The organism is Leucobacter alluvii, assembly GCF_039530485.1.
Taxonomy (GTDB): Bacteria; Actinomycetota; Actinomycetes; order Actinomycetales; family Microbacteriaceae; genus Leucobacter; species Leucobacter alluvii.
Window position 1 is genome coordinate 215169 of the sequence record NZ_BAAAOP010000012.1, and the last position, 56907, is coordinate 272075.

At 67.3% G+C, this 56907-nt stretch carries 54 protein-coding genes, 3 tRNA genes and 1 pseudogene (2 of these 58 running past the window's edge); 28 read left to right on the top strand and 30 right to left on the bottom strand.

Going from position 1 to position 56907, the window contains the following annotated elements; all coding sequences use genetic code 11:
- Positions 1-210, bottom strand: the 5' portion of a protein-coding gene (locus tag ABFX18_RS12255; RefSeq protein WP_090146952.1) for a hypothetical protein. It extends 87 nt beyond the left edge of the window; only the first 210 of its 297 coding nucleotides appear in the window; it begins with the start codon at positions 208-210; its stop codon lies off the left edge, out of view.
- A 121-nt stretch (positions 211-331) separates the two neighbouring features.
- Here ABFX18_RS12255 and ABFX18_RS12260 point away from each other — a divergent pair, with 121 nt between their 5' ends.
- From ABFX18_RS12260 to pstB, 8 genes are all read left to right on the top strand, one after another.
- A complete protein-coding gene (locus tag ABFX18_RS12260) occupies positions 332-1003 on the top strand; it encodes a winged helix-turn-helix domain-containing protein (RefSeq protein ID WP_090146950.1) in 672 nt (223 codons plus the stop codon).
- Entirely contained in the window at positions 1000-1929 is a 930-nt protein-coding gene (gene mshD, locus ABFX18_RS12265; protein WP_346058465.1) for a mycothiol synthase, read from the top strand. Before ABFX18_RS12260 ends, mshD begins: the two co-directional genes overlap by 4 nt.
- Positions 1926-4055 (top strand): RNA degradosome polyphosphate kinase, encoded by a 2130-nt coding sequence (locus ABFX18_RS12270; protein ID WP_090146946.1) that lies wholly within the window; start codon positions 1926-1928, stop codon positions 4053-4055. The genes mshD and ABFX18_RS12270 overlap by 4 nt, the downstream gene beginning before the upstream one ends.
- Positions 4052-5005 (top strand): NUDIX hydrolase, encoded by a 954-nt coding sequence (locus ABFX18_RS12275; RefSeq protein WP_346058466.1) that lies wholly within the window; start codon positions 4052-4054, stop codon positions 5003-5005. Before ABFX18_RS12270 ends, ABFX18_RS12275 begins: the two co-directional genes overlap by 4 nt.
- Before the next feature lie 194 nt (positions 5006-5199).
- The gene (gene pstS, locus ABFX18_RS12280) at positions 5200-6303 is read left to right on the top strand and encodes a phosphate ABC transporter substrate-binding protein PstS (protein ID WP_090146941.1); all 1104 of its coding nucleotides are present in this window, start codon (positions 5200-5202) and stop codon (positions 6301-6303) included.
- 100 nt (positions 6304-6403) lie between these two features.
- The gene (gene pstC, locus ABFX18_RS12285) at positions 6404-7342 is read left to right on the top strand and encodes a phosphate ABC transporter permease subunit PstC (protein WP_090146939.1); all 939 of its coding nucleotides are present in this window, start codon (positions 6404-6406) and stop codon (positions 7340-7342) included.
- Positions 7342-8463, top strand: a complete 1122-nt coding sequence (pstA, locus tag ABFX18_RS12290; protein WP_090146937.1) for a phosphate ABC transporter permease PstA — start codon at positions 7342-7344, stop codon at positions 8461-8463. The genes pstC and pstA overlap by 1 nt, the downstream gene beginning before the upstream one ends.
- Before the next feature lie 40 nt (positions 8464-8503).
- Positions 8504-9283 carry a phosphate ABC transporter ATP-binding protein PstB gene (gene pstB / locus ABFX18_RS12295; protein WP_346058467.1) on the top strand — a complete coding sequence of 260 codons (780 nt, stop codon included), beginning with the start codon at positions 8504-8506 and terminating at the stop codon, positions 9281-9283.
- 68 nt (positions 9284-9351) lie between these two features.
- Here the strand turns inward: pstB and ABFX18_RS12300 are convergent, their stop codons facing one another.
- Together ABFX18_RS12300 and ABFX18_RS12305 are read right to left on the bottom strand one after the other, a co-directional pair.
- The gene (locus ABFX18_RS12300) at positions 9352-9801 is read right to left on the bottom strand and encodes an acyl-CoA thioesterase (RefSeq protein ID WP_090146932.1); all 450 of its coding nucleotides are present in this window, start codon (positions 9799-9801) and stop codon (positions 9352-9354) included.
- 348 nt (positions 9802-10149) lie between these two features.
- Positions 10150-10779, bottom strand: a complete 630-nt coding sequence (locus ABFX18_RS12305) for a hypothetical protein (protein WP_346058468.1) — start codon at positions 10777-10779, stop codon at positions 10150-10152.
- A gap of 245 nt (positions 10780-11024) precedes the next feature.
- On the opposite strand from ABFX18_RS12305, the gene ABFX18_RS12310 reads away from it, so the two are divergent.
- Complete coding sequence (locus tag ABFX18_RS12310) at positions 11025-11210, top strand: CsbD family protein (protein WP_090146928.1); 186 nt, start codon at positions 11025-11027, stop codon at positions 11208-11210.
- Positions 11211-11318: 108 nt separating this feature from the next.
- On the opposite strand, the gene ABFX18_RS12315 is transcribed toward ABFX18_RS12310, so the two are convergent.
- Together ABFX18_RS12315 and ABFX18_RS12320 are read right to left on the bottom strand one after the other, a co-directional pair.
- Positions 11319-11393, bottom strand: a tRNA-Lys gene (locus ABFX18_RS12315).
- 85 nt (positions 11394-11478) lie between these two features.
- Complete coding sequence (locus ABFX18_RS12320) at positions 11479-12105, bottom strand: LysE family transporter (RefSeq protein ID WP_090147449.1); 627 nt, start codon at positions 12103-12105, stop codon at positions 11479-11481.
- 74 nt (positions 12106-12179) lie between these two features.
- On the opposite strand from ABFX18_RS12320, the gene ABFX18_RS12325 reads away from it, so the two are divergent.
- Positions 12180-12252, top strand: a tRNA-Ala gene (locus ABFX18_RS12325).
- Positions 12253-12367: 115 nt separating this feature from the next.
- Here the strand turns inward: ABFX18_RS12325 and ABFX18_RS12330 are convergent.
- Positions 12368-13003, bottom strand: coding sequence for a TetR/AcrR family transcriptional regulator (locus tag ABFX18_RS12330; RefSeq protein WP_090146925.1), 636 nt, complete (start codon positions 13001-13003; stop codon positions 12368-12370).
- An 88-nt stretch (positions 13004-13091) separates the two neighbouring features.
- On the opposite strand from ABFX18_RS12330, the gene ABFX18_RS12335 reads away from it, so the two are divergent.
- Positions 13092-14537 carry a purine-cytosine permease family protein gene (locus tag ABFX18_RS12335; protein ID WP_346058469.1) on the top strand — a complete coding sequence of 482 codons (1446 nt, stop codon included), beginning with the start codon at positions 13092-13094 and terminating at the stop codon, positions 14535-14537.
- The gene (locus tag ABFX18_RS12340) at positions 14534-15709 is read left to right on the top strand and encodes a serine hydrolase domain-containing protein (protein ID WP_346058470.1); all 1176 of its coding nucleotides are present in this window, start codon (positions 14534-14536) and stop codon (positions 15707-15709) included. Before ABFX18_RS12335 ends, ABFX18_RS12340 begins: the two co-directional genes overlap by 4 nt.
- A gap of 75 nt (positions 15710-15784) precedes the next feature.
- Here ABFX18_RS12340 and ABFX18_RS12345 read toward each other — a convergent pair whose 3' ends face one another.
- The 3 genes from ABFX18_RS12345 to galU all read right to left on the bottom strand — a co-directional run bounded on the left by ABFX18_RS12345 (position 15785) and on the right by galU (position 18465).
- Positions 15785-16834 (bottom strand): hypothetical protein, encoded by a 1050-nt coding sequence (locus tag ABFX18_RS12345; protein ID WP_090146918.1) that lies wholly within the window; start codon positions 16832-16834, stop codon positions 15785-15787.
- 87 nt (positions 16835-16921) lie between these two features.
- A complete protein-coding gene (locus tag ABFX18_RS12350; protein ID WP_090147447.1) occupies positions 16922-17530 on the bottom strand; it encodes a GNAT family N-acetyltransferase in 609 nt (202 codons plus the stop codon).
- Between the two features lie 5 nt (positions 17531-17535).
- Positions 17536-18465: a UTP--glucose-1-phosphate uridylyltransferase GalU gene (gene galU / locus ABFX18_RS12355; RefSeq protein ID WP_090146916.1), complete on the bottom strand. Its 930-nt coding sequence runs from the start codon at positions 18463-18465 to the stop codon at positions 17536-17538.
- 75 nt (positions 18466-18540) lie between these two features.
- Between galU and ABFX18_RS12360 the strand changes: the two genes are divergently transcribed.
- Positions 18541-19134, top strand: a complete 594-nt coding sequence (locus tag ABFX18_RS12360) for a 5-formyltetrahydrofolate cyclo-ligase (RefSeq protein WP_346058471.1) — start codon at positions 18541-18543, stop codon at positions 19132-19134.
- A 66-nt stretch (positions 19135-19200) separates the two neighbouring features.
- A pseudogene (locus ABFX18_RS14265) lies at positions 19201-19341 on the top strand (FmdB family zinc ribbon protein); the annotation flags it as partial.
- A gap of 14 nt (positions 19342-19355) precedes the next feature.
- On the opposite strand, the gene ABFX18_RS14270 reads toward ABFX18_RS14265, so the two are convergent.
- The 7 genes from ABFX18_RS14270 to ABFX18_RS12400 form a co-directional block, all read right to left on the bottom strand.
- Positions 19356-19730, bottom strand: coding sequence for a hypothetical protein (locus ABFX18_RS14270; RefSeq protein WP_428833700.1), 375 nt, complete (start codon positions 19728-19730; stop codon positions 19356-19358).
- Between the two features lie 24 nt (positions 19731-19754).
- On the bottom strand, positions 19755-23516 hold the full coding sequence (locus ABFX18_RS12375) for an AAA family ATPase (RefSeq protein ID WP_346058472.1): 3762 nt from the start codon (positions 23514-23516) through the stop codon (positions 19755-19757).
- A gap of 153 nt (positions 23517-23669) precedes the next feature.
- Positions 23670-25010 (bottom strand): uracil-xanthine permease family protein, encoded by a 1341-nt coding sequence (locus tag ABFX18_RS12380; RefSeq protein WP_346058473.1) that lies wholly within the window; start codon positions 25008-25010, stop codon positions 23670-23672.
- A gap of 118 nt (positions 25011-25128) precedes the next feature.
- On the bottom strand, positions 25129-25518 hold the full coding sequence (locus ABFX18_RS12385) for a cupin domain-containing protein (RefSeq protein ID WP_090146904.1): 390 nt from the start codon (positions 25516-25518) through the stop codon (positions 25129-25131).
- Positions 25515-26939: an NAD(P)/FAD-dependent oxidoreductase gene (locus ABFX18_RS12390; protein WP_346058474.1), complete on the bottom strand. Its 1425-nt coding sequence runs from the start codon at positions 26937-26939 to the stop codon at positions 25515-25517. The genes ABFX18_RS12385 and ABFX18_RS12390 overlap by 4 nt, the downstream gene beginning before the upstream one ends.
- Positions 26940-27114: 175 nt before the next feature.
- Positions 27115-27333 (bottom strand): HPP family protein, encoded by a 219-nt coding sequence (locus tag ABFX18_RS12395; RefSeq protein ID WP_200329950.1) that lies wholly within the window; start codon positions 27331-27333, stop codon positions 27115-27117.
- Positions 27330-28064 carry a CYTH domain-containing protein gene (locus ABFX18_RS12400; protein WP_090146897.1) on the bottom strand — a complete coding sequence of 245 codons (735 nt, stop codon included), beginning with the start codon at positions 28062-28064 and terminating at the stop codon, positions 27330-27332. Before ABFX18_RS12400 ends, ABFX18_RS12395 begins: the two co-directional genes overlap by 4 nt.
- A gap of 113 nt (positions 28065-28177) precedes the next feature.
- On the opposite strand from ABFX18_RS12400, the gene ABFX18_RS12405 reads away from it, so the two are divergent.
- The 6 genes from ABFX18_RS12405 to ABFX18_RS12430 all read left to right on the top strand — a co-directional run bounded on the left by ABFX18_RS12405 (position 28178) and on the right by ABFX18_RS12430 (position 31088).
- Positions 28178-28759, top strand: coding sequence for a hypothetical protein (locus ABFX18_RS12405; protein ID WP_336661273.1), 582 nt, complete (start codon positions 28178-28180; stop codon positions 28757-28759).
- A 263-nt stretch (positions 28760-29022) separates the two neighbouring features.
- Positions 29023-29259 carry a hypothetical protein gene (locus ABFX18_RS12410; protein ID WP_141653199.1) on the top strand — a complete coding sequence of 79 codons (237 nt, stop codon included), beginning with the start codon at positions 29023-29025 and terminating at the stop codon, positions 29257-29259.
- Positions 29252-29743, top strand: coding sequence for a BLUF domain-containing protein (locus ABFX18_RS12415; RefSeq protein ID WP_346058475.1), 492 nt, complete (start codon positions 29252-29254; stop codon positions 29741-29743). Before ABFX18_RS12410 ends, ABFX18_RS12415 begins: the two co-directional genes overlap by 8 nt.
- Before the next feature lie 210 nt (positions 29744-29953).
- Positions 29954-30295 carry a glycine zipper domain-containing protein gene (locus tag ABFX18_RS12420; RefSeq protein WP_346058476.1) on the top strand — a complete coding sequence of 114 codons (342 nt, stop codon included), beginning with the start codon at positions 29954-29956 and terminating at the stop codon, positions 30293-30295.
- 185 nt (positions 30296-30480) lie between these two features.
- Positions 30481-30795 (top strand): hypothetical protein, encoded by a 315-nt coding sequence (locus ABFX18_RS12425; RefSeq protein WP_346058477.1) that lies wholly within the window; start codon positions 30481-30483, stop codon positions 30793-30795.
- Positions 30796-30920: 125 nt separating this feature from the next.
- Positions 30921-31088 (top strand): hypothetical protein, encoded by a 168-nt coding sequence (locus tag ABFX18_RS12430; protein ID WP_176698278.1) that lies wholly within the window; start codon positions 30921-30923, stop codon positions 31086-31088.
- 214 nt (positions 31089-31302) lie between these two features.
- Here the strand turns inward: ABFX18_RS12430 and ABFX18_RS12435 are convergent.
- The 4 genes from ABFX18_RS12435 to ABFX18_RS12450 form a co-directional block, all read right to left on the bottom strand.
- A tRNA-Arg gene (locus ABFX18_RS12435) sits at positions 31303-31375 on the bottom strand.
- Between the two features lie 228 nt (positions 31376-31603).
- Entirely contained in the window at positions 31604-32365 is a 762-nt protein-coding gene (locus tag ABFX18_RS12440) for an NlpC/P60 family protein (RefSeq protein ID WP_336661270.1), read from the bottom strand.
- Between the two features lie 193 nt (positions 32366-32558).
- Positions 32559-33911, bottom strand: coding sequence for an NADP-specific glutamate dehydrogenase (gdhA, locus tag ABFX18_RS12445; protein ID WP_346058478.1), 1353 nt, complete (start codon positions 33909-33911; stop codon positions 32559-32561).
- A gap of 109 nt (positions 33912-34020) precedes the next feature.
- Positions 34021-34713, bottom strand: coding sequence for an iron-dependent transcriptional repressor DtxR (locus ABFX18_RS12450; protein WP_200329964.1), 693 nt, complete (start codon positions 34711-34713; stop codon positions 34021-34023).
- Positions 34714-34801: 88 nt separating this feature from the next.
- On the opposite strand from ABFX18_RS12450, the gene serC reads away from it, so the two are divergent.
- A complete protein-coding gene (gene serC / locus ABFX18_RS12455; protein ID WP_346058479.1) occupies positions 34802-35920 on the top strand; it encodes a phosphoserine transaminase in 1119 nt (372 codons plus the stop codon).
- A 410-nt stretch (positions 35921-36330) separates the two neighbouring features.
- Here the strand turns inward: serC and ABFX18_RS12460 are convergent, their stop codons facing one another.
- The gene (locus tag ABFX18_RS12460; RefSeq protein WP_346058480.1) at positions 36331-36993 is read right to left on the bottom strand and encodes a DUF3027 domain-containing protein; all 663 of its coding nucleotides are present in this window, start codon (positions 36991-36993) and stop codon (positions 36331-36333) included.
- Positions 36986-37363, bottom strand: coding sequence for a cold-shock protein (locus tag ABFX18_RS12465; protein ID WP_090146876.1), 378 nt, complete (start codon positions 37361-37363; stop codon positions 36986-36988). Before ABFX18_RS12465 ends, ABFX18_RS12460 begins: the two co-directional genes overlap by 8 nt.
- Before the next feature lie 140 nt (positions 37364-37503).
- On the opposite strand from ABFX18_RS12465, the gene ABFX18_RS12470 reads away from it, so the two are divergent.
- Positions 37504-37770, top strand: a complete 267-nt coding sequence (locus tag ABFX18_RS12470) for a hypothetical protein (RefSeq protein WP_090146874.1) — start codon at positions 37504-37506, stop codon at positions 37768-37770.
- A 13-nt stretch (positions 37771-37783) separates the two neighbouring features.
- Entirely contained in the window at positions 37784-39613 is a 1830-nt protein-coding gene (locus tag ABFX18_RS12475) for a helicase-associated domain-containing protein (RefSeq protein ID WP_346058481.1), read from the top strand.
- A gap of 56 nt (positions 39614-39669) precedes the next feature.
- Here the strand turns inward: ABFX18_RS12475 and ABFX18_RS12480 are convergent, their stop codons facing one another.
- From ABFX18_RS12480 to ABFX18_RS12515, 8 genes are read right to left on the bottom strand one after another with little or no spacing between them, the layout of a single operon-like run.
- Positions 39670-41589, bottom strand: a complete 1920-nt coding sequence (locus ABFX18_RS12480; RefSeq protein WP_346058482.1) for an SDR family NAD(P)-dependent oxidoreductase — start codon at positions 41587-41589, stop codon at positions 39670-39672.
- Positions 41586-43076, bottom strand: coding sequence for an FGGY-family carbohydrate kinase (locus ABFX18_RS12485; protein WP_346058483.1), 1491 nt, complete (start codon positions 43074-43076; stop codon positions 41586-41588). Before ABFX18_RS12485 ends, ABFX18_RS12480 begins: the two co-directional genes overlap by 4 nt.
- Before the next feature lie 15 nt (positions 43077-43091).
- Positions 43092-44747, bottom strand: coding sequence for a glycerol-3-phosphate dehydrogenase/oxidase (locus ABFX18_RS12490; protein WP_346058484.1), 1656 nt, complete (start codon positions 44745-44747; stop codon positions 43092-43094).
- Between the two features lie 46 nt (positions 44748-44793).
- Positions 44794-45666 (bottom strand): 3-hydroxy-5-phosphonooxypentane-2,4-dione thiolase, encoded by an 873-nt coding sequence (gene lsrF, locus ABFX18_RS12495; protein WP_090146864.1) that lies wholly within the window; start codon positions 45664-45666, stop codon positions 44794-44796.
- Entirely contained in the window at positions 45659-46801 is a 1143-nt protein-coding gene (locus tag ABFX18_RS12500) for an ABC transporter permease (protein WP_346058485.1), read from the bottom strand. Before ABFX18_RS12500 ends, lsrF begins: the two co-directional genes overlap by 8 nt.
- Complete coding sequence (locus tag ABFX18_RS12505) at positions 46798-47769, bottom strand: ABC transporter permease (RefSeq protein WP_346058486.1); 972 nt, start codon at positions 47767-47769, stop codon at positions 46798-46800. The genes ABFX18_RS12500 and ABFX18_RS12505 overlap by 4 nt, the downstream gene beginning before the upstream one ends.
- Entirely contained in the window at positions 47766-49253 is a 1488-nt protein-coding gene (locus tag ABFX18_RS12510) for a sugar ABC transporter ATP-binding protein (RefSeq protein WP_346058487.1), read from the bottom strand. Before ABFX18_RS12510 ends, ABFX18_RS12505 begins: the two co-directional genes overlap by 4 nt.
- 40 nt (positions 49254-49293) lie before the next feature.
- The gene (locus tag ABFX18_RS12515) at positions 49294-50382 is read right to left on the bottom strand and encodes a substrate-binding domain-containing protein (protein ID WP_346058488.1); all 1089 of its coding nucleotides are present in this window, start codon (positions 50380-50382) and stop codon (positions 49294-49296) included.
- A gap of 215 nt (positions 50383-50597) precedes the next feature.
- Between ABFX18_RS12515 and ABFX18_RS12520 the strand changes: the two genes are divergently transcribed.
- From ABFX18_RS12520 to mmsB, 5 genes are all read left to right on the top strand, one after another.
- Entirely contained in the window at positions 50598-51347 is a 750-nt protein-coding gene (locus ABFX18_RS12520) for a GntR family transcriptional regulator (protein WP_346058489.1), read from the top strand.
- A 64-nt stretch (positions 51348-51411) separates the two neighbouring features.
- Positions 51412-53112, top strand: a complete 1701-nt coding sequence (locus ABFX18_RS12525) for a DNA repair helicase XPB (RefSeq protein WP_090146852.1) — start codon at positions 51412-51414, stop codon at positions 53110-53112.
- Between the two features lie 62 nt (positions 53113-53174).
- Positions 53175-54203, top strand: coding sequence for a LacI family DNA-binding transcriptional regulator (locus tag ABFX18_RS12530; RefSeq protein ID WP_346058490.1), 1029 nt, complete (start codon positions 53175-53177; stop codon positions 54201-54203).
- Positions 54204-54282: 79 nt separating this feature from the next.
- On the top strand, positions 54283-55872 hold the full coding sequence (gene mmsA / locus ABFX18_RS12535) for a multiple monosaccharide ABC transporter ATP-binding protein (protein WP_346058683.1): 1590 nt from the start codon (positions 54283-54285) through the stop codon (positions 55870-55872).
- A protein-coding gene (mmsB, locus tag ABFX18_RS12540; RefSeq protein WP_211650156.1) for a multiple monosaccharide ABC transporter permease crosses the window boundary here: on the top strand, positions 55869-56907 show its 5' portion. Its footprint extends 380 nt past the window's final position; 1039 of the gene's 1419 nt are visible here — the first part of the coding sequence; the start codon lies at positions 55869-55871; the stop codon falls past the right edge of the window. Before mmsA ends, mmsB begins: the two co-directional genes overlap by 4 nt.

The following is a 56907-nucleotide window of genomic DNA, read 5'->3' on the forward strand; positions in this document are numbered from 1 at the left end:
GCGCTGCGCGGTGCCGAGCTGCAGTGCGAACGTCACGAGCGCTGAGACTCCCACCGCGAGCACGAGCCACGAGAAGCGTTCTTCTGGCGCGGTGAGCAGGGTGACGAGCGTGCCCATGACGGCCGCCGCCGCCCACGCGAGGATCAGCCGCGGTACGTGCCAGGAGTGCGCATCGGGCATCTCCGCGGTCTCGGGGGGCATCTCGGTCATTGCGCCATTCTTCCACACGCCGCGAAACAGCCCGGCGAGCTCGAAACACTCGCGAAACGGGGGCGAAACAGGCCGCACAGTACTATTTGGTGCAGGCCACGAGACGAGGAAGGACGGGTAGATGCAACTCCTCTGCCTCTCAGATCGCGATCCGGCTGATTCACTCCCCGGGCTCGACCTCCTCCCGCACGATGTGCGCACCTCGCCGCTCTCCCTCCGAGTTCCGGAGACCATGGCGGATCGATTCGATGCCGTGCTCATCGACGGCACGCTCGACGCCCGCCGTGCACGCAGCGCGTGCCTCAGCATGGTCGATGGGAGCGAGACGCCGCGCGTGGTCATCCTCCCCGAGGTGGCGCTCACGGCGCTGACCCCGGATTGGGGCGTGCAGGAACTGCTCCTGCCGACCGCGAGCCCCGTCGAGATCGAGCTCCGGCTGCGACTGCTCGAGCGCCCCAGGGCTGCCGCGCAGCCGGCCGCCGTGCACGCCGCCGGAGTCGTCATCGACGAATCGAACTTCACCGCTCGGCTCTTCGGCCGTCCGCTCGACCTCACCTACAAGGAGTTCGAGTTGCTGCACTTCCTCGCGGGCAACCCCGGTCGCGTGTTCACGCGCGAGCAGCTGCTGAGCGAGGTGTGGGGCACCGACTACTTCGGCGGCACGCGCACCGTCGACGTGCACGTGCGACGTCTCCGTGCGAAGCTGGGCGAACACGAGGGTCTGATCAGTACGGTGCGCGGGGTCGGCTACGGCTTCGCACGGGCCCGTATCGAGGAGGAAGAGACGGAATGACGCATCTCGAGTCGTACGCCGCAACCCGCCCGTCCGACTTCGAGCTCGCCCGGCGCATCATCGCCGCGGCGCATGAGCACGATGGAGCGTCGCCCGTCTCCGATCAGGCACTGCTCGCAGCGGCGCAGGGCGAGCGATCGCTGCTCCTGTTCCGGGGCGATGCGAACGCGGATCCCGTGGCCGTCGGCGTCGTCGGCCAGGGCGAGGTCGATCTCGTCGTGCTCCCGGAGGCGCGTGGGAACGGAGTCGGCACTGCAGCCCTCGCCGAACTGCTGCAGCGCGTCGACACCGAGGCGCTCGCGTGGGCGCACGGCGAGAATCCGGCGGCCGAGGCCCTCCTGCGCCGCGCCGGCTTCACCCCGGTGCGCTCGCTCTATCGCATGGCCCTCGATCCCGCGCTGCTCCCGCAGCCCGGTTCGGACGCGGTCGCACTCGACCTGCCAGACGGGTTCGAGCTGCGCCCATTCGACCCCGAGCGACCCGACGACGCCGGCAGGTGGGTGCGGGCGAACGCCGCAGCCTTCGCGACGCACCCCGAGCAGGGGCGCGTCACCGAATCGGACTTCGCCTTGATGCGGGCCGAAGAGTGGTTCGACCCGGAAGATCTGCTGCTCCTCATCGACGGCACCGGCGAGGCCGCGGGATCGACGTGGATCAAGACGCTCCGTGATCCCGAGGTCGAGACGGAGCTCTACGCCGTCGGAGTGCGCCCGGAGTCCGCGGGGCAGGGACTCGGGGGCCTGCTCCTCGACGCGACACTCGCTCGCATGGCGCAGCACCGGCCGCAGCGGGTCTCGCTGTACGTCGACGGCGACAACGATCGCGCCGTGCGCATGTACGAACGCGCGGGGTTCACCATCGATTCACGCAGTCGCCAGTGGAGAACGGCCTCACCGGCCTCCCCTGGTGCCACAATGGATCCATGAACGACGAACCGCGCGACCCCTCCGATGTCCGGGTCGAACTCCCAGCAGACCGGTACATCGACCGCGAGCTGAGCTGGCTCGACTTCAACCAGCGCGTGCTCGAGCTCGCAGAGGACCCGTCGACGCCGGTGCTCGAGCGGGCGAACTTCCTCGCGATCTTCGCCGCGAACCTGGACGAGTTCTTCATGGTGCGCGTCGCCGGCCTGCGACGGCGCATCATCACCGGCCTCGCGGTTCCGACGAACGTGGGACGCGCTCCGACCGACGTGCTCGCGAACATCAACCGACGCGCCTACGAGTTGCAGTTGCGGCACGCCGAGTGCTTCCGCGGTCACGTGCAGCCCGCGCTCGCCGAGTCCGGAATCAACATCGTCGACTGGGATGAGCTCGATGACGCGGATCGCGAGATCCTCACCGACTACTACGAGCAGCGGATCTACCCCGTGCTCATGCCGCTCGCCGTCGACCCGGCGCACCCATTCCCCTACATCTCCGGCCGCGCCCTCAACCTGTCGATCCGGGTGCGCAACCCGAACACCGACAAGATCGAGTTCGCGCGCCTCAAGGTGCCGCAGATGATCCCGCGCTACGTCCGCGTCGACGGTCGAGAGAGCGTCGACAACGTGCGCTTCATCCCGCTCGAAGAGCTCATCGCGAATCAGCTGGGCGGCCTCTTCCCCGGCATGGAGGTCATCGACCACCACGTCTTCCGCGTGACGCGCAATGAAGATGTCGAGATCGAAGAGGACGAGACCGAGAATCTGATTCAGGCGCTCGAGAAGGAGCTGCTGCGCCGCCGCTTCGGCCCACCCATCCGCCTGGAGATCTCGGATGACATGGATGAGGCGACGCTCGAACTGCTCGTGCGCGAATTCGACATCGACGAGCAGCAGGTCTACACCCTTCCGGCACCGCTCGATCTCAGCGGCCTGTTCGCCCTCACGCGGGTGGCGCGGCCCGACCTGAAGTTCAAGCCGCACATCCCGGTCACCCACCCCCAGTTCCGCGTCGGAGCTCCGAGCGACAAGCTCGACACGTTCGCCGCCATCGCTCGGCGCGAGGTGCTCGTGCACCACCCCTACGAGTCGTTCGCCACGAGTGTGCAGGCGTTCGTCGAACAGGCCGCGACCGATCCCGATGTGCTCGCCATCAAGCAGACGCTGTATCGCACCTCCGGCGACAGCCCCATCGTGGCGTCGCTCATCAAGGCCGCGGAAGCCGGCAAGCAGGTGCTCGCGCTCGTCGAGGTGAAGGCGCGGTTCGACGAAGAGGCGAACATCACGTGGGCCCGCAAGCTCGAGCAGGCCGGGGTGCACGTCGTATACGGGCTCGTCGGATTGAAGACGCACTGCAAGCTCGTCCACGTGATCCGCGAAGAAGGCGGTCGCCTCGCGCACTACTGTCATATCGGGACCGGCAACTACAATCCGAAGACCAGTCGCATCTACGAGGACTTCGGGCTGTTCACATCGTCCCCCGAGGTGGGACGCGACGTCACGAAGCTCTTCAACGTACTGTCCGGTTACGCCATCGAGACGGACTACGACCGCCTCCTCGTCGCCCCGCTGCAGCTGCGCAGCGGACTCCTCGAACGCATCGAGCGCGAGGCGGAGCATGCACGCGCCGGCCGCCCGAGCGGCATTCGACTCAAAGGCAACTCGATGGTCGACGAGACCATCATCGACGCGCTCTACCGCGCGAGCCAGGCCGGTGTGCCCATCGACGTGTGGATGCGCGGCATCTGCTCGATCCGCGCCGAAGTGCCGGGCCTCTCCGAGACGATTCGCGTCCGGTCCGTGCTGGGCCGCTACCTCGAGCACTCGCGCATCTACTCGTTCGAGAACGGCGGAGAGCGCGAAGTGTTCATCGGCAGCGCCGACCTCATGCACCGCAACCTCGACCGTCGCATCGAGGTGCTCGTCCGCCTCGATGAGCGCGAACACCTCGAGCGCATCTCCCGCTTCTTCGACTTCGCCTTCAGCGACGACGTCTCGTCGTGGCGCATGCTGCCGGATGGCAGCTGGCATCGGAGCGTGACGAACGAGGCCGGCGAAGTGCTCCCCGATCTGCAGGATCTGGTCATGGAGGATCGCACCGAGGCGCGCCGTGCGCGGAGATCGCGGTGACGGAGGAGGTCTTCGCCGCCGGAACCGTCTGCTGGACCCGCGATGCCCGCGCTGACGGGAGCGAGCAGGTGCTCGTGCTCGTCATCCACCGACCGAAACGACGAGACATCTCGTTTCCGAAGGGCAAGCTCGAACCAGGCGAGAGCCTGCCGCAGGCCGCGGTGCGCGAGACTCGCGAGGAGACCGGGCTGAAGGTGCGGCTCGATCAGCATCTCGGCACGATCCGCTACGACCTCAGCGGCAACCGTCGGAAGACGGTGCAGTACTGGGCCGTCCAGGTCCCGAGGAAGCGTGCGCTCGAAGCCGCGTTTCAGCCGAACGGCGAGGTCGATGCGATCGAGTGGGTGCCCATCGACGAGGTGCGCGGGCGGCTCACCTATTCCGCCGATCAAGAGCTCTTCGACGTCTTCCTGAAACTGGCCGAGCACGATCACCTCGACAGCTTCTCCGTGACGCTGCTGCGCCACGGGAAAGCACTTCCGCGCGCTCAGAGCGGTGAGCCAGACCATCTCCGCCCGTTGACCGACTTCGGGAAGGCTCAAGCCGCCGCCCTGGTGCCGATCCTCGATGCATTCGGACCGCGGCGCATCTACACGTCGACGGCTGTGCGATGCGTGGAGACCGTCAGACCGTTCGCCGAGCGTCGGCGCAAACCGGCGCGGCTCACCGACGCGATCAGCCAGGACTCGTGGGATGCGGGCGAACTCGCGGGGCTGCGCGAACTGATCGCCGCGATCGTCAGCCGCGGCAAGAACGTGCTGCTCTGCAGCCACCGACCCGTGCTGCCGGATCTCGCTCGCGAGCTCGCACTCGCCACCGGAGGTCGCATCGGCGCCTATCTGGAAGAAGCAACCACGCTGCCGACCGCCGGGTTCTCCGTATTCCATCTGTCGCGGCGGCACCCCGAGGCGGGCATCCTCTCCGTTGAGACGTACCCGCTGAAGCACTGACCCCGAAGCCTCGGGATGGCCGGAAGGGCCCCGCGGAGCAGGTGCAGCCGTCCGCCGGCTGCGGATGCCGGCGGCGTGAGTTCACCTGTTGTTCACCCTCTGGCAGACCCCGCGTCACGCAGGATGCTTAGCGTGGTGCTGTGGTCGTTTGAGGCCATCACCTCACATCCGTTTCCAGATTGGATCAATCTCAAGTGAAGCTCTCCGCATTCGCCAAGATCGCCGCTATCGGCGGTATTGCTGCACTCACGCTGACCTCCTGTGCCGCCAACGAAGGCGGCAGCGCCTCCGGAAGCGATGACTCGGCTGCAACCTCGAGCCTCTCCGGCGAACTCGTCGGCGCCGGCGCCTCGTCGCAGGGCTCGGCCCAGGAAGTCTGGGTCGCCGGCTTCCAGACCGCGAACCCCGACGTCACGGTGAACTACGAGCCCTCCGGCTCGGGCGCCGGCCGCGAGACCTTCCAGCAGGGCGCGAGCGCCTTCGCGGGCTCCGACCGTGCGTTCAAGGCCGAAGAGATCTCGGCGGGCCCCTTCGACGGTTGCGCCACCGGCGACATCGTCGAGTTCCCCGCCTACATCTCCCCGATCGCAGTGATCTTCAACGTCGAGGGCGTCGATTCGCTGAAGCTCGACGCACCGACCGTTGCGAAGATCTTCTCCGGCGCCATCACCAGCTGGAACGACCCGGCCATCGCCGACCAGAACCCCGACGTCGAGCTGCCCGAGGGCAACATCACCGCCGTGCACCGCTCCGACGACTCCGGCACCACGGGCAACTTCACCGAGTACCTCGCGGCAGCAGCGGCCGATGACTGGACCGCCGGTTCCATCGAGACCTGGCCGACCGAGTTCGGCGGCGAAGGCGCGCAGGGCACCTCGGGCGTCGTCAGCGCGGTGAAGAACGGCAGCGGCACCATCGGTTACGCCGACGCTTCGCAGGCCGGCGACCTCGGCACCGTCGACATCAAGGTCGGCGAGGATTACGTGCCGTACTCCCCCGAGGCCGCCGCAGCCATCGTCGACGCTTCGTCGCTCGAGGAGGGCCGCACCGAAGGCGACCTCGCCATCACGCTCGATCGCACCTCGACCGAGGACGGCGTCTACCCGATCGTGCTCGTGAGCTACCTCATCGGGTGCGCCGAGTACGAGGATGCGGCGAACGCCGAGCTCGTGAAGTCGTACTTCAGCTACATCGTGAGCGAAGAAGGCCAGTCGGCGGCTCAGGAATCGGCCGGCAACGCGCCGATCTCCGAAGACCTCCGCGGCCAGGTGCAGACCGCGATCGACTCGATCAGCTGATCTCCGAGGTGGGAGGGGCGCGGACGTGTCGCGCCCCTCCCACCTCCGATCGCCGCCAGGTGATCCCCCCAGCAGTTCCCTCCCAGACCTCGGAGACTCAGTGACCGTCACTTCCGCCCCCGCCAAGCCGGTGCTCAGCATCGGCGACCGCGTCTTCTCGCGCTCCGCGGTCTTCGCGGGCAGCATGATCCTCGTCACCCTCGCTGCCGTCGCGATCTTCCTCATCGTGCAGAGCGTCCCCGCCTTCGTCGCCACCGATGAAAGCGCGTCGCTGCTCACCAGCAACTTCTGGTCGTACGTCGGTCCGCTCGTCTTCGGTACGGTCTGGGCCGCTGCTCTCGCCCTCCTGATCGCGCTCCCGCTGGCGATCGGCATCGCCCTCTTCATCTCCCACTACGCGCCTCGCCAGCTCGCGCAGGTACTCGGCTACATCGTGGATCTGCTCGCGGCAGTGCCGAGCGTCGTATTCGGCCTGTGGGGCATCGGCGTGCTCGCGCCCGCGGCACGCCCGATCTTCGAGTGGCTCAACACGTACCTCGGGTGGATCCCGTTCTTCAGCGGCACGGTCAGCGGCACCGGTCGCACCATCCTGACGGCCGCGCTCGTGCTCGCCGTGATGATCCTCCCGATCATGACGGCGATCTGCCGCGAGATCTTCCTGCAGGCGCCCGTGCTGCACGAGGAGGCCGCGCTGGCGCTCGGCGCGACCCGCTGGGAGATGATCCGCATGGCGGTGCTCCCCTTCGGTCGCCCCGGCATCATCTCTGCCGCCATGCTCGGCCTCGGGCGAGCGCTCGGTGAGACGATGGCCGTCGCGATGGTGCTCTCGGCCACCGGTCTCGTCTCGTTCCGGCTGCTCACCTCCGAGAACCCCTCGACGATCGCGGCGAACATCGCCCTCTCGTTCCCGGAGGCCTACGGGGAGAACATCAACGTGCTCATCGCCACCGGCCTCATCCTGTTCATCGTCACCTTCCTGGTGAACGCGCTCGCTCGCTGGATCGTGAGCCGCCGCGCCGAGTTCTCGGCGGCCAACTGATGCTCCAGCAGACCGAACCGAAACAAGAGGGGACCACTTCCGTGGCCATCACCGTCCGCCCCGTCCGCGCAGGTTCTTCGCTCGCCGGCAACCGGTTGTCGCGCTCGACGCCGTGGTTCGTGCTCGTCGGCTGCCTCGCCGCAGCGTTCGCACTCTTCGGCCTTCTCGCCGCGTCTTCCGGCAGCGAGTTCTCGATCGTGGGCGCGGTGCTCATCGGTGCGATCGCCTACGTGCTCGTGATCACGATCATGTCGGCCGCCGTCGAGGGCAGTCGCCAGGCCATGGACCGCTTCATCACGGCCATCGTCTCCGGAGCGTTCCTGCTCGCCATGGTGCCGCTGGTCTCGGTCGCGATCACCGTGGTCTCGAACGGCCTCGCACGCTTCGACGCCGAGTTCTTCAACTCCTCCATGCGCAACGTCACGGGCGAGGGCGGCGGTGCGCTCCACGCCATGATCGGCACGCTGCTGATCACGCTCGCGGCCTCGGTCATCTCGGTGCCGCTCGGCCTCATGACGTCGATCTACCTCGTCGAGTACGGACGCGGGCGGGTGGCGAAGACCATCACCTTCCTCGTCGACGTCATGACGGGCATCCCCTCGATCGTCGCCGGCCTGTTCGCCTACGCGGTCTTCGCGCTCTTCCTCGGCCCCGGCGTGCGCATGGGCATCGTCGGCGCGGTAGCCCTCTCAGTGCTGATGATCCCGGTCGTCGTCCGTTCGAGCGAGGAGATGCTCCGCCTCGTTCCCAATGAGCTGCGAGAAGCCTCGTACGCCCTGGGGGTGCCGAAGTGGCGCACCATCACCAAGGTCGTCCTGCCCACCTCCATCGCGGGCATCACCACCGGCATCATGCTCTCCATCGCTCGCGTCATTGGCGAGACGGCGCCGCTGCTCATCACCGCCGGGTTCACCGCCTCGATGAACTACGACCTCTTCTCGGACCGCATGCAGTCGCTGCCCGTGTACGTGTACACGCAGTTCATGAACCAGGGCAACCCGGCCGAAGCCTTCATCGACCGCGCCTGGGCCGCAGCGCTCGCGCTGATCCTCATCGTCATGGCGCTCAACCTGCTCGGCCGTCTCATCGCCCGCTGGTTCGCCCCTAAGACCGGCCGCTGAGCCGCTCCCCTTTCCGCAGACTCCGAACGAAAGAATCACCATGTCGAAGCGCATCGAGGTCAAAGACCTCAACGTCTACTACTCGAAGTTCCTGGCGGTCGAGGATGTCTCGATCAACATCGAACCCCGCAGCGTCACCGCGTTCATCGGCCCCTCGGGTTGCGGCAAGTCGACCTTCCTGCGCACGCTCAACCGCATGCACGAGGTCATCCCCGGCGCGCGCGTCGAAGGCGAAGTCCTGCTCGACGGAGAGGACCTCTACGGCACCGGCGTCGACCCCGTGCTCGTGCGTCGCCAGGTGGGCATGGTGTTCCAGCGCCCCAATCCCTTCCCCACCATGTCGATCCGCGACAACGTGCTCGCCGGCGTGCGCCTCAACGACCGCCGCATGTCGAAGGGCGACTCCGATGCGCTCGTCGAGAAGTCGCTGGTCGGCGCGAACCTCTGGAACGAGGTGAAGGATCGCCTCGACAAGCCGGGCTCAGGGCTCTCGGGCGGGCAGCAGCAGCGACTCTGCATCGCACGCGCCATCGCCGTCGAACCCGAGGTGCTCCTCATGGACGAGCCCTGCTCGGCGCTCGACCCGATCTCGACCCTCGCCATCGAGGATCTCATCGATCAGCTCAAGCAGGAGTACACGATCGTCATCGTGACCCACAACATGCAGCAGGCCTCCCGCGTCTCCGACCGCACCGCGTTCTTCAACATCGCGGGCACGGGCAAGCCGGGCAAGCTCATCGAGTACGACGACACCTCGACGATCTTCTCCACGCCGTCCGTCCAGGCGACCGAGGATTACGTCTCGGGCCGCTTCGGGTAACTCGCCCGAGGGGCAGCAGCCCCGGTGCGCGCCGGTGTTCGGCGCGCACCGGGGCTGCTGCGTTGGGGTCAGTCCTCGTCGCGGTTCGGCATCTCATCCGCGTGAGGCATGCGGTCGCGATCGTAGGTGATCTCCGTGTACCCGTGCGGCACCGGCACGCCTTCTGGGCCGATGTTGACGAACACGATGCGCTCGATCGACAGGATCGTCTTGCGCGTGATCATATTTCGCACCACGGCGCGCATCGTGAGCGAGGTCCTGCCGAATTCGGTCGCGACCAGTCCCATCTCGATGAGGTCGCCCTCGCGCGCCGACGCCTCGAAGTTGATCTCCGAGATCAGCTTCGTCACGACGTGCGGGTTGCCGAGCTGAATGATGGCGTAGATCGCCGCCTCTTCATCGATCCAACGCAGTAGGCTCCCCCCGAAGAGCGAACCGTTCGCGTTCATGTCTTCCGGCCGCACCCACTTGCGCGTGGAGAAGTTGATGCCGTCTGCGTGCGCGTACTGAGATCTCATGCACCCGAGCTTAGAACGCGCGCATTTCGAGCAGGAGAACAGCGATGTTTCGGGATCGAGAACGCGAGCGCTTCAGGCCGCCCTCGCCAGGGCATGAAAAGACCGAGCCGCAGAAACGCCTCTCGGCGGAAGGCCGCTCGAAGCGGCGAAAATTGGAGCCCGGGGTTACTGCGGCCCGGCACGAACCAGTTTAGCGCAGCGTGCGCTCCGCGCGAGGGCGTGCCGTTTGCGCTGGGCGAACGCGCTGCTGCTGCTCATCGGCGCGAACACGAGGATTCCCACCGAGAGCGACCCCATCGTCGGCGAATGCTCCCTCGTGCCCGCGAGTACCTCTCGACACCCACACCGCTACGAGAGCGTGCCGTCGCGCCAGCGCCGCGAACCGGCGTGGAGGTCGCTCGCGAACGTCGAGTAGCGCAGGGAACGGGTCGTGAGCTCCGAGGCGTGCGCGTCGTCGTGCACATCGCGCGTATCGGCGAGATCGGCGGCGCCGAGCGACATGATGCGGCAGTAGCTCGACGAGCGTTCGAGAGCGCCGCCCAGGTCTCCGGCGAAGACACCGCGGAGGATGGTCTCGCAGAGTCCGGCGATCGACTCCGGGGTCACCGGCTCGGCTGCACCAGCGACCACCGGATCGATCGTCGCCGTGGCTGCCGCGCCGCGGCGGAAGAGGTCAGCTGATCCTTCGGGATCAGCGTCGACGACGCGGCGCAGCAGGTACAGCCGCCACAGCACACCCGCCAGCGAGTGCGAGCTCTCGCCCGCCCACAGTTCGGCGATGTCATCGAGCCCGGTCCCCGAAGCGAGCCCGACGACTCGCTCGACGACATCGGGGTCGGCGACGCTGCGCACACGGTCGAGCAGCGCCCACGAGGTCTCCTGGGCGAGCCGGCGAGCCGCCTCCGGTTCGTCGGACCCGATGATCCAATCGAAGGTGAAACTCGGCTGCAACACAGGGCGCTGGTGATCGCGTGACATCGGCCTCTTTCACGGTTCAATCGGGACGGGAAGCGCGCGAGCGCATCGCGGACTTCGCGAGTCTACGCCGCTTCGCGCACCACGACGCACAGCCCTCGCTCGACCCCGGGGAGTACCATTGAGGTCTCGCGATGATCCACACTTCACGGTGGAAGTGCAACCCCCTGGGCGCCGCCCGGGCGAGATGGCAACGTGGTGGATGTTCCCGATACAGGGAATGCGCCCCATCATCGAAGGAGGACTGCATGAGTGCATCTGACAAGATTTCCGCAGCAGGAGACAAGCTGAAGGGCAACGCCAAGGAGGCCGCTGGCCGGGCAACCGGAGACGACAGCAAGGTCGCCGAGGGCAAGCTCGATCAGGCCAAGGGCGATATGAAGCAGGCCGGCGCGAACGCGAAGGATTCTGCGAAGGACGTCTTCGACAAGTAGTCGAAGCGGACGAGAACGGCCCTGCACTTCTTCGGGAGTGCAGGGCCGTTCTGCGTGCTCCGGCCGAGACGGCTGCTGTCGCGGACGCGCGTCGAGCACTCTTGCACGTGGTGCCCCCAGTAGGGATCGAACCTACGACCTGCGGATTAAAAGTCCGTAGCTCTACCGCTGAGCTATAGGGGCCAACCCGAATAGCTTAGCGGATTCGAGGCGGCCGGCTCATCTCGGCGCGACGAGCTTCGCGCACGCCGGGAGCGCACGCGTTCCGTCAGTGGATGAAGACGAGGAGTGCGGCGACGGCGACGAAGAGGCTGCCGAACACCGCGTTGAGCACCCGCTGGCCCCGAGCGGTCGCGGTGTAGCGGCGAAAGGGCCGGGCCGCCACCGCGAAGAAGCCCCACATCACGATCACGTCGACGCCGACGGCGGTCGCGACGAGGATCAGGTACTGCGGCATGATCGGTGCGTCCGTGTTGATGAACTGCGGGATGAAGGCCAAGAAGAACACGATCGCTTTGGGATTCAGCAGATTCACCCAGAATCCCCGGCGCAGCATCGCCATCCGCGTCGTCGCTTTCCGCGCCCCCTCCGAGTCGGCGGCTGGAGGCTGGGGCTTCGTGAAGATGAGGCGGAGACCGAGGTACACGAGGTAGGCAGCGCCCGCGTAACGAATCGCGTTGAAGAGTGCTGGGGTGCTGGCGACGAGCACCCCGACCCCGGCGGCGACGATGACGATGTGCACGAGCAGCGCGAGCTCTTGCCCGAGCACTCCCCAGATCGACCGGCGCCATCCGACCGCGAGTGAGTTCGACATCGTGTTGATCGCTCCGGCCCCGGGAGTGATGCAGATGACGACGGTGGCCGCCAGCAGGGAGAGCCAGATCGCGAGAGACACGAGCACAGTGTAACGGCGCGCGGGCGCGCGATTTTCACCAGGCCCCGCTCCCCTGCTAGAATCGATCGCTGTCAGGGTCTGTGGCGCAGTTGGTAGCGCGTCTCGTTCGCAATGAGAAGGTCAGGGGTTCGATTCCCCTCAGATCCACCGGTCAGAGTCTCGGTTTCCTCGTGGAGCCGAGACTCTTCTGCGTTCGGCGACTCGTCGCGAGATCGAGCTCAGGACTCAGCTCGGACGGAGCCCGAGCGCAGCGTCCGGCCCGTTACTCGGCCGCTTCCACGTGCACGCGGAGGACGTCGGGCGCGAGGCCGATGGCCCAGGCGGCCACATCGGTGACGAAGTGGTCGAAGGCGGGATGCGCGAAGTCGCCGAGGTCGTTCGCGTAGGCGCCGACGCCATCGATCGCGATGAAGATGCGGATGCAGGCGACGAGGGGGTCGGGGCACGTGAATTCCTCAGCGGCGACACCGGCCTGCAGGATCGCGACGAGCTCATCCCGATCGAGTCGCTCCTGCTCGGCGACGGCTCTGGCCAGCTCGGGGCGGAAGCGCGAGAGGTTGCGGGCGTTGAGCCAGAAACGGGCGAGGTCGATGGCGTCGCCGCTCTCGACGCGTCGGATCATCGTCGCGAGGCGTCGGGTCGGCGCACCCTCCGACGCGAAGAGCGTTGTGCGCTCGATCGATATCGCTCGCTCGAACGCCGCAATCACGAGTGCCTCGGACGACGAGAAGTAGTGGTGCACGAGGCTCGGCTGCACGCCCAGCGGCTCGGCGACCGCGCGGAGCGTCACCGATTCGAGGCCGTGGGCGATCGCGATCTCCGCGGCTCGGTCGAGAATCTGCTGACGTCGTTCGGTCGGCGCTTTACGGGTCCTCGTTGCGCGCGCGGGTGACACCATGCCTCGGAGTCTACGAGATGCGTGCCCCACGCGCTATTGAAGTGTGCTTCAATAGTGGCCGAACGCCATCTATCGAAAGAGGATTTCAATGCCGAAATCGCCCCCGACACCACCGTCATCGCTGCCGCAGCAGCTCGACCGCGCCTCCCGCCCTGAGACGCGCGGCATCGACCTCGTGCCGCACACCGAGCGACACGGACGGGCGCGCGACCTCTTCACGGTGTGGGCGGCCCCCAACATCAGCGTTCTCAACTTCACGATCGGCGCGACGCTCACGCTCGTACTGGGACTCGAGATCTGGCAGGCGCTGCTCGTCGTCGTCGCAGCGCAACTGCTCTGGGTGCTCCCGGGAGTCGTCGCGATCAGCGGGCCCGCCGCCGGCACCTCCGGGTCCGTCGTGCAGCGGGCGATCTACGGGATCCGCGGCAACAAGGCGGTCATCGCGATCTACGGCTGGTTCATCTCGGGAGTATTCCTCGCCCTCAACTGGGTCGCCTCCTCGTTCATGGGCGCGGAGCTCCTCATGCGCTGGGGGTTCCCAGACCACCTCGCCGCCCTGATCCTCGTCTCCATCGCGGTCTCGGCCTGCACCGTGCTCATCGCGGTGTTCGGCCACGGACTGATCCTCCGCTCCTACACCTGGGTGACGATCGGCCTCCTGCTCGTGTTCGTCATCGTGACCGCCTGCATCCTGCCGCGGGTCGACTTCGGATACGCGCAGCCGGAGCCGCTGACGGGCCTGGCCCTCTGGTCGAGCATCACGATCGGCTTCGCGATCCTCGCCTCCACACCGCTCTCGTACTCGAACAGCGCCGACCTCGCGCGCTACCTGCCGGCCACCACGAGCCCCAAGCGCATCATCGCCGCGACGGCGCTCGGCGGCGCCCTGCCGAGCGCCGTCTTCGTTTCGGTGGGCGCGCTGCTCGGCACCACAGTCTCCCCGGACGGGGCTTCGGAAGGAATCGAGTACGTGCTCTTCGAGTTGCTGCCCGGTTGGCTGGGACCGGTCTTCGTACTCGGCGTCATCGTGAACACCGTCGCGCTGAACGGGATGACCACCTACACGGCCAGCATGGCGTTCCAATCCATCGGCGTGCCGATCCGGCGCATCCCCTCCGCGATCCTCATCGGAGCGCTCGGGACCGGGCTCACAATCGTGCTCGTGCTGTCGACCACCCTGCTCGGTGCCGTGAACCTCATGCTCCAGTTCCTCATCGTCATCTCCGCCCCGACCATGGCGGTGTACGTCGCCGACATCGTGCTGCGGCAGGGCCGCTACGACGGCCTGATGCTCTTCGACGAACGCCCCGGCGGGCCGTTCTGGTATCGCGGCGGATTCGGCATGCCCGGGCTCCTGGCGGTGGTCTCGGGCGGCACAGCGGCGGCACTCTGCATCTCGACTGACGTGTGGACTGGGCCGATAGCGGTGGCGCTCGGATACCTCGACCTGTCGGTACCGGCCGGCATGCTCGTGTCGGCCGCGCTCTACTGGGTGTTCGCCGGTCGCTCGATCAAGCGGGGAGCGAACGCGTGAGCGGGGACGACGCCGAGTGCCGCCGCACCGTCGACCCGTGCGAAGCGCGGCCGACGCTCGACACGTGGCAGGATGCACCGCATCAGCCCTGGTCATTCGCGCACCTGTCCGAGCTCCTGCCGACCGCTCCCGTATCCCGCATCGCCGAGCGCCGGCCTGAGCACGGACGGGGGCAGGGGCTCGAAGCGCTGGAAGCGCTCGTGCCGGGCCTGCGCGCACGGCTCGATGCGACGCACACCGACGCGTTCCTCATACTCCGAGGCGCTGAGGCGACCGCCGAATACGCCCGTTCCGGGCACTCGGTCGACGCCCCGCACCTGCTCATGAGTGTTTCAAAGTCGCTGTGCAGCACCGTCGTCGGCGCGCTCGTGGGCGAAGGGCGCATCGACACCGCGGCGCCGATCACCGCGTATGTGCCCGAGCTCTGCGGTTCGGTGTTCGACGGGCCCAGCGTGCAGCAGCTCCTCGACATGGAGATATCGATCGACTACTCCGAGAACTACCTCGACCCACGGTCAGAGGTGCAGACGCACGATCGCGCTTCAGGGTGGCGCAGCAGGCAGCCGAACGATCCGGCGCACGACCGCGCCTTCCTGAGGACACTGCGAGGGCTCGGCGCCGTCGGCGAGTTCCAGTACTGCTCCGCATCGACGGATGTACTCGCATGGATCGTCGAGCGGGCGAGCGGGCTGAGGTATCCGCAGGCCCTCTCCCAGTATCTCTGGGCGAAGATCGGGGCGGATCGCGATGCGTCGATCACCGTCGACGCGACGGGCTTCGGATACGCCAACGCCGGCGTCTCGTGCACCGCGCGCGACCTCGCCCGCGTGGGTCGCATGATCCTCGACCGCGGTCTCGCTCCAGGAGGCCGCGTTGTTCCAGGCGAGTGGACGGACGCGCTGCTCGCCGGCGGATCGGCGACGGCGATGGCACCGAGTGGATGGACGGCGGCGTTTCCCGGCGGCAGCTACACCCGGCAGTGGTGGTGCACCGGAAACTCCCGCGGCAACATCGCCGCGATCGGGATCCACGGCCAGCACCTCTGGCTCGATCCTCCGAGTGACAGCGTCATCGTGAAGCTCTCGTCGTGGCCCAGGCCCGACGACGATGCTGCGCATGCTGAGCAGACGCGCTTGCTCATGGACGTGTGCGAAGCGCTCGACGCGACCTGAACGAACGGGGAGTCGACCAGAGTTCTGAGCTCGGTGCAGGTTGCCGACTGACCACTGAGCGAGCCGACGGGCGTCTCAACCGGCGTTGCGGCGACGGCGAAGCACGGCGTCGAGATCGGGCATGCCGGTGGCAGTATCGCCCACCACGCCCATGTTGCGGAGTCGCTGGCTCGCCTCATGCTGCTGGGCGCGCAGTTCGCGCTGCCTGGCCTGCTCCCGCAGGCGCGCGTCCTCAGCGGCCTGCGCCTGCTGGCGCGCCTGCTCTTCAGCCGCAGCCGACGCTGCAGCGGCACGAGGATCGACCGGCGTCTCTGCGGCCTGAGCGAGCTGCTTGCGCACTTCGCGCAGCAGCATCGAATCCGTCTGGTTCTCCTGCGGCGCGGGGCGCTCCGCACGAGCGCGGGCCCGAGCACGGGCGAGTTCGATGCGCTCCGCGGCCGCGCGCTGAGCTTCCGCGTGCGCCGTCGCAGCGGCCGCCGCATGCGCGGGGTCCGGCGCCTCGACGAGTTGCGGCGCGGATTCCACCACTGCGGTCGCGATCGCCGTGGTCACCTGCTCGGCGGGAACCGCCTGCACTCGTGCTCGACCGGGAGCGAGAAGCACGAGCGCACCGCTCGAAGCGGCGAAGAGTGCGGCCGAACCGATCAGCATCGAGGGCCCGCTTCCACCGATCGCGAAGCCGGCGCCGACGAGCAGCCCGATGAGCCCGAGCAGGGCCCCGAGAGCGGCGGTCGCGCGCACGCGCCGCGCCACCGGTTTCCGCAGCTTCGCCGCACGTTCGGCTGCCGCCTGCTTGCGCTGCATCTGTCGGGCTCGAATCTCTGCACGCACCTGTTCTGCCTCCGCTTCTGCCAGAGCGGCTCGTCGCTCGGCATCTTGACGCTTCTGCGCGCTTCGCAGCATGCGTTCATGCGCGAGCGCCTCCCGCGCTGTGGCCTCGAGACGCACCTCTTGCGGCACCTCAGAGGTCTCCGCCAGCAGGCGAAGGGTGCGCTGGAGCCTCAGCGCATTCTTCTCGGCCGCGCGGAACTCGCGCCGTCGTGCCCAGTTGGGAACCAGCACGGCACCCCACAGGAGCGCGGCGATCACGAAGATCACGCCTCCGCCCAGTACGCCGCCAGTCATGGGGATCACTGTACGGCGTCCGCGCGAGGCGCTGTCATCGGCGCGCCGCGATGCCGCGATGCCACCGCGAATGCGGCCCCGGAGCGCTCAGTCCCGGGATACCCTCGCGACGTAGCCAGCGCTCGCATCGCTTCGCAGAGCGACGAAGACGTCGTGATCGCGCCAGGCCCCATCGATGTGTATGTACGATTCCCTGCGCCCTTCGCGGCGCAGCCCCAGCTTCTCGACGACCCGGAGCGACGGGTCGTTCTCAGGCCGGATGCACACTTCGACGCGATGCAGGCCGAGAGCGGAGAAGAGATGATCGATCACGAGCGCCACAGCCGTCGTGGTGACGCCCCGACCGGCAACGTGCTCCGACACCCAATAGCCGAGCTGCGACGACTGCAGCGCTCCGCCGCTGATCTCGGACACGCTGAGTTGCCCGACGACGACGCCGTCGTAGAGGATCACGAAGGGCATGCCGCTTCCGGCTCGCAACTGCCTGCGCAGGGTGCGGATCATCGGCCGCATCGACACGGATCCCGGAACGACGCTGCGACCCGATGGGTGCGTCGCCTCCCACCGCTGCAGCCAGGAGCGGTTGTCCGTGAGGAGCCTGCGCAGCGGCTCCGCATCCGCCCAGCGGATGATCCGCACGGCCACGCGACCCGACGCGAGCAGCCCCGGGTCGTCGATCTCGCGGCCGAGCGGCACCTCGGTCAGCCCTCGGAGCGCTGCTCGCGGAGGCGGTCCGCGAAGCCGATGACCCACTCGGTGATCTCGTCGCCGAGCTCTTCGTGGTCGACGCCGAGCAACACGTTCGCCTTGATCCAATCGGCGCGGTCGCCGGTGTCGTAGCGCCGCCCGCGGAAGATCACACCGTAGACGGGGCCGTCGCCCTTGCCCTCCGCCAGATAGTTCAGCGCATCGGTGAGCTGGATCTCGCCGCCGCGTCCCGGCGGCAGCTCATCGATGACGTCGAAGATCTCGGGCCGCAGCACATACCGTCCGATGATGGCGAGGTTCGACGGCGCCTCCTCGGCGGAGGGCTTCTCGATGAGCCCCGTGATGCGCACGACGTCGGGATCGTCCGTGGTCTCGACCGCTGCGCATCCGTACAGGTGCACTGACTCGCGCGGCACCTCCATGAGCGCGATGACCGTGGCGCCGCGGGAGTCGTGCTCCGCGATCATGCGATCGAGCAGCGGGTCGCGTGGATCGATGAGGTCATCGCCGAGCAGCACGGCGAAGGACTCGTCGCCGACGTGGCAGCGCGCGCGGCCGACTGCGTGACCGAGCCCGAGGGGCTGCCCCTGACGCAGGAAGTGCACCTCAGCGACCTCGCTCGACTCGCGCACCTTGTCGAGCTTGCCCTCGTCGCCCTTGCGCTCGAGCGAGTACTCGAGCTCGGGAACGCTGTCGAAGTGGTTGAGCAGGTTGTCCTTGTTCCGACCCGTGATGATCAGCACATCGCCCAGCCCGGCCGACGCGGCTTCTTCGACCACGTACTGAATCGCCGGCTTGTCGACGATCGGCAGCATCTCCTTCGGCATGGCCTTCGTGGCCGGGAGGAAACGGGTGCCGAGCCCTGCGGCCGGCACAACGGCCTTCGTCACCGAACGGCTGTGCTTCACCTGCGTGTCAGTCATGAGGTCAGCCTATCCTCCGCGCCCGAGGCGGCAAAGTCGTGCCGGTGGGCTCGCCTCAGACCTATGCTGAGTGCTATGTCTCAGCAGGTGCGCTCGGAGAAGATCGCGGTGCGAGCAGAAGTTCGCGCCCGACGCGCCTCGGCGTCTCCACGCGAACGCGAGCGGCGGCGCGACGCGCTCGCCGGGCAGCTCGTCGACCTGGTCTCCGACTTCGGCGCACGATCGGTGACCGCCTACGTGCCGCTCGGCAGCGAGCCCGACATCGGCGCGTTCTTGGAGTGGGCGTCGCACACGGGCGTGTGCGTGCTGCTCCCGGTGGCGCTGCCAGGTCATCGCATCGAGTGGGCGATCGACACGGGCGCCCGGATCGAGGGTCGGCACGGAATCCGCGAACCCGAGGGCCCCAGACTCGGCACCGAGGCGGCGGGCGACGTCGATCTGCTGCTCGTTCCCGCGTGCGCGGTCGACGCGAGCGGGACCCGTCTGGGGTGGGGGCTCGGGTACTACGACCGGATGCTCGCGACACTGCATCGTCGCCCACCGGTCTACGCGGTCGTCGACGACGAGGACGTGTATCCGTCCCTTCCCCGAGATGCCCACGACGTGCCCGTCGCCGGTGCGGTCACACCGACGCGCATCCTGCGTTTCGCCGACCAGCGAGAGGTGTAAGCCTGCGCCCGCGGAACCGTGCTGGCTCGGCGCTCGCGCGAGCGCGAAGAGGTATCATTGGTGCTTGTGCCTACGTACGCTTATCGCTGCTCTGAATGCGGCCACGCCTTCGATATCTATCAGGCGTTCTCCGACGCATCGCTGACCGAGTGCCCCGAGTGCGGAGGCACGCTGCGCAAGGTGTTCGGTTCACTCGGCGTGACCTTCAACGGCTCCGGGTTCTATCGCACCGATTCCCGGTCTTCCGGCAGCTCATCGGACTCCGGCGCAGGATCGGCTTCGAAGTCGTCAGGGTCGAAGTCCGACTCCGGGTCGAAGTCGGGCTCGGGATCGGGCTCGGGCTCCTCCTCCAGCGGGTCGTCCGCCGGGTCGTCGTCCAGTTGAGCCGATCGGCTACCCCCAGTGGGGCGGCCGATCTCGGCTGAGCGCCTCGTCGCGCGCCGATCGTGTTCCGGCACCGCGCGCGCCGGCCGCGCCGGGCTCGCCCCAGCCCTCCGGCAGGTCCTCAGCAGCGCGCCCGTCGAGCGGGTGCTGCGACGGATGCTGATCGACGCCGGGCGCAGCCGGACGACTGGCGCGACGAGAGCGGCGCTCACGCGGCGACTCCCCTCCGTTCGCGCTCATGCGCGATCGGATCCGGCTGCGCCCTCCCCCGCGTCGTACCCGACGATCCGCGCGATGCGCAGCGCGACCTCGTCGGGATCGGCGAAGAGATCGAAGCTCTGCACGCGGTGGTAGTGCCAGCCCAGACGACGGAGCACCGCAGGTCGCAGCCTCAGCGTGTCGCGAAGGCTGTCACCCCGGTAGTCGCCGGCGGCACCGAGGTCGAGGTCGATCGCGATCGCGCGATCCTCGAGCGACGCCGCGAGCGGAATGGCTCCGCGGTAGTCCATCGCGACGGTCAACCCGAGCGCTGCAAGCCGATCGGCGAGCTCCCCGAGCATCGGATCCCGCTCGGCGGGCAGTGACGGCGCCTCCGGCTCCGGGTGCTCGAAGGCCAGGAGCTCCGCGAGTTCGACGACCCCGTGCTTGATGCGGGCGCGATCGAGGTCCTCCGGCTTGAAGCAGCTGACGATCGTCATCGCACGACGCGCGCGGGTCATGGCGACCGCGAGCAGGCGCTCGCCGCCCGGGCGACCGAGGCCGCCGAAGTTCGACAGCACGCGCCCGTGGGGCGTGCGCCCGAAGCCGATGGAGAAGATCACGCGATCGCGACTCTGCGCCGTCGCCTGCTCGAGCGTGAGCACTGCGAACGGCTCTGCGCGCTCGCCGAGCAGGAAGTCGCGATACTGCGGGAACTTCGAGAACGCCTGCAGCACGGCCTGATACACCCGCACCGCATGCCGCTCGCTCGCAGTGATGACCATCAGCGACTCGCCCGAGCGGTCGCTCGCGTGCTGCAGCACCAGCTGCACCACGCGTTCGACCTCGGCGTCGGTACTCTCGACCGCGCCGGTCTGCTGATCGGGGAGCCCCTGGCCGCCGCGCACGAACTCGTACGTCAGGCTCGAGTGGTTGAGGAAGCTTCCGGCCCAGGGCAGCGACTGAATCGCCCCGCCGTAGAAGCGGCTGTTCACCAGGTTCGTGAGGTCTTCGCCGCCGGCCCGATAACTGCGGGTGAGCGTCAGGGTCGGCAGCACCTCGCCGAGCTGCGCGAATGCCGAGCTGCGGTGCAGTGCGTCGGCGTCGACCGCTTCGCGCTCTTCATCCGACGCGCCCACGGCGATGTCGAAGTGCGAGGGCGTCTGCGTCATGGTGTCGCCGAAGGCGATGACCTGGTCCGCGCGTCGAATGGCGCCGAGGTTCTCGGCGAGCGTCGTCGCTCCAGCATCGACCACCACCGCGGCGTCGAAGCGCATCGAGTCGGGCAGCATGGCGACCTCGTACGGCGACATCGTCCACACGGGGGCGAGCACGCCGAGCAGGTTGGGAGCCCGCTGGGCGAGCGACTGCGGCGAGACGTATCCGCTGCGCAGCGCCTCCCGCATCGCGAGAGCCTCCTGCTTGAAGTCGAGCACCGCGATGCGCCACGAGTCGGCGAGCGAGGCTGCGAGCAGCGCACCGTTCGCTCCCGCGTGCGCGTCGTCGACGAGGCGGAAGTCGGCCTCGAGTCGTTCGATGACGCTCGTGTTCGCGCTCAGCAACGCCTCATTGCTCTGCAGCATGCGTTCGAGCGCGGATTGCCACCAGGCCAGTTCGAGCTCGTCGGCGACGTCTTCAGCTGGCACGTGGCGCGCTGAGAGGTCGTCGAGGAGGGGCTCGAGGTGCGCCGAACGCATGCGCTCGACGATGGCGGTGCGCTCCTGGATGTTCTGCAGCACCTCGGACTCGCGGGCGAGATCCGAAATGCGGCTCGCGAGCCGGGCGAGCGACTGCGTCTTCAGCCGATCGGCGTCCGCCGTGGTGCCGAGCACGCGATCGAGCGCGTCGAGATCTTGGTACGCCGACTGGAAGGCGACGACGACATCCGAGATGCCGAGCGGAACCTCCGGGCGGGCTCCGACCACCGTCGTGTATCGCTGCCAGAGCACGCGCTGCTGCTGGATCTGCACGAGTCGCGAGTACATGTCGGAGATGTGCACCCCGGGTCGCACGTACTCGCGGGCGAGCTTGCGGAGCCGTCGCTTGTTCGCCGCCGACATCTCGTCATCCCCCCGCGGGGCGTGCGCGGCGATGACCTCGGTCAGCGACCGGTCGTACACCTCGGGAGTGAAGCGGTCGAGGGTCTCCCGGATGCCCATGAGCAACCGGAGATAGACGCCGAGCTCGGCGATCGTCTCGTACGGGCGCATCGACGTCTGGCCGATGAGCTCGTTCGACATCGAGATCAGACGCGGCAGCTGGGACTCGGCGAGATCCACCGCCGTACCGTAGGCCGAGCGCGCCTCCTCGGTCGTGCTGAAGCTGACGCCGTACCAGGGCGAATCCTCCGGGCCGTACTGGAACTGCCCCAATCGGGCGACCTCGGTGAGCGCTTCGGCGACCGAGGATCGATCGAGGGTGAGCTGGCCGAGAGCCTGGTCGTCGAGCCGCACCGTCGTACTCGGCGGCCGCTCCTCGAGCGACAGGGCGGTGAGCCTGCGCAGCGCGTCGAGCGGCGAGACGCCGAAGCGCTCGTCGGGTGTGGAGAGCGCCGTCTGATAGTCGAGCAGCACGCCGCGCAGTCGCACCAGTGCTTCATCGACGTCGCGCAGTTGCTCAGTTCGGGCGTTCTCGTTCCGGCTGATCGACTCGACCAGATTGCGCCGCAGACGGCGCGGGCTGACCGAGAGACCCGCGAGACCCACACGGGCCAACCGGTGCGTGATGCCGTCGAGCGTCGCGCGCCGCGGGGAGACGACGAGCACGCGCTTGCCAGCGCGCACGAGGTTGCCGATCGCGTTCACGACGGTCTGCGTGCCGCCGGTGCCCGGGAGAGTGTGCACGACGAGCGAATGGCCGGCGTCGATCTGCGCGAGCACATCGTCCTGCTCCGCGTCAGCGTCGTAGAGGGTCCGATCAGTATCAGGCGACCGCTCATCGGGCGGCGTCGCCGAGACGGGACGATAGGTCGCGGCGAGCTGACGTTTCGCCGGTTCGTTCCCGCAGACCGCAGCGAGCACGGGTGACGTCAGGTCCTTCGCGTCGGCCACCATCGACTGGGCGACATTGTGGAACGACGAGACGACGAGGCGCGGCTGCACCACGAACCCCGGCACCCCGGCCGCCATCTGCCGCAACCGATCGATCACGGGCTGGGGCTTGAAGACGCCCTCCGACTGCGACAGCTCGATGAGGGAGCGCGCATCGACGCTGATGCCGAACTGCTCGCGCATCGCGCGGATCAACTCGGAGTTCACCACGGGGAACTGCTTCAGCTTGAGCTCGAAGTCACGACCGTAGCGACGGATGGCGAGCGGGCGCAGCAGCACCGGCGCGCAGAACTCTTCGCCCTCGAATTCCCACTTCGCGATCCCGACACCCAGGTTGACGGTCTCGAGCCCACGGACGGTGCGCATCTCGATCGCCTTGTCGGTGACTCGGCCGGCGGCCTTGCGGGCGTGCCGCAGGGCGAGATCGTCACGGATGAGCGCGGAGAGGAGGATCTTGTTGCCCGTGATGAACTGCGGGAGCCCGCCGGGGTGGGTCGTCGAGAGCTCGATGCGGTTGAACGGTCGATCATCGAAGTGCAGCAGGGCGTTCTTCCCGCCGATGCTGGCGAGCTCGCGCCGCCAGTCGGCGTGCTCGTCGGCGTACACGTCGACGAGCGATACCGGTCCGCTCAGCTCGGCTGCGAGGTCGGGCTCATCACGGGGCGCCGGGGAAGGCGCCTTGGCGAGCGCGCCCTCGTTCACCGGCTGCTCCGCGACGTTCTGCGTCTGCGCCGTCGCTTCCGAGTCCACGCCGTTCGCGCGCGTGGAAGATGACTCGGCGCTCTCCGCGCCGCGGCCCTTTTCAGGTCGCCGTAACCGATCTACACTCCACACACCGCCACCCTACGCAGAACTCCCGGGAATCCGCGCTGATTCCCCGGAGTTTCGCGGCGCGTCGCCGTCTCAGTCGCGCGTTGCGCCCGTCACGACAGGATCAGCCACCTGCACTTCACCGCCGCGCCGCTTCGCGAGCCCGCGCATGAGGTGGTAGACGGCCACAGCGGCGATCGTTCCGAGCGCGATGCCGTTGAAGAGCACCGACCCGACCTGGAGGGTGAAGTCCGCGATCCCGACGATGAGGGGCACCGCGGCCGAGAACTGGTTGATCGGCTTCGAGAAGTCGACGCCGTTATCAATCCAGATCTTTACTCCGATGAGTCCGATGAGGCCGTAGAGCGCGACCGTCACACCGGCGAGCACACCGGAGGGCACCGAGAAGATGAGCTCTCCGACCTTCGGAGAGAAGCTCAGCAGCACCGCGAAGAGCCCGGCGACCCAGTAGGCGGCAGTGGAGTAGACGCGCGTGGCGGCCATGACGCCGATGTTCTCGCCGTACGTGGTCGTGCCAGATCCTCCCCCGAACCCGGCCAGCATCGTCGACACCCCGTCGGCGAGCAGCGCGCGCCCGGTGAGCGGATCGAGATCCCGTTTCACCATGAGCCCGACACTCTTGACGTGGCCGACGTTCTCGGCGATCAGCACGAGCACGACCGGCAGGAACGCTGGGAGCAGGCCCCAGAGCGTCGGATCGGCGAACGGGTTGCCGACCGCATGGAACGACGGCAGACCGAGCCACGGGGCATCGCCCACCTTCGAGAAGTCGATCTCCCCCATGAGTGCCGCAGCGACGTAGCCGACGACCATGCCGAGCACGATGGAGAGACGGCCGAGCAGCCCGCGGAACAGCACCGTGATGAGCAGCACCGCGGTGATCGTGATCAGCGCCACCCACCCGGAGAGCTCCGTGGCGTTCCAGTTGTTCTTCACGGCGGGCGCGAGGTTGAAGCCGATGAGGGCGACGATGGCTCCCATCACCACCGGCGGCATCAGCGCGTTGATCCATCGAGAACCGAAGCGGTGCACGATCAGTCCGACGATGGCCATGAGCACGCCGATGGCGAGGATGCCGAACGATGCCCTGCCGAGATCCGGATTCTCGGGATCGCCGCCGGCGGTCGCGGCGAGAATCGGCGCGATGAACGCGAACGAGGAGCCGAGGTAGCTCGGCAGGCGATTACCGGTGATCAGCAGGAAGAGCAGCGTGCCCAGCCCTGAGAAGAAGAGCGTGGCGGTGGGGCTGAAACCGGTCAGCAGCGGCACCAGGAACGTGGCGCCGAACATGGCGACGACGTGCTGCGCTCCGAACCCGATGGTACGCAGCCAGCTCAACCGCTCCTCGGGGAGGACGATCGCTTCCGGGGCGACATGCGTGCCGTCTCCGTGCTGCTTCCAGGTCAATGCCATCGGGGCTCCTCAGGGGTTCCGGATCGCGAAGAGCCGCACGGCCACCCCTTCGAGCGCACAGCCAAGCACATATCCTAGTACTCAGCGAGCGCTCAGCTTTCCATGGACCGGGGTTCCCCTACGCGTCCGACCCGGCGGCGACGTACACCTTGCGAATGTGGTCGGCGACCGTCCAACGCGTCCGCGTTCCAGCGACGAGCCGCATGACGTCTCCTGCGGCCACCTCGACGACGCGACCGGACTCCTCCGGCGAACCGGGCACCTCGAGCAGCTCGATCGAAGCGCCGCCGCTCAGCACGACGAAGATCTCGTCGACCTCGGTGTCGGTGACGGTTCCGCCGCGGAGCTCCCAGATGCCGAGCTCGGCGTCGCCGATGAGCCCGAGCTCCGCGATGCCCTGTTTCGGGCTGCCTGCCACGGTGTCTTCGGCGTCCACCGGATCGAGTGCGACATCGACCCGGGCGCCCTGCACGGAGACGTTGCGGCCGTCGGGAAGCAGCGCGTTCACGAGTCGAATCCGAATCCGACGGCGTCCATCGTCTTCAGGAAGAGATTCCGCTTGCCGCCGTTGTGGTCGGCGCGGTCGAAGGACCAGCGGAAGAGGTTGACGCCGATCGACGCCGCCGGCTCCGGCGGGAAGGGCAGCGGCATCTGCTTCACCATCTCGAGCTCGGTGCGCTCAGTGACGCGGCCCTCGAAGCGATCCACCATGACGTCCGCGGCGAAGTGCGTCGCGCCCACGCCGAGGCCGGTGAATCCGGACACGTACTGCACCCTGCCGCCGAGCGCCTGCCCGAAGAACGCGCAGAACCGGGTGCTCGAGTCGATCGCTCCGGCCCACCGATGGGAGAACTTGACGCCTGCGAGCTGGGGGAACGTGGTGAAGAAGTGACTCGCGAGCTTCCGATGGCTTTCCATGCGGTCTTCGTACTCCCGCTTGATGCGGCCGCCCGCGTGATACACCGCGTCGTAGCCTCCCCAGAGAATGCGGTTGTCCTTCGTGAGCCTCGAGTAGTGGAACTGGTTCGCGAGGTCTGAGAGCCCCTCTCGCCCCTCCCATCCGATCGACGCCAACTGCTCGTCGGTGAGCGGCTCCGTCATCAGCACGTAGTCGTAGACCGGAATCGTGTGGAAGCGGTAGCGCTTCAACAGTGACGGGAACACGTTGGTGCACAGCGCGACGCGCTCTGCGACGACGGCGCTGCCGTTCGCGATGGTCAGGCGAATCGGCTCTTCGGCAGAACCGTCGAGCTTCTCCACCGGGGAGCCCTCGTAGATCTCGACGCCGATCGAGGCGGCGTGCCGCGCGAGTTCGAGCGCGAGTTTCGCGGGATGGATGTTCGCATTCTCGCTCGGCGAGAACTCACCGCCGAGGAAGGTCGGCGAGGCGATGCGCCGCTGCACGGCTTCCTGATCGAGGGTGACGACGTGCTCGTCCTCGCTCTCGCCGAGCCAGTCGAGCTGGTAGGCCTCGTTCGCCACCGATAGAGCGCCGTTGCGCTCGAAGTCGACATCGAGATTGTGCTCGTTCACGAAGCGCTCGATCGCGTCGAGGTTCTCGTAGCCGATGCGGCGGAGCGTGCCCGTCTCGTTCGGCCACCGCGATTCCGCGTTGGGCTCGCCGTGCGTGATGCTCGCCTCGCAGAACCCGCCATTGCGACCGGAGGCCGCCCAGCCGACCCGAACCGCCTCGATGAGCACGACACGGCGATCCGGGTGCTCGGTCTTCAGCTTGATCGCCGTCCACAGCCCTGAGAATCCACCTCCGACCACGGCGTCGTCGACCTGCTGGTCTCCGCTGAGCTCGGGGTGCCTCGGAGCCTGCGCCTCCACGTCATCCGTCCAGAAGCAGGAGAACTTCGTGTCGGCGAGCGAGTCGTCGATCACTTTCGTGTCGGGCGTGCTGGTTTCAAAAATGGTGGGGTGCATGGATTCCTCGTCCTCGATGTCCGTCTCGATCCTCGCACACTCCGGCTGAGGTGTACACCATCATTCGTGAAGTGAATCTACGCGATCCGGCAAATTCTCACCGAATGCGCTCGATTCCGCAATCGAGATGGCAATATCACTGCGAAATCAGCAAACGCTTGCAGCAGCTCCCTGCTCAGGACCGGTCAGCCGGCGGCTTCATGATGGCACCCGTCGCGAGCCCCATCGCGAGACCGGCCGGAAGCCAGAGCCAGAACTGCGTCAGCGCGCCGAGCACCACGCCCATGATCAGCCCCATGACGAGCCCGACGATGATCTGTTTGCGCCGCGCGCCGGGCGACGGCGGCTCGGATGGCGATCGGTCACGATCGCCTCGATCCGGGGTGTTCCTCATTCTGCAGCTCCTTCGGTTCGGGAATCAGCGCGCGCATCAGCAGCGGCTCGATCCGCCCGGTCGAGTGCTTCGAGCGCGACGATCCGATCCGCGCCAGCACCCGAACGTCGCGCCGCGTCGACGAGGCGGCCCGTTGCGCGCGCGATCTTCGCCAGACTGAGCGACGGCGCCGCCCCTGCGGCGAGCAGCACAGGTTCGACGACGTCGAGAGCGCTGGCCGGGGCACCGGGAAGAAGTTCGGCCTCCCACTCGCGCCAGGCGCGCGCGACACCCTCGACACGGTCGAACGCCTCGACTCGATCATCCGCGAGCTCGACGAGCTCTGCACCGGCGGCGTCGCTGAGCACGACGACGGTGCGCTCCGTGCTGAGCTCAGCGATCGGCGAGACCGCGTCAGCTGCACCGCCGATCCGCTCACGCAGCTCCGAACGCACTCCCTCGGGCATGGCGTCGCTCAGCGGCCAGAAGAGCTCCCGCACACCATCCTCACCCCGTTGCTTCAGGTGCCACCCCGCATCCGACCCGCCGCGCCGCACGCGAAGCGCGAGGTCGCGCCTCGCGAGATCTGAATCGCTGGTGTCGAAATAGATCGCCGAGAGCTCGTACGTGATCGGCGCCTCGGCACGCAGCCCCGCCTCTTCGAATGCCGCATCGGGAGGCAGCAGGAGATCCGCCGCGACATCGTACTTGCGCTCGACTTCGAGCGATTGCTGACCGGCGTTCTGACTCATTCCTACAGTCTATGTCGCCGCTCTCGCACGGATCGGAGAGCCTCGTCGAACGGATCGTCCGGCTGCTGGTGCGCCCGATGGATCGCGCATCGCGCCGGCGTTACACTGTGCGGGTGTCCGAGTCACCCGAGCCGCGAGCGACAACCGTGCCACCCGAGTTCGTCGCCGCGGTCGAGCGCGCGCGGGCCGCGTGCAGCGCGACCGCGCAACGCCTCGCGGCATCGAGGGTTCCGCGGGAGTTCTTGGCGGAGTACGTGCCGCCCCGCCGCGGCTTCTTGCGCATGAAACCGGGAGTGATGCGTCCGATCGGCGAGGTCTGGCGCATCGGATCCTTGCTGCTCGCCGACTCGGGTTCGCTCTACGGGCTCGGACAGGCGACACGCGCCGCGGAGCGCGGGCGCCCTGGCTACCAGTCGGTCTCCCGGGAGGAGCGGCGGGAGATCGCAGCCGCCGCGCTGCGCGGCGGGTATGCCGTCGGGGAGGCCGTCAACTTCGACGCGACGCCCATCCCACTCGACGCCGATGCGCCAGCGACTCATTCGGCGCTTTCGGGTGACGGACTCCTCGGCTACGCCTCGGGAGAGATCCGCGTGCGATGGAAGGCCGGCGCACCCCTCTCTGGTGCACCGGCTCTCAGCTCGTTTCTCACCGAACGCGCGGACCTGCTGATCAATCCGCCCTTCAGCGGCGGATGATCGCACTTCGGTCGCCACGTTCCAATTGCCCGTCAGGGCCACCTGGCTGATGCCCGTCGCACGCGGGACGTCGCGTGCGACGGGCGGAACGCTGGCCGAGAGCACGGGGCACGAATCGGTGGAATCCGATCCGAACAAACCGTGCACGCCCGAATAGAACACGACCGCCTCGGATACACTGTCCCGGCGGCCCCGGCACATGACGTGCCTGTCCTGGCATCAGCTTGATGCCGCGCATGAAGGTCGCGGAAAGGCTCAGATCCATGAGCACCATCAGTTCCGCACACGCCGACATCATCTGGGCGGAGGTGGAGCACGGCTTCTATGTGGGAAGCCGGAGCGGAGAATTCCTCGGCTACATCGACGTAGAGACCGAGACCCGACACGTTGTCTGCGACATGTATTCCCAGGCCGTGGGCGAATACGCCTCGCTCTCAGAAGCCATGCTCGCCCTCGAAGCCCTGCACCTCTCACCAGAAGGGGCGATCACCGTTGCTTGAGCCTCAGTCCACCACCGGCGGCGTGCCCCTCCCCGACGGAGCACTCCGCTCACTCGTCTACTCGAGCGAGGCGGTCTCCCGCTTCTACCAGGCCGACCTCGATCAGCTCCTGCTCGAAGCGCGGGCGCACAACGCGGCGGCCGGGATCACCGGCATCCTGCTCTACCGGAACGATCAGTTCATCCAGTTCCTCGAGGGCCCCCCGGAAGCGGTCGACGCTCTCACCGAACGCATCCGGCGGGATGCGCGCCACACCAACGTGCGCGTGCTCATCGACGAGTTCACGCTCGAACGGCAGTTCGACGACTGGACGATGGGATACCAGCCGTTGAAGAACCAGTCGTCCTCGGCTCTTCCCGGATTCCGGGACTCATTCGCCGACATCGCCGCTGCACCCGACGAGTTCACCACCGGTCGCGCAGCGAAAGAACTCGCCCTGTGGTTCCGCGTGCGGACCGGAAAGCCCTCGCGGACTGCCGCCTAACCACGCCCTCCGCGGTGCGCAGCCCCTTCGAGCTTCACAGCGCGGAGGGGCTGTACTTCTGCCACGGCGCCTCCCCCGTTCCGATGCGCGCCTTTCGCTGCTCGACTGCTTCGCTGCTTCGCCCAGCGCCTCAGCATTTCCCCCTCCCGGGGGGATGTGCCCTGTTCGGCGCCACCGTAGATTCGTGAGCACCACGAATGGAGGGCACACATGGACGAGAACCACTCGAAACCCGCAGCGCAAGACGAGCACACCGGTCTTGCGATCGGCATGTCGCTCGGCGTGAGCCTCGGCGTCGTACTCGGAATCACGCTCGACAACCTCGCCCTGTGGTTAGGGGTCGGGATCGCACTCGGCCTCGTGGCCGGCATGTTCGTCGACGAGAACCGCAAGAAGCGCACAGCGGCGGGGCCGGTGAAAACCGTCGACGGATCGACGTTCACGCTCATCGCGCGGAAGCACCCGGAGCCGGGACAGCGCAGCCACTACTGGTTGGGCGACAACGGCCAGGAGATCGAGCTCACGGACACGGAAGCAGCAGAGCTGCTCTGAGCCGCCTGACCCAGCGGGCGGCTGCGCGGTGGGCGCCTCTCCGCGCCCGACTAGCTTCGAGGAGCCCGACGAAGGAGACCACGACTGCGGCAATGGAGAGCACGAGGGAGATGAGCTCCATAGGACAGGATTGTGATCACTTCCTTCCCTGGAGCGAGCTGCAAAGAATGATTACACCAACGCGAGTGACACTAGCAAACGAGTACGGTTTCACCCTGCCTGTGACGGCCTACAACGATGACGGGGAACTCATCGACAACGTGAAGGCGCTGTTCAGCCCTGCTCTCGACTCACGGCTTCGGGCGTGGGCCGCACGCTTCAACGATGATTACGGCTACGAGTCGGGCTGGCCATCGTTGGTCGCGTGCCGAGAGGCGTATACGGAGGGTCTTGAGCTCTGTGATTTGGTGAAAGAAGAACTGAGCGGAACCACCGTGTCCTATGAGTTTTGGGAAACGCGCGTTCAGGGAAAGGCCCGGTCGCTCGACGAGCTTCGGTAGGACAGGAGGTGAAGCCGCGCATTGTACGAGGGAGCCAACGAATCGCGCAGTGGCGCCCTGAACCCCCTCGGATCTCCGTCGCGCGGGGGAAGTGGCCATGCGCTTCGCCGCATAACGTTGAAGGCATGAGCAGCGCCGAGCAGAAACGACTCAACTGGTGGGCCGCGGTCATCGGATTCGGAATGATCCTGCCGATCGCCTGGCTGTCGTTCGACAACTTCACCTCGGCGATCATCATGGCCGGCGCGGCTGCGATTGCCGGCCTGTTCTTATTCCCGGTCAAAGCGCGCTGATTCATCGTCCCTCACCTCGCCACTCGCGCGGCGGAACCCCGTGTGCGGAAGCGGGATGCGTGACGAAGTCACCCTCTTCCGGAGAGATGCTCGCCGGAGGAGTCGCACTCACAGTCGTCGCGGAGAACCTCGGTCACGCCAACACGACAACACTTCAACAGCTGTACGCGCACGCTACGGAGGAGAGGGCGCTACAGATCAATCTTCTCGAGGGTGCCCCGGATAGGAATCGAACCTACGACACCTTCTTTAGGAGAGAAGTGCTCTATCCACTGAGCTACCGGGGCGCTGGGCCGGAAAGCGGCCCATGCGATTCTAGCGCACGGACGCCCTGAGACTCCCCCGCGCCCCGCGCCCCACCTGGGAGCGGGGTCACTCTTCGTGCGTGTCGACCATGCAACACGCACGAAGATCGACCCCGCTCGCAGATTGGAAGGGGTGCGATCGGCTAGGCGGGCGCGAACACGCAAAACGGGCGAGGTCGAAACCCCGCCCGTTTGCACACACGAATCGTCTTAGCCGAAGCGAACCACCGTCAGGCCCGACTCGCCGCCAGGAGCGATCGGCCCGATGCGGGTGGTGCCACCCCATCCGCCGTGCACGGCCTGGCCGTTGCCGATGTAGACGCCGACGTGCTGGCCCGGGAACACGAGGATGTCGCCGGGAGCGTAGTTGCCGCTTCCCACGATCGTTCCGCCGAGCGCGGTGTACTCGTGCACCTGCGTACCGAGGTCACCAGCAGGGATGCCGACAGCGCGCAGCGACTTCTCCACGAGCGCGGTGCAGTCCTGGTTCACACCGAGCTGCGCGAGCGCTGCATCGACGATGCCCTGTGCGCCGCTTCCGGCAGGAACGTCGCCGCCCTGGGGAGCGGATGGGTCCGGAGCCGAAGCTCCTGCGGCACCCGCGGGAGCGGCTGCGGCGTTCTGGGCAGCGGCGCGATCCGCTGCCTCCTGCTTCGCCTTCGCCTCGTCTTCAGCCTTCTTGGCTGCGGCTGCCTCTTCGGCGGTCGCTGCCTCGTCGCTGCCGGCGGGCGTCTCGCCCACGGCTACGACGGTCTCGGCATTGTTCGTTTGCAGCGTCTGCGCGGCGAGGAACCCGTCGGGGAGCCCCTCGGGTGCCGGGCTCGTCGCATATGCCGGAAGCGAGAAGGTGCCGACCATGCCCAGGCTCAGTGCTGCTGCGCCGGCCATCTGTACGATCCGCTTCGCTCGCGACGGGGTCCGTCCGACGAGCTCGCTCGGAAGCACGACGTCCGTGCTGGAGTGCTGAGTCACGTGTATATCTGCCTTACTGTTGCCAACTGGTGTCTGCGTCAGGTGCAGCCCGTGCGGGCCGCGACCGTTCAAGGGTAACCGAACATCACGAATATGTCACGCTCAGGTCACGAAACCTTCAAGTACCGCTGAAACGTGCGGCAGTCGGGGCCAATGAGCGACTCACAATAGCTCGACGCCGAGAGATCGCGGCTCAGATCACACCCTGCGCCAGCATGGCGTGCGCCACCGTTTCGAACGCGGCGGAATTCGCACCGAGCACGTAGTCGCCTGGGCGCCCGTAGCGCACCGATGCGTCGTACGCGGAGGCGTGAACGTCCCGCATGATGTCGCGCAGACGCGACTCGCTCTTGTCGCGATCCCACCGCGAACGCGCGGCGTTCTGACTCATCTCGAGCGCCGATGTCGCCACCCCTCCCGCATTGGCCGCCTTGCCCGGCGCGAAGAGCACGCCGGCTTCGCGGAACAGGGCCACGGCCTCCGGTGTGGCCGGCATGTTCGCGCCCTCGGCGACCGCGCGCAGCCCTCCGGCGATGAGCGAACGCGCGTGCTCGGCGTCGAGTTCGTTCTGAGTCGCGCACGGGAATGCGAGCTCCCCCTTGACGTCCCAGACCGAACCGGTCGCGACGAAGTGCGCGCCGGGACGGCGTTCCGCGTAGACGGAGATGCGAGACCGCTCGACCTCTTTGACCTGCTTCAGCAGATCGACGTCGACGCCGGCCTCGTCCACGATGTACCCGCTCGAATCGGACGCCGTGATCGCGGTGCCGCCGAGCTGCTGAATCTTCTCGATCGCATAGGTCGCGACATTGCCCGAGCCCGAGACGACGGCGCGGCGACCCTCGATCCCGTCACCAACGCGCAGCAGCATCTCCTCGGCGAAGAAGACCGCTCCGTAGCCCGTGGCCTCGGTGCGCACCTCGGCCCCGCCCCACCCGAGACCCTTGCCCGTCAGCACCCCGGCTTCGTAGCGCTGCGTGATGCGGCGGTACTGCCCGAAGAGGTAGCCGATCTCGCGGCCGCCGACGCCGATGTCGCCCGCCGGAATGTCGGTGTGCTCGCCGATGTGGTGCACGAGCTCGGTCATGAAGCTCTGGCAGAAGCGCATGACCTCGGCATCGCTCTTGTCGCTCGGGTCGAAGTCCGATCCTCCCTTGCCGCCGCCGATGCGCTGCGACGTGAGGGCGTTCTTGAAGATCTGCTCGAAGCCCAGGAACTTCACGACGGAGAGATTCACGCTCGGGTGGAAGCGCAGTCCCCCTTTATAGGGGCCGAGCGCGGAGTTGAACTGCACGCGATACCCGCGGTTGACGTGCACCCGACCCGCATCATCGGTCCAGGGCACCCGGAAGATGAGCTGACGTTCGGGCTCGACGAGCCGTTCCAGGATTCCCGTCTCGATGTACTCGGGGTGCTCGGCGAGTACCGGCTCGAGCGTCTCGAGCACCTCGCGCACCGCCTGCAAGAACTCGGGCTCCGCAGAACTGCGCCTGCGGACGGTCTCGGCGACGTCTCGCAGGTGGGCTTCAGGGGTAAGCAACGTCAATGTCGACTCCTCGGTCTCAGTACCTTGTGGATCGGCCCGGTCTGGGCAGATCAGATTGCGCCCGCATTCCGGCCGAACCGCACTGCTGCGGCGAAGGAATGAGGGGTCGTCAGATCGAGACGAAGATGTGCGCAGCGACCTCGGTCGGCAGGTCGATCGCTTCGCTCGAACCCTCGACCTCGACGTGCACGGTGTGCCCGCTGCGGCTGAAGGAGGCCCGGTTCCCGGGCAGGACGCCCGCTGCCGCGAGCTGCTCGAGCAGCTCCGGGTCGACCTGGAGGGGTTCGGCCAGTCGCTTGATGCGCGCGACGACGGCCACCTCGGGATCGATGAGCAGCTCGGTCAGCCCCGTGACTCCGGTCTGGAAGGACCCGGCGCGCACGGCGCCAAGCTCTTCGAGCCCGGGGATCGGGTTTCCGTACGGCGACTCCGTGGGATTGCCGAGGATGCCGAGCAGCTTCCGCTCGACCTGCTCGCTCATCACGTGCTCCCACCGGCACGCCTCCTCGTGGACGTACGCCCACTCGAGCCCGATGACATCGGCGAGGAGTCGCTCTGCGAGACGATGCTTGCGCATCACGTGCACGGCTTTGCTCCGACCCGGGATCGTCAGTTCGAGACGGCGATCGTCCGTGACGACGACGAGGCCGTCACGCTCCATGCGCCCGACGGTCTGCGAGACGGTAGGACCCGAATGACCGAGCCGCTCGGAGATGCGCGCGCGCAGGGGGACGATCCCTTCTTCTTCGAGCTCCAGAATCGTGCGGAGATACATCTCGGTCGTGTCGATCAGGTCCGTCATCGCCGTCCTTTCGGGTCCACCGTCCAGTTTAGGGCATCCTGACCTGGCGGAGCGGGCCGCGAAGCACGCGCTCGATAGAATTGCGCTCATGGCTGACATCACGATTCCCACTGAGCTCCTGCCCGCCGACGGACGATTCGGGTGCGGCCCGTCCAAGGTGCGCGACGAGCAGCTCGCCTTCCTCGGTTCGCTGCAGCCCGGAGTTCTCGGTACCTCGCACCGCCAGGCTCCTGTGAAAGATCTCGTGGGAAGCGTCCGCTCTGGCCTCGCCGATCTGTTCCGCGCGCCGGATGGGTACGAGATCCTGCTCGCGAACGGCGGAGCGACCACGTTCTGGGATTCGGCAGTGCACTCGCTCATCGAGCACCGCAGCCAGCACCTGACCTTCGGCGAGTTCGGGGCGAAGTTCGCGAAGGCGGCGAGCTCTGCGCCGTTCCTGGCGGAGCCCGACGTGCGAGCAGCGGATGCCGGTTCGCGATCCACCGCTGAGGCAGTCGCGGGAGTCGACGTGTACGCGTACCCGCACAACGAGACCTCGACGGGCGTGATGGCCCCGGTGCAGCGAGTGGCGGGCGATCCCGGCGCCCTCACGGTGGTCGATGCGACCAGCGGCGCCGGCGGCATCGATTTCGATGCGAACGAGCTGGATGTCTACTATTTCTCCCCGCAGAAGAACTTCGCCTCGGATGGAGGAATCTGGTTCGCCCTCGTCTCCCCCGCCGCGATCGAGCGGATCGAGCGCGTCACGGCGTCAGGCCGGTACATTCCGGAGACCCTCAATCTCGCGGGTGCCATCGAGAACTCGCGGAAGAATCAGACGCTCAACACCCCGGCGCTCGCGACGCTCGGCATGATGGACGAGCAAGTGCGCTGGATCAACGCCAACGGCGGTCTCGCGTGGGCTGCCGCCCGCACCGCCGAGTCGTCGGGGGTGCTGTACGAGTGGGCCGACCGCACCTCGGTCGCGACCCCCTTCGTTTCCGATCCGGATCATCGCTCGCAGGTCGTCGTCACGATCGACTTCGATGACACCGTGGATGCCGCAGCGATCTCGAGCGCGCTCCGCGCCAATGGCGTGGTGGATACCGAGCCGTACCGCAAGCTGGGGCGCAACCAGCTGCGCATCGCGACGTTCACCGCGATCGATCCGGATGACGTGCGCGCGCTCGTCGCATCGATCGATTACGTGCTCGATCGCCTGAGCTGACGCTCGCAGACCGAAGGGCCCGGATCAAGGGGGAGTCTCCGGGCCCGACGGGAAGCGGTGGCCACGATCGCCCCGGCCGAGCCGGTGCAGAATTCGCAGCCGCGAACCCGCTTCTTGTGCGGGGCGCCAGTGCGGAGGAAGGCCGCGGACGCCCCGGTCTGTGAGTTGCTCGCCGTTGTGTGTGCTGCGTCGCATAGCTTCCCCGTTCCGCCCAGCTCCCACGGGCGTCCGAGTCGGCGTTGACGCGATCTCCTCCCCCTCTGGCAGTGATTCTAGGGAGTGTGGAAGATGAGCGGAACCGGGAGAACTACGTAGTTCTGGGAAGATCTCCACCTGATCGCATACCGACGCACGCAACGCACGACGCCCTCGACCCGTATCGGGTCGAGGGCGTCGCTCACTCAGGCCGACTACTCGTCGTCGTCCTCATCATCGTCATCGTCATCATCGTCATCGTCATCGTCATCGTCATCGTCGGAATCATCATCGTCGTCGACGTCATCGCTGTCCTCATCGAACAGTGCCGTGTCATCGGCATCGTCGTCGATGTCCTCATCGGAATCGTCGTCGTCGGAATCGTCGTCGACATCCGACTCCGCGTCGTCGGCGCCGAAGTCACCGTCGTCATCGATGTCGGCGCCATCGAGCTCGTCTTCGAAGTCGCCGTCCAGCTCGTCGCCGGCGTCGTCGAGTTCGTCGCTCTCCGCATCTGCGGCGCCATCGTCCCCCTGCTTGGCGTGCCCCTCGCGATACTGCGCGAGACGCTCCGACCACGGCACCCAATCAGGAGCGATCACCGAATCCGGTCCCGGCAGCAATTCGACCTCGAGCACCGTCACCGGCGCGTCCTCGCTCGTGCGCGCGAGGGTCGCCGCCCACCGCCATCCGGGGTAGCCCGCCAGTCGGCACTCGAAGAACAGCGTGAGCACGTGCGCTTCTTCGACCTCGTGACCGTTGTCGTCGCCGATCGACGCGGGGTCGGTGATCTCTGCGAGCGCAGCGCGCGCTTGGTCACGCGCGTCGAGGAGCACCGGATCGGGAGCGAGCCCGGACTCCGATTCGGTCTCAGACATCGAAATCATCCGCCACTCGTCGCAGCATCGTCGCGACCTTCCGCGACTGTGCGCGCTCCGGGTACTGCCCGTGCTTCAGGCGTTCGCCGAGACCATCGAGCAGTTTCACGAGATCTTCGATGATCACCGCCATCTCGTCGGCCGACTTCCTGCTGCGCTTGGCGAGGCGCGGGGTGTCGAGGACATGCACCGACAGCGCCTGGGGGCCGCGTCGCCCGTCGGCGACGCTGTACTCCAGACGTGTGCCCGCCTGGATCTCGGCATCCGCCGGCACGACCGAGGCGTGCAGGTACACCTGAGCGCCATCATCCCCCTGGATGAACCCGAAGCCCTTGTCTTCGTCGTAGAACCTGACCTTGCCGTTCGGCATGCCTCGTTCCTTTCCGTCTCGTCGAGATGCCCCGCGTTCCGCTCACGCCCGTTCGCGAGCGCGGGTTCCCGAGCATTCAGCCAATTCTAGCGGGCCATCTTGCCCTCGCGCGGAGGCCGGAACCCGATAAAATGAAGCGGATGTCCACTGAACCCAGCACGCCGTCGATCCTCGAGCGGATCCTCGCCTACGCGTCCCTTTCCATCATCGGTCTGGCGCTCCTCTCTTTCTTCGCGACCCTGATCGTCGGCCTGAACAATCGCTTCGCACTTGCGGAGGGGTTGTGGCCGATCGTCTACGGCATCTCGATGATCGGCTTGCCTGTCGGCTTCGTCCTGCTGATCGTCCTGCTGATCCTCACTCAGCGCCGCCGCCGCACAGAGACCCGAAGGCTCTCCGGCCGTTAGGTCGGATGCGCTGATGAGCGGCACACTCGCGCTCGCCTCCGCTCTCGCGGAGATGGATCGCGACACTCTCGCTGCGCTCGTGCGCAGCCGGCGCCCGCACGCACCCGCGGGCATCACCGATCCCATCGGGCTCGCCTCCGATCTCCTGAAGACGGAGTCGATCGCGCGAGCTCTGGCTCCGCTCGATCGCGCGAGCCTCGCAGCGGTGCGCGATCCGACTGGCGCCGATGCCGCACTCGTCTCCGAGCTGTCCGGAATGGGCCTGCTCGGTCGCGATGGCGGATCCGCCGTCAGTCTGCCCGAAGTCGCCGCTGCACTCAGCGACGCGCTCGACGCAGCGCACGTGGTGATCGACTCGCTCTCATCCGACCCCTTTCCTGGCGATATCAGCAGCGACGTCGACACCAGCGCCTGGTTCACCTCGGCGCTCACGGCCGTCGGGCAGGCCGCGGAGTGTCTGCGCACCCTGCGCGACCGCCCCGGCAAGTTGAACCGCTCGGGGAGCATCGCCGTCGCGACGGTCAAGCAGCTGGCGGAATCGACCGGGGTCGAACCCGACGAGGTGTCGCTCGCACTCGCCGCGCTCATGCGGGCGGGGCTGGTCACCGCTCTCATCGACGACCACCTGCTGATCACCGCCGCCGCCTCGAGCGCATGGTTGCACAGCTCGCATGTCGAACGATGGCTCTCCCTCGCGCATGCCGCCGGTTGCAGCATGCCCTCGACGCTGCGCACCGAATGGAACCGAGCAGACGAGGCGGAGATCGATCTGCGCGCGCTCGCGGCAGGGGTGCCGACGCGGTATCCCCTGTTACCCGCGACCGATCTCACGGCGGTGGACGATTTCGTGCGCGGAGCCGAATACCTGGGATTGACCGTCGAAGGGCGCTTCACGGAGGTGGCCGACGCACTCCTCGTCGGAGAAGTCGTCACCTCCGAGATTGCGCGCGCGATGCCAGAGACCGCGACGGGCGTCTACGTGCAACCCGACCTGAGCGTGGTCGTACCCGGCCCGCTGCCGCCGAAGGATGAAGCGGTGCTCGCAGCGCTCGCTCGCCCCGAGCACATCGGCGTCGCCTCGACCCGGCGGATCAGCGAGGCGTCGATCGCCGAGGCGTACGAGCGGGGCCTCTCGCCGGCCACCGCACGGGAGGCGTTCACCCGCATCTCGCTCACGGGCATCCCTCAACCCCTCGAGTACCTGCTCGACTCGTTGGGCGAGCGCGTCGGCGGCATCGTCGTCGGCGAGTACGCGAGTGACGAGGGACGCACGCGCCTCTCCTTCGCGCGGGCGGACGTCGCCGCCACGATCTCCGTGGATCGTGCGCTGCAGCACCTCCAGTTGCAGCGCTCGCGCGCGTCCGACACGGTGCTGTACTCCCGCCTGAGTGCTGACCATGTGCTCGCCGCGCTCGCCGATGCCCGGTATCACGCGTCTTCGCAGGTGGCAGCACTGCGAGATGCAGAACCCGCGGAGCCCGCGGAGCCCGCGGAAGTCGGCGCCCTCCAGGCTGGTGCGACCGCGTCCGAGGCGGCGGGAGCGACCGCGAGCCGGCGGGCGGGTGCTGGCGACGGACCGACGGCCCCGTTCGACGCACTGGTCGAGCGCGTCTTCACCGCTGCGCGCTCCGAGCCGGGCACGGGCGACTTCACCAGGCGACTCGAGCTCGCGATCCGCGACCGCAGCCCCGTGCGCGTGACGGCGGAGGCGCGCGGAGAGGTGCGCACGTTCACGCTGCTCCCGGTCTCAGTCAATGCCGGGCGTCTGCGCGCCGCGGATCAAGCAGCGGGTGTCGAACGCACGCTGCCCGTGAACATGATCACGGCCGTCGAACCGGCCTGAACCGGCGCCCCGGCCTGATGCTCGCCTGCGCTGTTGTCTGAGACCGAACGGACTGCTCAGATCACCCGATCGTTTCCCCCATCCACGCTGATGACGGCTCCCGTCGTCGCGTTCATTCCCTGGCAGCAGCTCAGGACCGCGTCGGCCACCATGGCGCTGGTCACCTCCAGCTGGAGGAGATTCCGCGTGCGGTACTCCGATTCGCTGAGCCCGTACTGCTCAGCGCGGGCTCGCAGCAGTTCCGGCGTCCATATCGCAGTGTCGAAGACGGCGTCTGGAGCGACCTGATTCACGCGTATGCCGTCCTCGGCCCACTCGAGCGCCGCGACGCGCGCAAACTGCGCCGCGGCTGCCTTGCTCGCCGAGTACGCTGCCGCTCCCGGACCGGGCGCTGCGACGTTCTTGGTCGAGATGAGTACTGCGCGACCGCCCCGAGGCGCGGCAGCGAGAGCGGGGTGCGCGGCACGGAACAGGCGCGCAACAGCCGTGGCGTTGATCGCGAGCGCCCGATCCCACACCTCGTCTTGCAGCTGCGCTATCGGCGCGCTCGGCGGAAAGATGCCTGCTGCGGCGACCACGATGTCGATGCCTCCGAAATCCCGGCTCGCAAGCTCGACTGCCGAATCGATCACTTCGGGGTCGCGCACGTCACCGCTCACGGCCCGCCAAGATTCATGCGACCCGTCGAGCTCCCATTCCTCCGCGATATCGATTCCAACGACCGACGCGCCCGAGGCGAGCAGCGCATTCGCGACAGCACGCCCGATTCCGGAGGCAGCACCGGTGACGAGCGCCACTTCACCGCTCAGTGGGAGGCGCCGTCGCTTCGCGAGCTTCGCCTGCTCGAGCGTCCAGTACTCGATGTCGAAGCTCTCGGACTCGGAGAGCGACTGAAATCCTCCCCGCCCGTCGGCCGCATCGACGACGTCCATCGTATGGAGCACGATATCGCTGACGACGCTGACGTCCCGCGCGGTCTCACCGGCGGCCAGCAGTCCGAGTACCGGATCGAGGACGACGCGGGGGGCGGGGTCCAGCTCGGTCACCGAGCGCTCCGCACGATCCCGATGGCGGGAGAAGTACTCCCGATACGCAGCACTGTACGCGGCGACATCGCGCCCCACGAGGGGCGTGCGCTTCGTGTAGATGACGTGTTCCGGCGTCGCAGTCCCACGGGACGCCGCCTCCAAGAGATCCGGGCGACTGCAGAATGATGCGGCGCGCTCCGAGTCGATCTGCTGCAGGAGCAGCGGGCGTCCGGCAGCACGCGAGATGGCGCTGCGGAGCGAGACGACGTCGACGACCGCGCCTGCGCGTCCGCGCCGCGATCCGCGGTCGCCCCAGCGGTCGACGCCGAGCGCCGCCGCTGCGCGGGCGACGAGTGAGCGGTGGCGTTCGAGGGCTGCGTCGGAGTCGTCCGCGAACGTGAAGAGCCCGTGCTTGCTCAGCACGATCGCGTCGATTCCGGTGAGGTCGCTGTCGGCGACGAGACGGGCGAGCTCGAACCCCGGCATGACGTACGGCAGCACCAGCACGCCGTGGCCCAGTGCGGCGGCGACCTCCCCCTCCACGACGTCGCGATCGGTGAGCGCGACGATGGCGTCGGCATGCGAATGGAGGACGACTCGAGCGGGGAGGTGGGCGTGCAGCAGGGCTTCGATGGACGCCGTCGGGGAATCGGCGTCGAGTGCGGCCTGGCGCAGCTCATTCACCATCGAAGCATCATCGAGCACCGGCAGTTGCAGCAGCTGGTGCAGGCGATCGCGGCGCAATCGTGCAAAGCCCGGCCCCTCGATGGTCGCAAGGTCCCAACCGCTGCCCTTGACCAGCAGCAGCTCGATCATCGCCCCAGTGACATCGGCTCCAACCGTCTTGATGGATGTGTTCCCTCCCCCGTGCAGCACGAACGCCGGGTCACTCCCCAATGCTCGGCTCACACGGACGATGTCGTCGAGATCACGTTGTTCCTCTGTCATGCTGCGGCCTCCCAGACCCCACTCATCGCCCGGAGCACCCGGTCGAACGTCTTGCCCTGCTGCTCGTAAGCGGAACGGTCCGCGCCGGGGTGCACGACGAGGCGATGGTCGTGCTCGCTTCGCCAGCGATCCGGATCGACGCCGATCGCGCGCGCTGCGAGTTGGGCGACTCCACGTGCTCCGAGCTCCGTGTCGAGCTGACGGCGCATCGGCCTGCCGACGACATCGGCGAACATCTGAGCCCATCGCGGGTTCTTCGCTCCGCCTCCGGCGAGCGTCCACGGCCGCTCGGAGACGCTGGCCCCGCACCTGAGGACCTTCTCGAGCTGCACGCGGTGATACTGCGTGATGCCCTCGGCTACGGCTCGAGCGACATGGGGGAAGCCGTGGCTTCCTTTGCACCCGAGCAAGGTACCCGACGCTCCGAGATGCTCCGGCGCGCCGTGTACGAAGGGGAGGAAGAGAATGCCGTCGGCGAGCGCAGGCACCTCTCCCGCTGCGTCGAGCAACTCCCGTGGAGTCACCGGCGCAGCACTCCGCGCGCCCAGCAACTGCGCGGCCCATTCGACGCTCGCAGCGGAGGTAGGGGCGACCTCCATGGCGAGCATGTAGTCAGGATCGGGCAGCAAGGCGTTGATCGTGACATCGGGTGGCTCGCTCGTCGCGGGGACGACGACCGCGTTGATCGCCCAGGTGCCCACGATGACGGTGACGTCGCCCGGATCTGATGAGCCGGCTCCGATCGGGCTCGCAACGCAGTCCATGCATCCGGCGACCACGGGAATTCCCTCCGGCAGACCGGTGATCTCGGCCGCCCGTGCCGTGACCGCTCCGACGACCTCGTCGGAGGGGCGAGGTTCGGGAAGCAGGCGCCAGAGCGAGGCGGGTAGTCCCAGCATGTCGAACACTGCGGGCTCGTAGACGCGGGAGCTCAGATTCACCAAACCGCAGCCCGACGCGTCAGACAGGTCCGCACTCGGCGCGCCGGTGAGGGAGGCCGTGAGCCAGTCCTTGCAGCTGAAGGCCCACGCCGCACGTTCGAGCGACTCGGGTTCGTGCTCGTGCAACCAGCGCAACAGCACCCCCAGCTGCCCGGTCCAGGGTATCGACCCTGTGAGGCGACGACACTGTTCCACTTCATCGGAGTCGAGGCTGGCGACGATTCGTCCTGCCCGACTGTCGGTCGAAGCGATCGCCGCACGAACTGGGCGCAGATCGTCGTCGGCGAGATACAGGCCATTGCCGTGCCCCGTCGCGCCGACCGCCGCGACGCTCCACCCCGCTGCCGAGAGGTGGGCGTTCAACTGACGCAGCACGCCGGACACCACCTCCCACAGCGCCTCCATGTCGATCTCCTGGCGCTCGCGCGACACGGCGACCCTGGGGTTCGGGGCGGCGAAGGTGCAGATCTCATTCCCCGCATCGTCGAATGCCGCTGCTTTCGCCGTCGTCAATCCGACATCGATACCCACTACGCAGATCTTCATTGACCCGACCGCTTCCTACTCGACGTGTTCTCTGCTGGGCGCGCCCAGGCGTCTGCCTCGCGGGGAGAACCGCTGCATTGACCGACGATAGTCGTCCAGTTCGCGAGCGGCTCGTTCCGGCGCCCAACCTGCGTGTTCGACGAGCACCTCGGCGGCCGCGCCAGCGGCGCCCATGCCGACATCCGCATTCAGTGCGATCGTGGTGCGGCGCAGGAGCACATCCTCCAATGTGAATGCGCCTTCCTCCTGCACCGCATAGACGACCTCCGCTGCGATGGCGCCGCTCAACGGGTCGATGCATCGTGCGAGTACCGGATCGGCCTCTGCGATTGCGGCCACCTCCCACGCCAGGGCCCCGTAGACATCGGTGAGGCGTGCAATCGCCGTCGCGGGGAGCGCGGTGCGCGCAGTCAGCCCTGCCCGGAGGCGCTCCGCGCCGTTCGGAGGGACTCCGGGGAGCATAGCCGTCTTGGTGCCGGACGGACGGTGGCGCATGCCGAACGCCGATTCGACGCGGCGCAGCACCTGCTCCCCGAGCGCCCGATGCGTGGTGTACTTCCCGCCGATCACACTCATCAGCCCTCGCGCCGAACCGTCGTGCACGGTGACGTCGCTGTCTCGGGTGACCGAGGCCGGGTCCGCCGTCCCTCCGGAGAACGGAAGCGGACGGACACCGGAGTACGACCAGAGCACGTCGGCGGGGCTGAGCTCCGCGTCGGGGATCAGCGTATTGACGGCGCGCAGCAGGTAATCGATCTCATCGTCGTCGACGACGATGTCATCGAGGTCGCCGGAGTACGGCAGGTCGGTGGTGCCGATCATGAACTTTCCGTCGCGCCATGGCAGTACGAACATGGGCCGCTGGTCGTCCGGTGACTCGAAGAAGATGCACGTCTGCGGCGCAGCGGGAAAGCGATCCACCACGAGGTGGCTCCCCTTGGTCGGCCCGATGCGTCGCTGGTGATTCCCCTCCAACGCCAGCACATCGTCGACCCACGGCCCCGCGCAGTTGATGACGAGCGGAGCACTCAGCTGCCGCTCCTCCGAAGTCTCACGGTCTCGATAGACGACCCCGGCGATTTCGTCTTTCCCGTGCAGCAACGACAGGACGGGGGTGTGGGTGAGGATCACCGCTCCGTGCCGGTAGGCGTCGATCGCGAGTTCGACCGCGAATCGCTCGGTGACGGGCACATGCGCGTCCTGGAAGAGTCCGCCCCACCGCACACCGCCTGCCGCGACTGTCGGCCAGTCGCGGCGCATTCGCTTGGAGAGGACGATCCGGTTCGGCGGCAGCCGCTTGCCCACTGAGAGGACATCGTGCAGTATCAAGCCGCACGACAGCAGCCATCCCGGTCGCGATGCCCCCCGTGAGAACGGGATGAGCATCGGGTAGGGGTGCACCAGGTGCGGGGCGGTGCGGAGCAGAATGTTCCGTTCGCGAATCGATTCGAATACCAGAGGAATTTCGAGTCGCTCGAGATACTTGAGACCGCCGTGAATGAGTCGCGTTGAGATCGCGGACGTGCGGGCCGCGATGTCGTCCTGATCGATCATGACGACTCGCAGACCGCGGCGAGCGATCTCCCGGGTGATGGCGAGACCGTTGATACCGGCTCCGACGACGACGACATCGGCGGCGGCGGGTGCGGCGGAGCTTCGGAGGACGGGCATGAGTTCCCTTTCGCGGTTCCCGGCGCTGAGCGCTCGGGAACCGGTGTCAGTGTGCGAGTGTCTGGAAGAGTTCGAATGCCTCGGCGTCGGTCATCCCGTCGTGCACGACGCCGCGCACCGCTGAGAGCATCGCGGCGGGATGCTCGGACTGGAAGACGTTGCGGCCCATGTCGACGCCGGCGGCGCCCTCCTGCATTGCGCGGTAGGCGATGCGCAGCGCCTCCTGCTCCTCGACCTTCTTGCCACCGGCGATGACGATGGGAACCGGGCACGCGCTCGTGATCGTCTCGAAGCCCTCCTCGACGTAGTAGGTCTTCACGAATGCGGCGCCGAGTTCGGCGGCGATCCGGGTCGAGAGTCTGAAGTAGCGCGCATCTCGCACCATGTCTCGGCCGACCGCGGTCACGGCGAGCACCGGTATCCCCGTCGCCTGTCCCTGGTCCACGAGCGTCGTGAGATTCTTGATGGACTGCGTCTCGTGCTCTCCACCGACGAACACCTGCACGGCGAGCGCGGCTGCATCCAGCCTGACAGCGTCATCGATGGACACCGCGATCTGTTCGTCCGACAGATCTTTGAGCACGCTCGGGCCGCCCGAAGCGCGGAGCACCACGCCCTTTCCGCTCTCCGCCGGGATCGTCGTCCGCAAGGCTCCGCGCGTGCACATCAGGGCGTCGGCCTGCGGCACGAGAGGCAGGATGGAACGGTCGAGACGTTCCAAACCCGATGTCGGGCCCTGGAAGTACCCGTGGTCGAACGCCAGCATGACGGTTTTGCCGTCCCTCGGATCGAACACCCGGGAGAGGCGGGCCCGCATTCCCCAGTCCTGCCCGGCCAGGCCCTTGAGATGGAAGCCCGCCGGGACCGGAGCGCCCGCCGAGTAGTCAGTGCCTTCGCGGAGGTCGTCGAGATCAGCCATGGAGTTTCTCCTTCTGTGGTGAATGGTCGGTCGTGTCAGCAACGAGATCGCGCTCGGAGCCGGAATGGGTGGTATCAGCAGGGACGGAGAGGGGTTCCGCGGATCGGTTGCCCGAGAGACTCGCCGCGAACCGTCGTGTCGTCGAGCGGGCGGTTCCTGTCGCGGTCGAAGCGATCACGACGACCAGTACGACGAGTACCCCCTTGAGCACGTTCTGGGCACCGACGGACCAGCCGACGAGGTTGAGCAGCCCGGAGAGCAGCACGAAGAACAGTGCTCCGGTCCAGGTGCCGATGACCACGGGCCGACCGCCGGCGATGAGCGTGCCGCCGATCACGACGACGGCGATCGAGTCGAGCATGTACGAGGTGCCGAGTACGGTGCTCGGTGAGATGAACGCCGCGAGGAGTCCGCCGACGGTGCCCGCGAGGCCGGCACTCAGCAGATACGCCGCCGCGGTGACGAGACGCGCGGGCAACCCGGCGCGTTCAGCGGCACGGGCGCTCTGCCCGACGGCGATCACCGAGAGACCGAGGCGTGTGCGGCGCAGCAGGAACCAGATGAAGGCGGAGAAGCCGACGACGATCATGGCGAGTACCGGCACTCCGAGCGCCTTCGCGTTGACGAACGCGCGCAGCGATGCATCGGCGCCGCCCCTGGCCGCGTCCGCGAGGAGCAGGGTCGCGCTCGTCACGATCAAGCTGGTCGCCAGCGTCGCGATGATCGGCGGGACTCGTAGCAGTAGGATCGCGATGACGCTGACCGCACCGGCCGCGATCCCGGCAGCACCGGCGGCCGCGACTCCCGCGAGCGGTCCGGCTGTCGCACCGATCGCCACGGACACGTAGGAACTCATCGAGATGATCGTTCCGACCGAGACGTCGATGTTGCCCGGTCCGAGCGTGATCACGAGCATCTGCCCGAGCGCCACGAGCACGAGGAACGGGGCGAGGGAGAGCGCCTGCATCATCGGATCGAGCGGCGCTCCCGGTCGCACGCTCATGATGATCCCCCAGACCACGAGCACTCCGATGAGCGACCATCCCCAGGCGGGCCATCGGAACACCGGGCTCTTGCGCTCACCAGCGGTTGCAGTGCCGGTCGCAGGGACGCGTCGGGTCAGGCGCAGATTCATCGGGCGAGCCTCTCCGTGATGATGCGGCCGGCGAGCACGGCGAGCACGATGGCTCCCTGAGCCGCCGACTGCAGGCTGGAAGGAAGATTGATCAGACTGAGCAGCACGGTGATCATTCCGAGGGTGATGGCGCCGAGCGTGGTGCCGATGGGGAGCGCTCGGCCTCCCGAGAACGATCCCCCGCCCAGAATCACTGCCGCGATCGTCATGAGCGTGAACTCGCTGGCCGCGTTGATGTCGCCTGACCACGTTTGCGAGGCGAGCAGCAGGCCGGCGAACACCATCATCACGGCGGCGAGCACATAGGCGAGCACGCGTGTAGCGACCAGGGAGACGCCGGCCTTCTCGAGGGTCGCCGCCTGGGATCCGAGGGCTCGGATCCGCGTTCCGAACTTCGCGCGCCGGGTGAGCACCCAGCCGAGCAGCGTCGCCACGACGATGAATAGCACGGGCGCGGGTATCCAGCTCGGCCGCCACTGGGAGAGCGCGGCGAGCCATCCCGGCGTGGTGCCGCCCGGCGTCGGGCTGAGGGAGAGACCGATGCCGAGCCACACGAACGACATGCCGAGTGTGACGATGATCGACGGCACGCCCCGACGCTGCACGACAGCGGCGATCACGGCGTAGACCGCGAAGACGGCGAGCACCGCGAGCACCGCGAGCACCGGATGCTCGGTCAGCAATCTCGCGGCGATGACCGTGACGAGACCGACGAGGTATCCGACGCCCAGATCGATGTCACCGACACTCATGATGATCATCTGGGCCTGGGCCGCGAAGACGAGCGGCACCGACGACATGAGCGTCAGCGTGAGGCCGGGCACACTGAGTACGCCGGGTTGCAGCACCACGGTGAGAATGAAGATGCCGACAAGGGCAACGAGGGCGAGCAGCGCCGGCGACCCGTTCCTGGCGCCCGCGCGCAGCCGTTCCTTGCTCGATGGCACGAGTACCGTCGTCTGAGTCATCTCTGCTCCTCTGAGCTGCGGGGATCTGCACCGAAGGAATCGGCGATGATGCGTTCCTCGGTGATCTCGGTGTCCGTGATCTCGCTGACGATCGCGCCCGACCGGAAGACGTAGACCCGATCGCAGTGGGCCATCTCACCGTTCTCCGTCGAATACCAGACGATCGAGCGTCCGCGGGAAGCTTCCACTCTCATGAGCGCATAGAGCTCGTTCTTCGTCTTGACGTCGACTCCGCGGAACGGGTCATCGAGGAGCACGAGCGGTGCATCGCTCGCAAAGGCTCGTGCGACCAGCACCTTTTGCTGATTGCCGCCGGACAGCGCGGTGATCGAAGCGCGGGAGCCGCCCTTCACGTGCAGCCGCTGCACCCAGTCCTCTGCGACGGACTTCCGCTCAGCGGCTGAGATCACGCCGAATGTCGAGAGTTCGCGAGTGGCCGATATCGTCACGTTCTCGGCCACAGACCACAGCGGGAAGACTCCGCTCGACTGCCGATCTCCGGGGACATAGGCGCGGCGCGCTGCGACGGCGATGCCCCGCCCTCCCGACCACAGGCGGTGGAGCAGGCGCTCCTGCCCATGCCCGGCGAGACCGGCGAGACCGACGATCTCGCCGCTGGCGACGGAGAACGGAAGCTCGAACGCTTGGGTGGCAGCAACTTCCCGGCGAGTGAAAGCACCACCGGAGTCGGCGTCTTCGATCCGGTGCATCGTCGCCGTGTCGGCTCGTACCTCGCCGCCCATCGCGACGAGCAGCCGTTCTTCGCTGGTGTCGCCCGTCTCGACGATCTCGACGACGCGGCCGTCGCGCATCACGGCGATGCGATCGGTGTGCTCCAGAACCTCCTGCATTCGGTGGGAGATGAGCACCATCCCCACTCCTCGCGCCGCAAGCTCGCGCAAAGCGCGGTACATCTGCCTGGTCGCATCGAGGCTCAGTGATTCGGTCGGCTCGTCGAGGATGAGCAGGGTGAGATTGGGCGTGCAGAGCGCGCGCGCGATCTCCACCATCTGGCGTTGCGGCATGGGAAGGTCGCCGGCGAGCCGCATGATGTTGATCCCGTGATCGGGGAACACGTGGTCGAGGGTCTCGACGAGCACGCGCTCCGCTCGGGCACGCCAGCGCAAGCCCGTCGCGGTCGGGCTCGAGAGAGCGATGTTCTCACTGATCGTGAGGTCGGGGCACAGTGCGAGTTCTTGGTACACCATGCGCACTCCATTGCGCTCCGCAGTCCGCTGATTCCACGGACCTCCCCCGTGCCAGTCGATCTGACCGGCATCGGCGGCCTCACGCCCGGCGAGGGCGCGCATGAGCGTGCTCTTGCCCGCTCCGTTGTGGCCGACCAGGCCGAGAATCTCGCCCGCGGCGACGGAGACATCGACGCCGCTGAGTGCGTGGGTGCTGCCGTAGCGCTTGGAGAGGCCAGTCGCTTTCACGAGCGTCTTCCCGTGCGCCGGGACTGGTCTGGCCGTCTGCTGGAGCATGGTCACCGGTCTCGCCTCCGTCCAGCTCGATCTTCGGCGCTCATGGCAGGGCCGGAGCTTCCGCAGGTTCTCCGGCCAGCAGTGCCGTGATCGCCGCACCGGTCGACTCCTCGTCCCAGGCATTCGCCGCGTATTCATCGGCGGAGAGGGCGTCGACCCAGTAGTCGAGGTTGTCCTGCGTCACCTGCACCAACGGCAGCACGACGTCTTCAGGGACTTCCTCACCGCGCTCCCTTGCGAGCGCGACGTACATCGCGGCGACGACCTGACCGGGATCCGTGAGGGCGGCGAAGGATCCGTTGTCGATGCCCCGTTCCTTCCAGAACGACAGCGATTTACCATCGGTGTCGAAGACCACGACAGGCGCCTCGCGTCCGGCTGATTCGAAGGCCTGCACGACACCCATTCCGCCGATGCATCCCGGCACTGCAGCGATATCCGGCATCGACCCCAGGATCCCCACGATCTCCTTCTGCGCGGTCGCCGAGTCGCAGAATCCGTTGACCTCTGCGGCGACCTCGACGTCGGGGTACTCCGCGAGGATCTCCATCTGCCGCTCGTGGAACTGCTCTTCTGGCTGCGATCCGATCACGCCTCGGTTGACGATGATGTCGCCTGCTCCGTCGATCGCTTCGAGCGCCGGCATCAACGAGTCCTCGCCCCACTGTCCGTAGTCGTTGCGCACGACGACACCGCAGCTCGTGTCCATGTCGGCGTCGAGGATGACGACGTTGATCCCCGCCGAGCACGCCTCCTCGATGACCGGGACCAAGGCGGTCGACGATGCGGGGATCACCATGAGCACGTCGGGGTTCTGCAGCATGAGGCTGCGAATCTGCGACGCCTGCTCGGTGGCGCTGTTCTCGCCGGGTGCGTTGACCACCGAGTACTCCGACACCACACCGGTGGACTTGAGCTTCTCTGCTTCGGATTCGAATTTGTCGATGAGCGTGAGGCGCCATCCGTTGACGAACCCGTTCGACAGCGCGACGCTGAGTCCTTCGGGTTCGGCGCCATCACCGTTCTGATCTCCCGCGGCTCCTGGGCCCGCGCACCCTGAGAGCGCGAGTGCGGTGGCGACGAGTGCGGTGAATACACCGACGTGCCGGCGTCTGGTTGTGAACTTCATTGTCTGTGTCTCCTGTTTCGCTTCGTTGCGATCGCGTCGGTTCTACCGCGACTCCCGGCACCTCGGACGGCTCGTGCCATCCGCAATGTGGTCGTAACCAACTCGTAATGACAAGTTGGTAGTGATTAGATTACGGAGGCGCCCGGAGGCTGTCAACTCCGCCGAGATCAGACCAGACGGTACGCTCGAAGAACCCGATCACCCAGAGGAGTCCCATGCAGCAGCGGCCACGCTTCACGGCGCTCGATCGCTCCGCCGACGCGCCGCTCTGGCAACAGCTCTCGCGCAGACTCCGCGACGAGATCGAGTCGGGGCGTCTCCTGCCCGATCAGGCGCTTCCCTCTGAGAACGAGCTCATCGATCGCTACCTGGTCTCGCGCACGGTCGTGCGAGAGGCGCTCGCCGACCTCGTGCGCGCAGGGCTCATCTACAAGGTGCGCGCCCGGGGATCCTTCGTCGCCCCACGCCGCCCCGACCTGAAGTTCATCGGTTCGATGACCGGCTCCTCCGCCGACCTGGAGGCGACCGGCCGCCTCATCACCACCAAAGTCGTCGATTCCCGAACCGCTGCGGCGAGCGCCGCCGAGGCCGATGCTCTGCGCATCTCCGAAGGCGACCGGGTGCTCCGACTGCGTCGCATCCGATTGGTCGACACGACGCCGTGGCTGCTCGTCGACACCACGCTGCCCCTGGATCGCTTCCCCAATCTCGCCCGCGCCAACCTGGAGAACCAATCGCTCTACGACCATCTTCGACGTCACTTCGGCGTACACCCGAACGGCGCTGATCGATGGATCGCCGCCGTCGTCCCGAATGACACCGATGCGAAACTCCTCCAGTTGCCGCCGGGCGAACCCGTGCTGTCGATCGAATCGATCGCCTGGGACGCGGAAGGCGATCCTTTCGAGCATTACCGCGCACTGCACCGCAGTGACGAGACCCGCTTCTACGTGGGTATCCGCTAGCGCGACCGCCCGACCAGCGCCCGCGGCCCCGGCGGCCCAGCGATGCGCGGTAGACTTGCTGGTTATGACTCTCGGCCCCCTCATCGTGCAGAGCGACCACACCGTACTCCTCGAAGTCGCCCATCCCGATGCCGAAGACGCGCGGCACGCGCTCGCGGTCTTCGCCGAGCTGGAGCGCGCCCCGGAGCACATCCACACCTACCGGGTCACCCGGCTCGGGCTGTGGAATGCGCGGGCAGCCGGGCACACGTCCGACGAGATCCTCGAGACGCTGAACCAGTACGCCAAGTTTCCGGTGCCGAGCGGTGTCGCCAACGAGATCGCCGACACGATGCGCCGCTATGGGCGACTCACCATCGAGCGCGCGAAGGTCGCGGGCGACGCCGCGGTGGATCCCGCGGGCGACTCGGCAGCGGCTGCCGCCGAGGAGGCGGCACCCGCGCAACTCGTGCTCCGCTCGGAGGATCCGATGGTGCTCCGCGAGGTCGCGAGCGCCAAGAAGATCGCCCCGCTCCTCGGCAACCGCATCGACGAGCACACGTTCCCGGTGGAGGCGTGGGCGCGCGGAGAGCTGAAGCAGCAGCTGGTCGCCCGGGGGTGGCCGGCGGAGGATCTCGCCGGGTACCGCCCCGGTGAGCCCTACGACATCTCGCTGGCAGAGGACGGCTGGCAGCTGCGCGACTACCAGGCGAAGGCGGTCGAGGCCTTCCAGCGCGGGGGTTCGGGCGTCGTGGTGCTGCCCTGCGGGGCGGGCAAGACGATCGTGGGCGCGGCGTCGATGGCAGCGGTCGGCGCGAAGACGCTGATCCTGGTCACGAATGCGGTATCGGCGCGGCAATGGCGGGACGAGCTGCTGCGTCGCACCACGCTCACCGAGGATGAGATCGGCGAGTACTCGGGGCAGGTGAAAGAGGTGAAGCCCGTCACCATCGCGACGTACCAGATCCTCACGAGCCGCAGAAAGGGCGAGTACGCGCATCTGTCCCTGCTCGACGCGGAGGACTGGGGCGTCATCGTCTACGACGAGGTGCATCTGCTGCCCGCGCCGGTCTTCAAGCTCACCGCGGATCTGCAAGCGCGCCGCCGTCTCGGGCTCACCGCGACGCTCGTGCGCGAGGACGGCCGCGAGGGCGATGTGTTCAGCCTGATCGGCCCCAAGCGGTACGACGCCGCCTGGAAGGACATCGAGGCGCAGGGGTTCATCGCGCCTGCGGAGTGCTTCGAGGTGCGCGTCGACTTCGGCGAGGCGGAGCGCATGGACTACGCGGTGGCCGAGGATCAGGATCGCTACCGCATCGCGTCGAGCGCGCTCATCAAGCAGCCCGTTGCGCGCCGCATCATCGACCGTCATCCCGGCGAGAGCGTGCTCGTGATCGGGCAGTACATCGATCAGCTCGAGTCGATGTCGGAGGCGCTCGGCGCACCCCTGATCACCGGGCAGACTCCCGTCGATGAGCGAGCACGCCTGTTCCAGGCCTTCCGCGACGGGGAGGAGAAGATCCTCGTCGTGTCGAAGGTCGCGAACTTCTCGGTGGATCTCCCCGATGCCTCGGTCGCGATTCAGATCTCGGGATCATTCGGTTCCCGCCAGGAGGAGGCGCAGCGCTTGGGGCGTCTGCTGCGCCCGAAGGCGAACGGGGCCACGGCGTCGTTCTACACGTTGATCACCCGTGACACCGTCGATCAGGATTTCGCGCAGAACCGCCAGCGGTTCCTGGCTGAGCAGGGGTACGCGTACACGATTCTCGACGCAGATCAGCTGTGAGGGCGGGCCCGCGCGTACACTAATGTGAACGTACACATTCGAGTTTCACCGCGGAGGCCCTGATGTCCGGAGACGGAGAGGCGAGGGCCAAACCGGCAAGCATCCGCGACGTCGCGCGCCTCGCCGCCGTCTCCTATCAGACCGTCTCTCGGGTGCTCAACGATCACCCGAGCATCCGGGACGACACGCGTCAGCGGGTGCTCTCGGCGATCCAGACCCTCGACTACCGCCCGAACCAGGCCGCGAGGGCGCTCGCCTCGTCGCGTCCCAATGTCCTCGGCATCCTCTCCGCGACGATCGGCGAGTATGGCACCACGTCGGCGATCGTCGCGATCGAGCGCGTCGCCCGGGAGCGCGGCTTCTCGATCAGCACGCTCAACCTTCCGGACGCCTCGCCGGAGGCGATCGGCGAGGCGGTGCGTCAGTTCGATCACGAACAAGTGGCCGGCATCATCGTACTCGCCCCCCAGGTGCGCGTGTTCAACGTCATCGGCGGGCTCGGAGTGCGGGTTCCGGTCGCTTCGTTGCACACGGGAGCGGGCGGCACAGCCGAGAGCATCGCATCGGACCAGCGGCTGGGGGCGAGCATGGCGGTGCAGCATCTGGTCGCGCTCGGCCATCAGGACATCCTGCACATCGCCGGCCCGCAGGACTGGATCGAAGCAGAATCGCGCATGCACGGGTACTTGGATGCGATGTTCGAGGCCGATCTGTCGACGCTGCCGCCGATCCGGGGCGACTGGACCGCCGACTTCGGGTACTTCGCGGGTCGCGAACTGTCGGAGAGGCGCGACTTCACCGCGATCTTCGCCGCCAACGACCTGATGGCGATCGGTCTGATGCACGGATTCCGCGATGCCGGGGTGCGCGTGCCTGACGACGTCTGCGTGATCGGGTTCGACGACATTCCCGTCGCCGCGCACACCTGGCCGACGCTCTCCACGGTGCGCGTGGACTTCGCGGAACTCGGCCGCCGGGCCGTGATGCACCTGCTCGCATCCATCGAGCAGCAGCCCGATCCGGAGTTCGAACTGCTGAGCCCTGAATTGATCGTGCGGGAATCCACAACCTCCCCCGCAATGCGACGGTAACGATTCTGTAATCAGCCGACAACGGCTTGACACGCGGCGTAACATGTTCCACGATGTGAACGGTCACACGAGTGGCGAGATGGATGACGGCGAGGTCAATCAAGTGGAACCAGCGACGACGCAGGCAGAGCCGGCTCCCGTGCTGCAGATGCACGACATCACGAAGGTCTTTCCGGGCGTGAAGGCGCTCTCCGACGTGTCGCTCACGGTGCGGCCGGCCACCATTCACGCGATCTGCGGCGAGAACGGCGCCGGCAAGTCGACGCTCATGAAGGTGCTCTCCGGCGTCTACCCGCATGGCACCTACACCGGCGACATCATCGTCGAGGGGCGGGAGATGCGCTTCCGCGACATCCGCGCGAGCGAAGAAGCCGGCATCGTCATCATCCATCAGGAGCTCGCCCTGATCCCCGAGCTCTCCATCACGGAGAACATCTTCCTCGGCAACGAACTTCGCCGCGGGGTCGGCATCGACTGGCGCTCCGCTCGCACGCGCACGGTCGAGCTGCTCGAACGCGTCGGACTGCGAGAGGATCCCGATACGCCCATCAAGGCCCTCGGCGTCGGCAAGCAGCAGCTCATCGAGATCGCCAAGGCGCTGAACAAGAACGTGCGACTGCTGATTCTCGACGAGCCGACCGCAGCCCTCAACGACACCGATTCCGAGCACCTGCTCGGGCTCATCCGAGGCCTCAGGGATCGCGGCATCGCATCGATCATCATCAGCCACAAGCTCAATGAGATCGAGCAGATCGCCGATGACATCACGATCATCCGTGACGGCCGAGTCGTCGAGACGCTCGACGTGCAGCACGGCACGATCAATGAGGATCGCATCATCCACGGCATGGTCGGCCGCTCCCTCGAGCACCGCTACCCCGACCGCACGCCGAACCCCGGTGACGTCTTCTTCGAGGTGCGCGACTGGGTCGTGCAGCACCCGACGGTGCCGGAGCGATACGTCGTGAAGGGGTCGAGCCTCAACGTGCGCCGCGGAGAGGTCGTCGGCATCGCCGGCCTCATGGGCGCGGGGCGCACGGAGCTCGCCATGAGCATCTTCGGCCGCTCCTACGGCAGGTTCCTCTCGGGGACGATCACGAAAGACGGCGCCCAGATCGACGTCCCCGATGTGCCGGCCGCGATCCGCCACGGCATCGCCTACGTGAGCGAGGATCGCAAGTCGCTCGGCCTCAACCTCCTCGACTCGATCAAGCGGTCGGTGGTCTCGGCCAAGCTCTCGAAGATCACGCATCGCGGCATGGTCGACGCTCGGGAGGAGCGCACCGTCGCGGAGCAGTACCGCAAGTCGCTGCGCATCAAGACGCCCGACGTCAACAACGGGGTCTCGAGCCTCTCTGGCGGCAACCAGCAGAAGGTGGTGCTGGCCAAGTGGATGTTCACCGACCCCGATCTGCTCATCCTCGACGAGCCGACGCGCGGTATCGATGTCGGCGCGAAGTACGAGATCTACTCGATCATCAACGAGCTGGCGAACGCCGGCAAGGGAGTGATCGTGATCTCGAGCGAGCTCCCCGAGCTGCTCGGCATCTGCGACCGCATCTACACCGTGTTCGAAGGCCGCATCACCGACTGCATCCCGGCCGACCAGGCCACACCCGAGACGCTCATGCGCAGCATGACGTCGCTGAACGAGAAGGCGCACGCATGACCTCGACCGACACGAAGACCACGGAGAAGCACGGCTTCCGGTTCTCAGACATCCGCGGAATGTTCGGCGGCGGGCAATCGACGCTCCGCCAGTTCGGCATCCTCGGCAGCCTGATCGCCATCATCCTCATCTTCCAGATCTTCTCCGACGGGTTGACGTTGTCGCCCGGCAACGTGATCAACGTGATGCAGCAGTACTCCTACATCCTGATCCTCGCGATCGGCATGGTGATGGTGATCATCATGGGTCACATCGATCTGTCGGTCGGCTCGGTCGCGGCCTTCGTCGGCATCGTCGTCGCGAAATCGATGGCGGAATGGAATTTCCCGTGGTGGGCGGCCATCATTCTCGGCATCGGCCTCGGCGCCCTCGTCGGTGCATGGCAGGGTCTCTGGGTCGCCTACGTCGGGGTACCCGCATTCATCGTGACGCTCGCGGGCATGCTCTTCTTCCGCGGCGCGAACCAATGGATCGGCGACTCCATCTCGGTTCCCGTTCCCAAGGAGTTCGTGACCATCGGCGCTGGGTACCTGCCCGAGATCGCGGGGATCCCGATCCCCTACAACGTGCCGACGCTCATCCTCGGCGTGCTGGCCGCCGCATGGCTCGTGTTCTTCGAGTGGCGCACGCGCCGCCAGCAGAAGAAGATGGGATCTGAGCGCGCACCGCTTTGGGTGAGCGTCGTGAAGGTCGTGCTGCTCTGCGCGGTGATTCTCGGCGCCGCACTGCTGTTCGGCAGCGGTCGGCCCGGCACGAGCTTCCCGGTCTCCGGCATCATCCTGCTGGCGCTCGTCATCCTCTACTCGTTCGTGACGAACCACACGGTGTTCGGCCGCCACATCTACGCGGTCGGCGGTAACCGCCAGGCCGCGAAGCTCTCGGGCGTGAAGGATCGTCGCGTCGATTTCTTCGTGATGATGAACATGTCGGTGCTCGCCGCGGTCGCCGGCATGATCTTCGTCGCCCGCTCGCAGGCCTCCGGCCCGCAGGACGGGAACGGTTGGGAGCTCGACGCGATCGCCGCGGTCTTCATCG

Coding starts and splice junctions, on each gene's coding strand:
- ABFX18_RS12470 (WP_090146874.1), top strand. CDS start 37,504: ATGTCCACTGAACCCAGCACGCCGTCGATCCTCGAGCGGATCCTCGCC.
- ABFX18_RS12485 (WP_346058483.1), bottom strand. CDS start 43,076: ATGAAGATCTGCGTAGTGGGTATCGATGTCGGATTGACGACGGCGAAA.
- ABFX18_RS12480 (WP_346058482.1), bottom strand. CDS start 41,589: ATGACAGAGGAACAACGTGATCTCGACGACATCGTCCGTGTGAGCCGA.
- ABFX18_RS12525 (WP_090146852.1), top strand. CDS start 51,412: ATGACTCTCGGCCCCCTCATCGTGCAGAGCGACCACACCGTACTCCTC.
- mmsA (WP_346058683.1), top strand. CDS start 54,283: ATGGATGACGGCGAGGTCAATCAAGTGGAACCAGCGACGACGCAGGCA.
- ABFX18_RS12380 (WP_346058473.1), bottom strand. CDS start 25,010: ATGGCATTGACCTGGAAGCAGCACGGAGACGGCACGCATGTCGCCCCG.
- ABFX18_RS12515 (WP_346058488.1), bottom strand. CDS start 50,382: ATGAAGTTCACAACCAGACGCCGGCACGTCGGTGTATTCACCGCACTC.
- ABFX18_RS12475 (WP_346058481.1), top strand. CDS start 37,784: ATGAGCGGCACACTCGCGCTCGCCTCCGCTCTCGCGGAGATGGATCGC.
- pstB (WP_346058467.1), top strand. CDS start 8,504: ATGTCGAAGCGCATCGAGGTCAAAGACCTCAACGTCTACTACTCGAAG.
- mshD (WP_346058465.1), top strand. CDS start 1,000: ATGACGCATCTCGAGTCGTACGCCGCAACCCGCCCGTCCGACTTCGAG.
- ABFX18_RS12520 (WP_346058489.1), top strand. CDS start 50,598: ATGCAGCAGCGGCCACGCTTCACGGCGCTCGATCGCTCCGCCGACGCG.
- ABFX18_RS12260 (WP_090146950.1), top strand. CDS start 332: ATGCAACTCCTCTGCCTCTCAGATCGCGATCCGGCTGATTCACTCCCC.
- ABFX18_RS12530 (WP_346058490.1), top strand. CDS start 53,175: ATGTCCGGAGACGGAGAGGCGAGGGCCAAACCGGCAAGCATCCGCGAC.
- ABFX18_RS12360 (WP_346058471.1), top strand. CDS start 18,541: ATGTCTCAGCAGGTGCGCTCGGAGAAGATCGCGGTGCGAGCAGAAGTT.
- ABFX18_RS12395 (WP_200329950.1), bottom strand. CDS start 27,333: ATGAGGAACACCCCGGATCGAGGCGATCGTGACCGATCGCCATCCGAG.
- ABFX18_RS12305 (WP_346058468.1), bottom strand. CDS start 10,779: ATGTCACGCGATCACCAGCGCCCTGTGTTGCAGCCGAGTTTCACCTTC.
- ABFX18_RS12300 (WP_090146932.1), bottom strand. CDS start 9,801: ATGAGATCTCAGTACGCGCACGCAGACGGCATCAACTTCTCCACGCGC.
- ABFX18_RS12330 (WP_090146925.1), bottom strand. CDS start 13,003: ATGGTGTCACCCGCGCGCGCAACGAGGACCCGTAAAGCGCCGACCGAA.
- ABFX18_RS12430 (WP_176698278.1), top strand. CDS start 30,921: ATGAGCAGCGCCGAGCAGAAACGACTCAACTGGTGGGCCGCGGTCATC.
- ABFX18_RS12345 (WP_090146918.1), bottom strand. CDS start 16,834: ATGACTGGCGGCGTACTGGGCGGAGGCGTGATCTTCGTGATCGCCGCG.
- ABFX18_RS12490 (WP_346058484.1), bottom strand. CDS start 44,747: ATGCCCGTCCTCCGAAGCTCCGCCGCACCCGCCGCCGCCGATGTCGTC.
- ABFX18_RS12510 (WP_346058487.1), bottom strand. CDS start 49,253: ATGCTCCAGCAGACGGCCAGACCAGTCCCGGCGCACGGGAAGACGCTC.
- lsrF (WP_090146864.1), bottom strand. CDS start 45,666: ATGGCTGATCTCGACGACCTCCGCGAAGGCACTGACTACTCGGCGGGC.
- pstA (WP_090146937.1), top strand. CDS start 7,342: ATGCTCCAGCAGACCGAACCGAAACAAGAGGGGACCACTTCCGTGGCC.
- ABFX18_RS12450 (WP_200329964.1), bottom strand. CDS start 34,713: ATGACGGACCTGATCGACACGACCGAGATGTATCTCCGCACGATTCTG.
- ABFX18_RS12310 (WP_090146928.1), top strand. CDS start 11,025: ATGAGTGCATCTGACAAGATTTCCGCAGCAGGAGACAAGCTGAAGGGC.
- ABFX18_RS12500 (WP_346058485.1), bottom strand. CDS start 46,801: ATGAATCTGCGCCTGACCCGACGCGTCCCTGCGACCGGCACTGCAACC.
- ABFX18_RS12420 (WP_346058476.1), top strand. CDS start 29,954: ATGGACGAGAACCACTCGAAACCCGCAGCGCAAGACGAGCACACCGGT.
- ABFX18_RS12335 (WP_346058469.1), top strand. CDS start 13,092: ATGCCGAAATCGCCCCCGACACCACCGTCATCGCTGCCGCAGCAGCTC.
- ABFX18_RS12460 (WP_346058480.1), bottom strand. CDS start 36,993: ATGTCTGAGACCGAATCGGAGTCCGGGCTCGCTCCCGATCCGGTGCTC.
- ABFX18_RS12270 (WP_090146946.1), top strand. CDS start 1,926: ATGAACGACGAACCGCGCGACCCCTCCGATGTCCGGGTCGAACTCCCA.
- serC (WP_346058479.1), top strand. CDS start 34,802: ATGGCTGACATCACGATTCCCACTGAGCTCCTGCCCGCCGACGGACGA.
- ABFX18_RS12465 (WP_090146876.1), bottom strand. CDS start 37,363: ATGCCGAACGGCAAGGTCAGGTTCTACGACGAAGACAAGGGCTTCGGG.
- ABFX18_RS12410 (WP_141653199.1), top strand. CDS start 29,023: ATGAGCACCATCAGTTCCGCACACGCCGACATCATCTGGGCGGAGGTG.
- ABFX18_RS12390 (WP_346058474.1), bottom strand. CDS start 26,939: ATGCACCCCACCATTTTTGAAACCAGCACGCCCGACACGAAAGTGATC.
- ABFX18_RS12505 (WP_346058486.1), bottom strand. CDS start 47,769: ATGACTCAGACGACGGTACTCGTGCCATCGAGCAAGGAACGGCTGCGC.
- galU (WP_090146916.1), bottom strand. CDS start 18,465: ATGACTGACACGCAGGTGAAGCACAGCCGTTCGGTGACGAAGGCCGTT.
- ABFX18_RS12400 (WP_090146897.1), bottom strand. CDS start 28,064: ATGAGTCAGAACGCCGGTCAGCAATCGCTCGAAGTCGAGCGCAAGTAC.